The sequence below is a fragment of the Amycolatopsis dongchuanensis genome (assembly GCF_039542405.1).
GTDB classification, from domain to species: domain Bacteria; phylum Actinomycetota; class Actinomycetes; order Mycobacteriales; family Pseudonocardiaceae; genus Amycolatopsis_E; species Amycolatopsis_E sacchari.
On sequence record NZ_BAABIB010000018.1, the window covers coordinates 1 to 55887 of the forward strand.

At 70.1% G+C, this 55887-nt stretch carries 54 protein-coding genes (1 of these 54 only partly in view); 29 read left to right on the forward strand and 25 right to left on the reverse strand.

What is annotated here, in order from left to right; all coding sequences use genetic code 11:
- Positions 1-630: 630 nt before the first annotated feature.
- Positions 631-1575: a hypothetical protein gene (locus ABFX51_RS03510; protein WP_346052045.1), complete on the forward strand. Its 945-nt coding sequence runs from the start codon at positions 631-633 to the stop codon at positions 1573-1575.
- An 82-nt stretch (positions 1576-1657) separates the two neighbouring features.
- Positions 1658-4675 (forward strand): coiled-coil domain-containing protein, encoded by a 3018-nt coding sequence (locus tag ABFX51_RS03515; protein ID WP_346052047.1) that lies wholly within the window; start codon positions 1658-1660, stop codon positions 4673-4675.
- Positions 4676-4699: 24 nt separating this feature from the next.
- Here the strand turns inward: ABFX51_RS03515 and ABFX51_RS03520 are convergent, their stop codons facing one another.
- A complete protein-coding gene (locus ABFX51_RS03520) occupies positions 4700-6100 on the reverse strand; it encodes a Wadjet anti-phage system protein JetD domain-containing protein (RefSeq protein WP_346052049.1) in 1401 nt (466 codons plus the stop codon).
- A 154-nt stretch (positions 6101-6254) separates the two neighbouring features.
- Positions 6255-7235: an NAD-dependent epimerase/dehydratase family protein gene (locus ABFX51_RS03525; RefSeq protein ID WP_346052051.1), complete on the reverse strand. Its 981-nt coding sequence runs from the start codon at positions 7233-7235 to the stop codon at positions 6255-6257.
- Positions 7236-7368: 133 nt separating this feature from the next.
- Between ABFX51_RS03525 and ABFX51_RS03530 the strand changes: the two genes are divergently transcribed.
- The gene (locus tag ABFX51_RS03530) at positions 7369-7806 is read left to right on the forward strand and encodes a MarR family winged helix-turn-helix transcriptional regulator (RefSeq protein ID WP_346052053.1); all 438 of its coding nucleotides are present in this window, start codon (positions 7369-7371) and stop codon (positions 7804-7806) included.
- A 17-nt stretch (positions 7807-7823) separates the two neighbouring features.
- On the opposite strand, the gene ABFX51_RS03535 is transcribed toward ABFX51_RS03530, so the two are convergent.
- Both ABFX51_RS03535 and ABFX51_RS03540 read right to left on the reverse strand, forming a co-directional pair.
- Positions 7824-8507: a TetR/AcrR family transcriptional regulator gene (locus ABFX51_RS03535; protein WP_346052055.1), complete on the reverse strand. Its 684-nt coding sequence runs from the start codon at positions 8505-8507 to the stop codon at positions 7824-7826.
- 136 nt (positions 8508-8643) lie between these two features.
- Positions 8644-9513, reverse strand: a complete 870-nt coding sequence (locus tag ABFX51_RS03540) for an alpha/beta hydrolase (protein ID WP_346052057.1) — start codon at positions 9511-9513, stop codon at positions 8644-8646.
- A gap of 93 nt (positions 9514-9606) precedes the next feature.
- On the opposite strand from ABFX51_RS03540, the gene ABFX51_RS03545 reads away from it, so the two are divergent.
- Genes ABFX51_RS03545 through ABFX51_RS03585 form a run of 9 tightly spaced genes read left to right on the forward strand, consistent with a single transcriptional unit; the run spans position 9607 to position 18303 of the window.
- Complete coding sequence (locus ABFX51_RS03545; RefSeq protein ID WP_346052059.1) at positions 9607-10218, forward strand: VOC family protein; 612 nt, start codon at positions 9607-9609, stop codon at positions 10216-10218.
- On the forward strand, positions 10215-10472 hold the full coding sequence (locus ABFX51_RS03550) for a hypothetical protein (protein ID WP_346052061.1): 258 nt from the start codon (positions 10215-10217) through the stop codon (positions 10470-10472). Before ABFX51_RS03545 ends, ABFX51_RS03550 begins: the two co-directional genes overlap by 4 nt.
- The gene (locus ABFX51_RS03555; protein WP_346052063.1) at positions 10469-11731 is read left to right on the forward strand and encodes an alpha/beta hydrolase; all 1263 of its coding nucleotides are present in this window, start codon (positions 10469-10471) and stop codon (positions 11729-11731) included. The genes ABFX51_RS03550 and ABFX51_RS03555 overlap by 4 nt, the downstream gene beginning before the upstream one ends.
- 5 nt (positions 11732-11736) lie before the next feature.
- Positions 11737-12309 carry a flavodoxin family protein gene (locus ABFX51_RS03560; protein WP_346052065.1) on the forward strand — a complete coding sequence of 191 codons (573 nt, stop codon included), beginning with the start codon at positions 11737-11739 and terminating at the stop codon, positions 12307-12309.
- On the forward strand, positions 12306-13448 hold the full coding sequence (locus tag ABFX51_RS03565; RefSeq protein WP_346052067.1) for an FAD-dependent monooxygenase: 1143 nt from the start codon (positions 12306-12308) through the stop codon (positions 13446-13448). The genes ABFX51_RS03560 and ABFX51_RS03565 overlap by 4 nt, the downstream gene beginning before the upstream one ends.
- A gap of 32 nt (positions 13449-13480) precedes the next feature.
- Complete coding sequence (locus ABFX51_RS03570; RefSeq protein WP_346052069.1) at positions 13481-15142, forward strand: AMP-binding protein; 1662 nt, start codon at positions 13481-13483, stop codon at positions 15140-15142.
- Positions 15139-16125 (forward strand): AraC family transcriptional regulator, encoded by a 987-nt coding sequence (locus ABFX51_RS03575; RefSeq protein WP_346052071.1) that lies wholly within the window; start codon positions 15139-15141, stop codon positions 16123-16125. The genes ABFX51_RS03570 and ABFX51_RS03575 overlap by 4 nt, the downstream gene beginning before the upstream one ends.
- Before the next feature lie 58 nt (positions 16126-16183).
- Positions 16184-17368, forward strand: a complete 1185-nt coding sequence (locus ABFX51_RS03580; protein WP_346052073.1) for a cytochrome P450 — start codon at positions 16184-16186, stop codon at positions 17366-17368.
- Positions 17365-18303, forward strand: a complete 939-nt coding sequence (locus tag ABFX51_RS03585; RefSeq protein WP_346052075.1) for a PDR/VanB family oxidoreductase — start codon at positions 17365-17367, stop codon at positions 18301-18303. Before ABFX51_RS03580 ends, ABFX51_RS03585 begins: the two co-directional genes overlap by 4 nt.
- Positions 18304-18578: 275 nt before the next feature.
- On the opposite strand, the gene ABFX51_RS03590 is transcribed toward ABFX51_RS03585, so the two are convergent.
- Complete coding sequence (locus ABFX51_RS03590) at positions 18579-19163, reverse strand: TetR/AcrR family transcriptional regulator (RefSeq protein ID WP_346052077.1); 585 nt, start codon at positions 19161-19163, stop codon at positions 18579-18581.
- Between the two features lie 51 nt (positions 19164-19214).
- Here ABFX51_RS03590 and ABFX51_RS03595 point away from each other — a divergent pair, with 51 nt between their 5' ends.
- From ABFX51_RS03595 to ABFX51_RS03610, 4 genes are read left to right on the forward strand one after another with little or no spacing between them, the layout of a single operon-like run.
- Positions 19215-20441 (forward strand): metal-dependent hydrolase family protein, encoded by a 1227-nt coding sequence (locus tag ABFX51_RS03595; protein WP_346052079.1) that lies wholly within the window; start codon positions 19215-19217, stop codon positions 20439-20441.
- Entirely contained in the window at positions 20438-21292 is an 855-nt protein-coding gene (locus tag ABFX51_RS03600) for an alpha/beta hydrolase (RefSeq protein WP_346052081.1), read from the forward strand. The genes ABFX51_RS03595 and ABFX51_RS03600 overlap by 4 nt, the downstream gene beginning before the upstream one ends.
- On the forward strand, positions 21282-21389 hold the full coding sequence (locus ABFX51_RS03605; protein ID WP_346052083.1) for an FAD-dependent oxidoreductase: 108 nt from the start codon (positions 21282-21284) through the stop codon (positions 21387-21389). Before ABFX51_RS03600 ends, ABFX51_RS03605 begins: the two co-directional genes overlap by 11 nt.
- On the forward strand, positions 21386-21520 hold the full coding sequence (locus tag ABFX51_RS03610) for a hypothetical protein (RefSeq protein ID WP_346052085.1): 135 nt from the start codon (positions 21386-21388) through the stop codon (positions 21518-21520). Before ABFX51_RS03605 ends, ABFX51_RS03610 begins: the two co-directional genes overlap by 4 nt.
- 25 nt (positions 21521-21545) lie before the next feature.
- Here ABFX51_RS03610 and ABFX51_RS03615 read toward each other — a convergent pair whose 3' ends face one another.
- Entirely contained in the window at positions 21546-22280 is a 735-nt protein-coding gene (locus ABFX51_RS03615; RefSeq protein WP_346052087.1) for an MFS transporter, read from the reverse strand.
- 99 nt (positions 22281-22379) lie between these two features.
- Here ABFX51_RS03615 and ABFX51_RS03620 point away from each other — a divergent pair, with 99 nt between their 5' ends.
- A complete protein-coding gene (locus ABFX51_RS03620; RefSeq protein ID WP_346052089.1) occupies positions 22380-22796 on the forward strand; it encodes an MmcQ/YjbR family DNA-binding protein in 417 nt (138 codons plus the stop codon).
- Between the two features lie 18 nt (positions 22797-22814).
- On the opposite strand, the gene ABFX51_RS03625 is transcribed toward ABFX51_RS03620, so the two are convergent.
- Genes ABFX51_RS03625 through ABFX51_RS03640 form a run of 4 tightly spaced genes read right to left on the reverse strand, consistent with a single transcriptional unit; the run spans position 22815 to position 25974 of the window.
- Positions 22815-23399, reverse strand: a complete 585-nt coding sequence (locus ABFX51_RS03625; RefSeq protein WP_346052091.1) for a DinB family protein — start codon at positions 23397-23399, stop codon at positions 22815-22817.
- A 41-nt stretch (positions 23400-23440) separates the two neighbouring features.
- The gene (locus ABFX51_RS03630) at positions 23441-24538 is read right to left on the reverse strand and encodes an FAD-dependent oxidoreductase (protein WP_346052093.1); all 1098 of its coding nucleotides are present in this window, start codon (positions 24536-24538) and stop codon (positions 23441-23443) included.
- Positions 24532-25137 carry a nitroreductase family protein gene (locus ABFX51_RS03635; protein ID WP_346052095.1) on the reverse strand — a complete coding sequence of 202 codons (606 nt, stop codon included), beginning with the start codon at positions 25135-25137 and terminating at the stop codon, positions 24532-24534. Before ABFX51_RS03635 ends, ABFX51_RS03630 begins: the two co-directional genes overlap by 7 nt.
- Positions 25138-25140: 3 nt before the next feature.
- Positions 25141-25974 (reverse strand): LLM class F420-dependent oxidoreductase, encoded by an 834-nt coding sequence (locus ABFX51_RS03640; protein WP_346052097.1) that lies wholly within the window; start codon positions 25972-25974, stop codon positions 25141-25143.
- Positions 25975-26119: 145 nt separating this feature from the next.
- Here ABFX51_RS03640 and ABFX51_RS03645 point away from each other — a divergent pair, with 145 nt between their 5' ends.
- Positions 26120-27058, forward strand: a complete 939-nt coding sequence (locus ABFX51_RS03645) for an AsnC family transcriptional regulator (RefSeq protein ID WP_346052098.1) — start codon at positions 26120-26122, stop codon at positions 27056-27058.
- A gap of 255 nt (positions 27059-27313) precedes the next feature.
- Here ABFX51_RS03645 and ABFX51_RS03650 read toward each other — a convergent pair whose 3' ends face one another.
- Positions 27314-28045 carry an SDR family oxidoreductase gene (locus ABFX51_RS03650; RefSeq protein WP_346052099.1) on the reverse strand — a complete coding sequence of 244 codons (732 nt, stop codon included), beginning with the start codon at positions 28043-28045 and terminating at the stop codon, positions 27314-27316.
- 106 nt (positions 28046-28151) lie between these two features.
- On the opposite strand from ABFX51_RS03650, the gene ABFX51_RS03655 reads away from it, so the two are divergent.
- Positions 28152-28745, forward strand: a complete 594-nt coding sequence (locus tag ABFX51_RS03655; RefSeq protein WP_346052101.1) for a TetR/AcrR family transcriptional regulator — start codon at positions 28152-28154, stop codon at positions 28743-28745.
- An 85-nt stretch (positions 28746-28830) separates the two neighbouring features.
- Here ABFX51_RS03655 and ABFX51_RS03660 read toward each other — a convergent pair whose 3' ends face one another.
- The 5 genes from ABFX51_RS03660 to ABFX51_RS03680 are packed head-to-tail and all read right to left on the reverse strand — an operon-like array spanning position 28831 to position 35412.
- Positions 28831-30099: a glycoside hydrolase family 125 protein gene (locus tag ABFX51_RS03660; RefSeq protein ID WP_346052103.1), complete on the reverse strand. Its 1269-nt coding sequence runs from the start codon at positions 30097-30099 to the stop codon at positions 28831-28833.
- On the reverse strand, positions 30087-32318 hold the full coding sequence (locus tag ABFX51_RS03665) for a glycoside hydrolase family 3 protein (RefSeq protein ID WP_346052105.1): 2232 nt from the start codon (positions 32316-32318) through the stop codon (positions 30087-30089). The genes ABFX51_RS03660 and ABFX51_RS03665 overlap by 13 nt, the downstream gene beginning before the upstream one ends.
- Complete coding sequence (locus tag ABFX51_RS03670; protein ID WP_346052107.1) at positions 32315-33166, reverse strand: carbohydrate ABC transporter permease; 852 nt, start codon at positions 33164-33166, stop codon at positions 32315-32317. The genes ABFX51_RS03665 and ABFX51_RS03670 overlap by 4 nt, the downstream gene beginning before the upstream one ends.
- 15 nt (positions 33167-33181) lie before the next feature.
- Positions 33182-34114 (reverse strand): carbohydrate ABC transporter permease, encoded by a 933-nt coding sequence (locus ABFX51_RS03675; protein WP_346052109.1) that lies wholly within the window; start codon positions 34112-34114, stop codon positions 33182-33184.
- Positions 34115-34128: 14 nt separating this feature from the next.
- Positions 34129-35412 (reverse strand): ABC transporter substrate-binding protein, encoded by a 1284-nt coding sequence (locus ABFX51_RS03680; protein ID WP_346052111.1) that lies wholly within the window; start codon positions 35410-35412, stop codon positions 34129-34131.
- A gap of 122 nt (positions 35413-35534) precedes the next feature.
- On the opposite strand from ABFX51_RS03680, the gene ABFX51_RS03685 reads away from it, so the two are divergent.
- Both ABFX51_RS03685 and ABFX51_RS03690 read left to right on the forward strand, forming a co-directional pair.
- Positions 35535-36566: a LacI family DNA-binding transcriptional regulator gene (locus tag ABFX51_RS03685; protein WP_346052112.1), complete on the forward strand. Its 1032-nt coding sequence runs from the start codon at positions 35535-35537 to the stop codon at positions 36564-36566.
- Positions 36563-37789, forward strand: coding sequence for a glycoside hydrolase 5 family protein (locus ABFX51_RS03690; RefSeq protein ID WP_346052114.1), 1227 nt, complete (start codon positions 36563-36565; stop codon positions 37787-37789). Before ABFX51_RS03685 ends, ABFX51_RS03690 begins: the two co-directional genes overlap by 4 nt.
- A 10-nt stretch (positions 37790-37799) precedes the next feature.
- On the opposite strand, the gene ABFX51_RS03695 is transcribed toward ABFX51_RS03690, so the two are convergent.
- Entirely contained in the window at positions 37800-38987 is a 1188-nt protein-coding gene (locus ABFX51_RS03695) for a cytochrome P450 (protein WP_346052116.1), read from the reverse strand.
- Between the two features lie 161 nt (positions 38988-39148).
- Here ABFX51_RS03695 and ABFX51_RS03700 point away from each other — a divergent pair, with 161 nt between their 5' ends.
- The gene (locus ABFX51_RS03700) at positions 39149-39826 is read left to right on the forward strand and encodes a GbsR/MarR family transcriptional regulator (protein WP_346052118.1); all 678 of its coding nucleotides are present in this window, start codon (positions 39149-39151) and stop codon (positions 39824-39826) included.
- A gap of 119 nt (positions 39827-39945) precedes the next feature.
- Here the strand turns inward: ABFX51_RS03700 and ABFX51_RS03705 are convergent, their stop codons facing one another.
- Positions 39946-40515: a TetR/AcrR family transcriptional regulator gene (locus ABFX51_RS03705; protein WP_346052119.1), complete on the reverse strand. Its 570-nt coding sequence runs from the start codon at positions 40513-40515 to the stop codon at positions 39946-39948.
- A gap of 73 nt (positions 40516-40588) precedes the next feature.
- Here ABFX51_RS03705 and ABFX51_RS03710 point away from each other — a divergent pair, with 73 nt between their 5' ends.
- Complete coding sequence (locus ABFX51_RS03710; protein WP_346052121.1) at positions 40589-41494, forward strand: SAM-dependent methyltransferase; 906 nt, start codon at positions 40589-40591, stop codon at positions 41492-41494.
- Here the strand turns inward: ABFX51_RS03710 and arsM are convergent, their stop codons facing one another.
- Positions 41495-42277 (reverse strand): arsenite methyltransferase, encoded by a 783-nt coding sequence (gene arsM / locus ABFX51_RS03715; protein ID WP_346052123.1) that lies wholly within the window; start codon positions 42275-42277, stop codon positions 41495-41497. It lies immediately after the preceding gene.
- Between the two features lie 84 nt (positions 42278-42361).
- On the opposite strand from arsM, the gene ABFX51_RS03720 reads away from it, so the two are divergent.
- Positions 42362-42712 (forward strand): metalloregulator ArsR/SmtB family transcription factor, encoded by a 351-nt coding sequence (locus ABFX51_RS03720; protein WP_346052382.1) that lies wholly within the window; start codon positions 42362-42364, stop codon positions 42710-42712.
- Positions 42713-42905: 193 nt separating this feature from the next.
- Here the strand turns inward: ABFX51_RS03720 and ABFX51_RS03725 are convergent, their stop codons facing one another.
- Together ABFX51_RS03725 and ABFX51_RS03730 are read right to left on the reverse strand one after the other, a co-directional pair.
- On the reverse strand, positions 42906-43607 hold the full coding sequence (locus ABFX51_RS03725; protein ID WP_346052125.1) for an alpha/beta fold hydrolase: 702 nt from the start codon (positions 43605-43607) through the stop codon (positions 42906-42908).
- A 90-nt stretch (positions 43608-43697) separates the two neighbouring features.
- Positions 43698-44579, reverse strand: coding sequence for an SDR family oxidoreductase (locus tag ABFX51_RS03730; protein WP_346052127.1), 882 nt, complete (start codon positions 44577-44579; stop codon positions 43698-43700).
- Positions 44580-44665: 86 nt separating this feature from the next.
- Here ABFX51_RS03730 and ABFX51_RS03735 point away from each other — a divergent pair, with 86 nt between their 5' ends.
- Entirely contained in the window at positions 44666-45244 is a 579-nt protein-coding gene (locus ABFX51_RS03735; RefSeq protein ID WP_346052129.1) for a TetR/AcrR family transcriptional regulator, read from the forward strand.
- Between the two features lie 4 nt (positions 45245-45248).
- On the opposite strand, the gene ABFX51_RS03740 is transcribed toward ABFX51_RS03735, so the two are convergent.
- Both ABFX51_RS03740 and ABFX51_RS03745 read right to left on the reverse strand, forming a co-directional pair.
- Positions 45249-46079, reverse strand: coding sequence for an LLM class flavin-dependent oxidoreductase (locus tag ABFX51_RS03740; protein WP_346052131.1), 831 nt, complete (start codon positions 46077-46079; stop codon positions 45249-45251).
- 71 nt (positions 46080-46150) lie between these two features.
- Positions 46151-46579, reverse strand: coding sequence for a cupin domain-containing protein (locus tag ABFX51_RS03745; protein WP_346052133.1), 429 nt, complete (start codon positions 46577-46579; stop codon positions 46151-46153).
- Positions 46580-46679: 100 nt separating this feature from the next.
- Between ABFX51_RS03745 and ABFX51_RS03750 the strand changes: the two genes are divergently transcribed.
- A complete protein-coding gene (locus ABFX51_RS03750; protein WP_346052135.1) occupies positions 46680-47591 on the forward strand; it encodes an oxidoreductase in 912 nt (303 codons plus the stop codon).
- Here ABFX51_RS03750 and ABFX51_RS03755 read toward each other — a convergent pair.
- Both ABFX51_RS03755 and ABFX51_RS03760 read right to left on the reverse strand, forming a co-directional pair.
- On the reverse strand, positions 47567-48154 hold the full coding sequence (locus ABFX51_RS03755) for a hypothetical protein (protein ID WP_346052137.1): 588 nt from the start codon (positions 48152-48154) through the stop codon (positions 47567-47569). The genes ABFX51_RS03750 and ABFX51_RS03755 overlap by 25 nt on opposite strands.
- 289 nt (positions 48155-48443) lie before the next feature.
- Positions 48444-49367, reverse strand: a complete 924-nt coding sequence (locus ABFX51_RS03760) for an alpha/beta fold hydrolase (protein WP_346052139.1) — start codon at positions 49365-49367, stop codon at positions 48444-48446.
- Between the two features lie 1222 nt (positions 49368-50589).
- On the opposite strand from ABFX51_RS03760, the gene ABFX51_RS03765 reads away from it, so the two are divergent.
- The 3 genes in view from ABFX51_RS03765 to ABFX51_RS03775 are tightly spaced (at most 59 nt apart) and all read left to right on the forward strand, a layout consistent with a single transcriptional unit that may run on beyond the window.
- Entirely contained in the window at positions 50590-54666 is a 4077-nt protein-coding gene (locus ABFX51_RS03765; protein WP_346052141.1) for a beta-galactosidase, read from the forward strand.
- A 10-nt stretch (positions 54667-54676) separates the two neighbouring features.
- The gene (locus tag ABFX51_RS03770; protein ID WP_346052143.1) at positions 54677-55564 is read left to right on the forward strand and encodes an AraC family transcriptional regulator; all 888 of its coding nucleotides are present in this window, start codon (positions 54677-54679) and stop codon (positions 55562-55564) included.
- Positions 55565-55623: 59 nt separating this feature from the next.
- Positions 55624-55887: the 5' portion of an epoxide hydrolase family protein gene (locus ABFX51_RS03775; RefSeq protein WP_346052145.1), read on the forward strand. The gene runs 882 nt beyond the window's last position; the window shows 264 of its 1146 coding nt (coding positions 1-264); the start codon lies at positions 55624-55626; its stop codon lies beyond the right edge, outside the window.

The window sequence follows — 55887 nt, forward strand, 5'->3', positions numbered from 1 at the left end:
CCGCCCGGATGTCCACGCGACACGGTTACCACGTCAACGTTCCTTGAAGAGGCACTAGGAAGGTCGCGGAACTGCTCGCCGCACACGCCGATCCCGCGTTGCCGTACGAGGTCGAACTCGGCGAAGCACTGATCGTCGACCCACCCGGTGAGGTAACGCATCTGTCGCCCGTGAGCGTGCGCCGGACTGGGATCGCCCAGATGCACGACGTGAGTGACATGTCCAGTGACGGGCATCCACCGTGGATGTCGGAGTGAAGCCGTGAACGACGCCCCTGGTGCTCCCCGGGAACGACGATTCTCGATCTACGAGATGCGTCCGCCCGAACTGCACGCTGCCCTGAGAGTGCTCCAGGCTGTAGTTGGACCGTCAGAGCATGGCCACGCGCGTCTGTTGAACGACCTGGCCCGACGGACAGGAAGGCGTGTCGTCGACGTCTCGGGAGGCCGAGTCACGCTGGGCTGGCTTCCGGAAGCCGACGGCGTCTGGTTGGGGGACGGTATCGACGGGATTCGTTCGGCCCGTCCTGCACCTCCGCGGCTGTTGCGAACTTTTGCCGCGTGCGTGCGCTGTTGCTGGCGGGATCCGGCGACGCCGCTCTACCCGTCGGCCGTAGCCAAAATACAGGACGTGCTCGCTGTAGTCGTGGCCCTTGGAGCCACGAGCGATGAAGAAGAGCCCCGGCGGGCGACGGAAATGCACGCCAAGGGAGCGCTGACCACGCTCGAAGCCGCCGGTCTCATCGAGATCGACCGTGCGGCCGGTGCACTGACGATGGGGCCGGCCGTAGCGACGTGGACCGATCAGGAGGTCGCCGTGCTCAGGCAGACATGGTCTCGTTTGCCTGAACCACCGGCCTCGGATCCATCTTCGTCTCATGCCAGACGACCACCAGTCTCGGCTGTTTCCCTCACTTATCAGAACACCTCTAGTTCCACGAAGGATCCCGCGACGCGCTCGATGGAGCGCGGGTTGTCTCTGACGGCATTGGACCAGAAGGGTAGGGAACATGTGCTCGTCGCGGTCCGTGCCATCGAGGAAGCAGAACAACCCGTGCCCAAGAACGCGTTCCGGGCGCTTTCCGACGAAGCCCTGCGTGCCAGCGTGGAGCGGATCCTCGCTGAATCCGGCCGGGTCTTGCTCGAGACCCGTGAGGGTTTCCTGTCGGGATACTCCGACGCGGTGGCGCACGCGTTGACGACGACAGGCTTGGGCGTACTGCCCCCTGACGACCGGGCCGTCCTTGCTCTCGTGCTGCTGCACGCCGTGGCAATCCCGCGTGCCCGCGGCATCATCCCCCCGAACTCGGATTGGACGGTGTCCGAATCGGTGCCTCCGCGGATCCTGACCAACTCCAAGCTGCCGGAGGCAACGATCAAGAACAGCCTGCGTCGCCTGCGGGATGCCAAGATCCTCGGCTACGGACGGAACCACGGCGTGGTACCGGGACCCCAGTTCAACCGGCTGACACCGCAGGCCACCGAATCGATCTTCGAAGAACTCGTGTTGCTCAGCGAACCTCACGGTTTGCTGGCGGAATCCATCCGCCTTCGTCGCCAGGCACGCGCTACCTGAAGGGAACCCCGACCTGTCTATGAACCAGCACTCGGTGGGGCAGCACCACCAGACCAGGGGTGTGGTGGGCACTCGCGAACTCGTGGCCGTACAGACCTTCGACGTCGCCCGACTCACCACACACGCGATACCCATCGTCGCCGGGACCTTCATCGCGGTGTCGGGTGTAGGGCCGAAGAGCGACAGCAACGGTTCTGGCAAGACCAGTTTCCTGGCCGCCGTCACCGTCCTGCTCGCCGATCCACAGTGGCGGCTCGATGTCAACGGCGGCCAGCTCGCATCTGGCCTCCTCTTCAAGCCGGACGCGGCCGGAGTGGACGAGGCACGTTTCGCGGCCCCGGGCCACGGTTACATCGTCGGTCTCTTCGCCGAACCTCACGACCCTGCCGGCACCGACATTCCCCTCCTGACAGTGTGGGTGAAACTGGCAAGCCGGTCTCCTTACCTCCAGGTTCGCTGGTGCTACGGCATGCACGTGGCGGACGGTGAAACCGACGAGATCCGCTACAGCCAGGCTGACGAGATCTGGGCTTCCCTCGGGGCGGTCAACCAGTCGTCGGCACGCCAGATGCAGGAGACGCTCTATGGCGATGCGCCACGTTGCATGGCGTACCTCGACACCACGTTGCGACGAGCGAGCGTGTCCTTGCTCTCCCAGCAAATGACCGAGATGACCACCGATGCCATAGGCAGCTCGCTCATCGAGCTCGCCGGACTGCACCACTTCCTCGAGGACGAGCAGGCGCAACGCAACGCGCTCGCCGAACAACAACGCGGCGCCGAACAGGCGCAAGCCGATCACCACCGACGTTGGCAGGAGGAGGAAGCGGAGCTGGCGGGCATTTCGAACCGGAAGAAGTCACGGGAGCGATTGGCCTACGGCAGGGAGATGTGGCGGCTTCACTTCGCCCGGCGGTACGTGGACCTCGTACCGGAGCACGTGGCGGCGAAACAGGCGGTCAAGGCCGCGGAAGAATCTGTACAACAGACTGATGGGGCGCGTCGCGCAGCAGAGGAAACTCATCGTATTCTCGCGCTGCGTCGTGATCTGGCCGACACTGAACGGGTCGCCCGGGAGGAATGGTCTGCCCGAACAGAAGCGAGAGAGACCAACGACACGGAACACGCTGTCCTCTCGAACAATCTCGCGAACGTGAACAACCAGCGAACGGCACTGCTCGTGGTGGCCGACGGGTGGGATGGAACAAGCGTTCAAGATGCCGAACTCATCCTGCGCGAGGCGAGCGGCCGTGAGGCAGGAGCGAAGTCGGACTTGGGGATCGCCCAATCCGCGCACGCGGCGCGGGTGACGGAACTTCGCCAAGCGGAAGAGGGCGTCAGCACGGACACAGTGTCCATTCTCGAGCGCCTTACCGACGAAGGTCTCTCCGGCGCCGCGTTCGCAGACGTCGTCACGATCGAGGACCACGCCCGGGAAAAGTGGGAACCACTGCTGTGGTCACTTCGGTCGGCGGTGGTCATCGAGCACGGCGACGAGGAACGCGCCGCCGCAGCGGTCAGCACACTGCCAGGAAGCGTGTTCGTGTCCGCGGACGACCCAGACTCCCCGAACCCGTTACCGGACGGCGTCACCGCCACACTCCCGGTCGGTGGTTTACTCGCCGTTCTGGCTGACCGCCACGAGCACCACCTGGAGCCGGACCGAGCGGTCGACGCACACGCCGCTATCGCGACCATTGGCGGCTTCGAAGCCTCGTTCCTGGGGCGTGCATCGCGTATCGCAGCCGCTCGTCTCAAGGTCGACGCGGCTGACAGAGTGGTCCGTCAAGAGCGGGAAAAATTCGGCGCCAGCCAACGAGCCGTGCGATCGGCCGACGCTGCTTTGGAGCGCGCCAAGGCGGCCGCACGGTTGAGCGAGCTCGACGCCGAACGAGCCAGGCTTTCGACACTCGTTGAAGAACGCGTCGCCCGTGCCGACGTCCTCGGCGCCGAGGAGGAGGCCGCCTTCACGAACTGGCAAGCAGCTCACGACCTTGCCCAAAACCACAGCACGAGTGTCGCTCTGGCCAAGAGTGTCGCGGACAAGGCGAATCGTGAGTTCGAGATGGCCAAGAGGGAACAGAAATCGGCTCAACAAGCTCTCGAGGATCTGCGTCTGCCCTATTGGGAGACCGGGTGGGGGGCCACGCTCGAAGAAGCGCACGACTTGCTGAGCCGCCAAGACGAGCAAACCCGGCGACTGACGTCCAAGCGGTTGCGCAACAGAGCTCAGGAGGCCCTCAAGGAAGCGCTCGACGCCTACTGTGCCGACGCCCCCGAGGTACCGGCTGACATCAAAAGGGTCATCGAGCGGCGCGAGGACCTCGCCGATGGCGAGGACGCCACCTCTGGGTCCGTGTCGTTCGAAGAGTTGTCCCAGCCGTTGCACAACCGTCTATTGGGTTCTAGTGAACGGGACCTCATCACTGAGAACACGATCCGCCGTGAGAGATCGCGACGGGACGCGACGATCAGGGACCTCGGGCGGGAGGTCGACGAACGCACCGGCGCACTTCAGGCATTGCAGGACATGATCGAAAGCAGTATTGAAGGGCACTTCGCCAGCATGAGTCAGGCCCTCAACCGGCTCGATCTGGTCCGCGGGGGCGCGGGCGCGGAGCTGGAGGTGGTGTCAAGACGACCCGAGACCGCCACGGGCAGATGGCACTGGGAGGTCTCGCCCCGCTGGCGACGCTCCCCTGGCGGGAAGATGATCAGTTACCGCGAGGTTGCCAACGGTGCGCAGGTGAAGGTCTACGCGGTCCAGGTGACGCTTGCCGCGTTGCTAGCGGCCGAGGATCCCGGCGCTCGCGTCCTCGTGATCGACGAACTGGGAAACTCTCTTGGCGAGGTGAACCGGAAAGACGTTCTTCGCGCACTCCGGCAGGTAGCGGAGGAGCAGGGCGTGACCATCTTCGGTACCTGCCAAGACTCGGTACTGCACGATGCAGCCGAGGCCTGCCAGGAGATTCTCTGGTTCACTCACGCCGCCCTGACCGATGCTTACAACCAGCCGGTGCGGATCTGGGCTCACGACGCGGAACAACGGCGAGTCGAGGTGACGGCCGACTGGGTACGATCCGGTCGACCTTGGGTGTGAGTGATAGGTCGTTGCAGTTCCGACTCAGGTCGCCGACAAGCCCTCGAGTATGCCGGGGAGCACTGGAAGTATCTGCTGGTGCAGGGTCTGTTGCTCGACCGACTTTCCCGTCTGCATGATGCCCACCGCGACCTCCCGCAGCGACGCCGGCAATCGCTCGATGAGCTTCGCGGCGAGCGCTTTGTCTTCGCGGATGGCTTTGTCGTTCTCCTCCGGTATGCGGCGCGTTCGCGGACGCCCGGCTTCCCACAACTCGAAATCCATTCCCACCGGAATGACTTCGCAGGAGACGCGCTCGGCCAGCATGGCGAAGATCTCGAGGCCCGCCGCGTCGAGGTCCAGCCAGGTAACGACCCTGGTCACCTGCAGGGCGTTGATGAGTTCCGCCGCGGTCACGATGGCCTTGCCTTTGCCCCAGATGCAGAGCCACTTGCCCGAGATCTGAGGGTCCGCACAGACCTCCTGGAAGCTGGCTGCGTTCTCGACCAGCAAGACCCCTACACCTGAGTACTCCAGCTCACCGGCCAGTCGCATCCCGTCCCTGGGAAGCCCAATCCAGGGATGCGCACGCCTTGCGTCTGCGATGGCGCTGCCTTGACGCCAGATCAGCGGTCCGCGCATTCTGATATCGATGTCGGCTCTTTTGACAGCAGTCGCAAAATCCTGCTCGATCAACTGGCTGAAGACTATCGAGCGAGCCGTCGACCACGTGATGTGAGTGTCACCCCAGGCAAGCCCCGCCAATTCCGTCAGGTCGGGAACATGGTCCAGCGCAACCCACGCGGCAGCAGCCAACAAGGACGCCTCATACGTCACCCAGCTCTTGGCTGCTGTGAAAGTTCCCGCCGGGACCGTCAACGGCGAGCCGGCGGGTACCGCACGGAGGAGTTCCCGCTCGGCCACCAGGGTGGCAGGACCTTCGACCCCATCGAGAAGTCGCATCAATTCCTTTCTGACCTCGTCAGGATCGCGTCGTGGGCGCAACTCGGCGAGCACGTCGGCGGATTGTTCTCGCCACGCGCGGGACAACGACCAGCCTTCGGGCGAACCAAGGCGAAGCTGGTCACGGTCGACGGCACATCGAAGCACGATTCCCCCCTGCCTGACCAGCCCAGCAGCCACCTCGCCACTGCGGTTGCCGAACCTCCGGGCCACCGATCCCCAGCGCCTTGAATTTTTCGACAACACCCAGATGAGATCTGCCTTGGAGAGAGAGTCAGGAGGTTCGAAGAGGGCAGGCTGTGTAGCTGCGACCAGATCAACGCGGACCGGTTTGATACGCCCGCGACGGTCGCGGGGAACACGCGTCTCCCCATCCCTCTTGACAGGCACCGTCACGGCGCGCATGCCGGCAGGCACATCGGTCAGAGGGACGACAGATCGCCCCGCGAGTTCGCCCAGGATCGGAACGTAGTCTTCGCCCAAGCCGTCCGCCGTTCGTTCGACATTTCGCGTCGTCATCATCATAAGCAGCCGCGCTCTGACAGGTGATCTTCACGCCCACGAGCTGGCCGGGAGCGGGCGGACGATCGGGAAGACCGTGATCACCGTCTGAGCCGTCCGTGTTCGCTGGCATGGGTTACCTCATCTCTGCCAGGCCCTTCTCCAGGGTCACGTCAGGCGAGTAGCCCAGTTCGGTCCTCGCGGCGGTGATGTCGTAGGACCGGTCGCGGCCGGTCCAGCTGACGAGCCAGTTCGTCAGCGGGGGTGCCGTCTTCCGGCGGAGCAGGCGTGCGGTGCGGTCCATCATCGCCGCCAGGGGCGCCGCGATCGCCCTGGGCACGCTGCGGCTGCCGGACAAGTCCACGCCACGCGTGGCCAGCAAGGGGGTGAGGAAGTCCCGGATCGGCATCGGGGTGCCGTCGGTGACGTGGTAGACGCCCCCGTGACGACCCCGCGTGAGCGCGAGAACCATTGCGCTGACCAGATTTCCGACGTGCACGAAGTCGACGGTGTGCCTGCCGTCGTCGATCCAGGCGAACCGTCCGGCCTCGGCGGTCTCGGTGAGTTGGCCGAGGGTCGCCATCCCGCGGCCCCAGATGAACGGCGGCCGGAGCACCACCAGATCGGTCTGCCCGCCGCGGGCGTTCAGCAGTGCGCGCTCGGTGGCCAGCTTGACCCGGCTGTAGGCGAGGTTCGGCCGGCCTTCCGGAGTTCGTTCGTCGACGACGGGACGGCGTTGGCTGCCCGTGGAGACGGACGCGGCACTGACGAGCACGAACCGTCGCACCCCGGCGGCGACGCTCGCCGCGTGCAGGGCCACGGTCGGCACGAGGTTGGCCTGTTCGAAGAGGGAGTCGGGTCCCCAGAACTCCATGTGGGCCGCGACGTGCACGACCGCGTCGGCTTCCCGCAGTCTCGCGAGCCACGGCCGTGCAGTGGGATCGGTCCTGCCCAGGTCGGCGAGATCGCCGGGGACCGGGTCGGCCCCGGCCGCCCGCACGCGCTCGATGCTCGCGCCCGACCTGGCGAGCGCCAGGACCTCATGTCCCTCGGTGACGAGGCGATCGACGAGAGCGCTGCCGACGAAACCGCTGCCGCCGGTGACGAAGATCTTCATGCTTCCACTCCTTTTGCGCGCATTTCTCGTGCGCTGCCCGCCCAGCAAGAGCATCGCCGTCGAATAGTTTGGCATCGATGTATCTGTCTCTATGTAACCTGCTGCAGGAAGGTCCGTCAAGCAGGAGGTGGAGATGTCCGGCGCGAGGGAACGCGTGCCCGCGGCGCGGGTGGCCGACGAGTTCAGCCGTGCGGCGAAGGTCCTCGTGCGTCAATTCAACGAGCGCCTGGGTGAGCACGGCGTGTCGACGCCGAGGTCCCGCCTGGTGGTCGAGGTGGCACGGTCACAACCGGTTCGTGTCACCGAGCTCGCGCTCGCGGTCGGCATCACCCAGGGGACCGCTTCGTCCCTCGTCGACGCGCTCGTCCGCGACGGACTGCTCGAACGCCAGGCCAGTGCGGACGACCGCCGGTCCGTGCTCCTCCGGGTGACCCCGCAAGGAGCCGCGCTGGCCCAGGACTGGACGAGCAGCTACGAACTGGCGGCGGAAGAGCTGTTCCGCCCACTGACCGCGGAACAGCTGTCCACATTGGTCGAGATCCTGGGGGTGCTCACCGCCGACGAGGGGTGAGCGGGTTCGCCGGGGAACTACCCTTCGCCGGCTGGGCCCCTTCGTCCTTCTTCCGCCGTGAGGAGCCGGGTGAGGTAGTCGAGGTCCTGCTGGAGCAGTGCGACCGCCCCGAGTGGCGTCGGCGTGTCCGGGGTGCGCCCGGGTTCCCGCGCCACCATCGCCACCGCGTTGTCCGCGATCTGGTCGGCCACGGGTTCCGCGGGATGCGCCGGGGACGGGTGGAACCACCAGGCCACCCAGTTGCCCATGCCGATGATCGACAGGGCCGTGACGCGCACGTCGATGGGGCGGAAGAGGCCTGCGGTGACCCCCTCCTCGAGGACGGCCATGATCTCGCCGAGGACGGCCCGCCTGCTTTCCAGGTGTTTCTTCGCGATCTCCGGCGGGAGCGCCTGGTCGCTGCGGTCGAGTGTGCGGAACTGCTCGGGGCGTTCGGCGCGCTGCAGGACCAGGGTGCGCACGAGCAGGCGCAGCTTCCCGGCCGGGTCGAGGTCCGTGCGCTGCCGGACCTCCCGCAACGAGTTCGCCGCGCTCTGCGCCGTCGCCTCGACCATCGCGACGAGCAGCTCTTCCTTGCTCTTGACGTAGTTGTAGAGGTTGGGGCGGCTCAACCCGACCGCGTCCGCGACGTCCTGCAGGGTCGTCCCGTCGTAGCCGCGTTCCGCGAACAGTCGCATCGCCTGGTCGACGATCTCGCTCATGAGCAGTTTGCGCCGGGGCGCCGCACCTCGACGGGACTCCGGGCGCCCACCTGAACGCCCCCGCGCCCCGGAGCCCTCCGCGGTCACCACATCCACCCCTCGGTCGCGATCCGTCGCGTGCGATTGCCGGGCCATCCTAGTCGCCGGCCGCCGGAACCCGCGTCGCACACTCGCACGCGAAGGCCAGCTGCCGCAGGTGCAGAGCACGGGAGAGCCGGTGGTGGTCGAGGTTGTGCCCGGCGCCGGCCTGCAGCCTCGCGTCCACCCACGGGGCGGAGGTGAAGTACCCGGCGAACGTCTCGACCCGGTTCTCGTCGACGACCCACAGGCCGTCGTACTCGGCGAGCGTGTACTGCACCGGAACGGTGACCGCGGCGGCCAGTCCGGCCACGTCCTCCGGCCATTCCCCGACGATTTCCAGCATTTCCGCGAGCGGGAGTGGTTCCACCGAGGCCTTCGCCGCTTCCACGACGCCGGCGTCGACCGTTCCCGCCGGGCCGTACAACAGGGCGCGCCGTTGTTCCGCCGGGAGTTCCATCGGAGCGCCCGCGGGGATGGCGTGCCAGGCGTCGACGATGTGCGCGGGGGACCGGTCTCCGATGCCGTGCAGCGAAATGCCCAGCAACGGCCAGCGCGGGTGGCGTGCGGCGAGGTGCACCGCGATGGCCGAGCCGATGGAGTGTGCGATCAGGACCACGCCGGGGCGCCCCCGGCCGTGTTCTGTCCACAATGTATCGATCGCCGCGTCGAGCACTTCGGCGCTGCCCGCGAAACTCGCCTCGCCGAGCAACGGGTCGCTCCCGCCGTAGCCGGGGCGGTCGAGCGCGAAAACGGCGAACCCGGCCGCCGCGCCGAGGTCGAGCAGCGAGTGACCGGGCACGTCGAAGTATCCGGAGTGGTATCCACCCCCGTGCAGGGCTACGACCAGTGGCGTTCCCGCTTCGCCGTCCGTGGTGAGCCCGGTGATCCTGCCCCGGCCCACCGGGACGTCGATTCGTGTCGTCATGCGTCGAACGATACTCGATCGTCAGAATATTGACGAGCTAGACAGGATCGGCTTACGCTCGCGTCACCCACCCAGTCCGAAAGGAGTACGGAGATGTCATCCCCGGAACGGGACCGGCCCGCGCACACGGTGCGGGGCGTCGACCACGCGGCGTTCCCGACCTTCGACCCGCGAGCGACCATCACCTTCTACCGGGACGTCCTCGGCTTCCCGGTCGTCCACGCGACCTGCGCCCTCGGCTGGGGGCCCGGCGACCACCCGGACTTCATCCACTTCTTCTTCGACATCGGCAACGGCGACCGGCTCGCGTTCTTCTACTACTTCGGGGTCGAGCCGTACCGCGACACCGGAATTCCCGATCTGCTGCACCGGGCCCGCCACCTCGCGATCCACGTGGACAGCGAGGAGGACCTCCTGGAGTACCGGCGCCGGCTGGACGTGAGCGACTGGCCTTGTGAGCTGCAGGTGCGGCACGAAACCGTCGAGTCGATCTACGTGACCGACCCCAACGGGTACCTGATGGAGATCACCCGGCCGCTGCGCGCGATCACCACCGAGGACGACCTCGACGCCAACCTGAGCGTCGACGCGCTCATGGACGTGGCGGGGGAGCCCGAGCCGTCACTGGAGAAGTTCTACGCGCGCAAGGCGGAGCTGATCGCCGAGCGGTACGAGGGCGAGCCGGAGCCGGTGACGTTCGCATGACCACGTTGTTCGTCCTCGACATCGACGACTTCCGCCCGCTCGCCGAAGTCGCGGCGAAGGACCCGGACGTGACCGTCCGCCGCCGCGGCCCCTATCTCGAAGTCGCCGCCCCCGGCCCGATCCGCGTCGAACGCGGCGCGACCGGCTGCCGCAACGCCGTCTGGTACAGCTCGGTCGCGGCCGTCCGCGACGGCAGGGTGAGCCGCTGGGACAAGGCGGAACTGGTGGTCGTGCCCGCCGGTGGCGGCGAATGAGCACCACGGCGGTGGACCGGCTCGGTGCGGGCCGGGACGTCCACACCGAGGACGCGCCACCCGGCGTCACGGTGAGCGCCCACCAGCTCACCACCTTCGACGGCGCGAAGGTCGAGGGCGTGCTGCACGCTCTCGACGGTGCGACGACGGTGGTGACCCTCATGCACCCGCGTCAGTCGGTGACGCACCACCCGATGATCCCGCTGTTGCTGCGAAGCGGGGTCTCGGTCTGGACGCAGGGTTCACGCTCGCCGAACAACGACATCGCACTGGTGCACGAGCAGGCTCTGCTGGACGCGGCGGCGGGCCACGTTTTCCTCCGGGACAACGGGTTCGAGGCGGTGGTGACCTTCGGCCACTCCGGGGGCGGCACCCTGTCGGCCTTCTACATCGAGCAGGCGTCCCTCGAACCCGAACTACGGCTGGACGTGACACCCGCCGGGCGGCCGATCGCCTTGGCGGGCGCGCGGATGCCGGTGCCGGACGGCGCGATCTTCCTCGCCCCGCACCCGGGCCAGGGGCAGGTCCTGCTGCACTGCGTCGACCCCTCCGTCACCGCCGAAGCGGACCCGATGTCGGTGGATCCCGCGCTGGACATGTACTGCCCGCGCAACGGGTTCGCCGCGCCGCCGGAGCCGAGCCACTACAGCGCGGACTTCCTGCAGGCGTACCGGGCGGCTCAGCGGGACCGGATCGCCAGGATCGACGCCCGTGCCGCCGAACTCGCGGCCGAAGTCGCGCAGGCCCGCGCCCGCTACGCCCGCACCGGTGACGCCGCGGACCGGCGGGCCGGTCTCGCGCCCAGGATCATCACCACCTACCGCACCGACGCCGACCCGTGCTACACCGACCTGTCGATCGATCCGAACGACCGGCATTACGGTTCCCTGTTCGGGCACCGGCCGGACCTGACCAACTACGGGCTGGTCGGCTTCGGCAGGCTCACCACGCCGGACTCGTGGTTGTCGACCTGGTCGGCGAACCACACCAACGCGGACTTCGCGCGGTGCGCCCCCGGCGTCGCGCTGCCGACGCTCTACCTGGAGTTCAGCGGCGACCAGGCCGCGCTCCCCGCCGTCAGCGCCCGCATGTTCGCGGCGCTGGCCGCCGGGGACAAGACCCGCCACGTCGTGCGCGGACAGCACTTCGGTCAGCCCATCGCGGAAGGCGAACCCACGGGGTACGCCGCCGCGTCCGTCCACATCGGACGCTGGCTGGCCGATCGGTTCGCCACCGCGGCGCCACGGAGAACGAGGTGAAGGAAGTGGGCTCCATCGGAGTCGTCTACGACAGCGGTTACGGCCACACCGCCGCGCAAGCGAGGGCGGTCGGCGAAGGCGCGGCGTCGCTCCCGGGCGTCGACGTCGCCCTGTACTTCGCCGAGGAGGTCGCCGCCGACCCCCGGCAGCTCGACCACTGCGACGCGCTGGTCTTCGGCACCCCGACCTACATGGGCAGCGGTTCCGCGGTGTTCAAGGGGTTCATGGAGAGCAGCGCGAAGATCTGGCTCCGGCAGGGCTGGAAGGGCAAGCTCGCGGCGGGCTTCACCAACTCCAGCGGCCACTCCGGGGACAAGCTCAGCACGCTCACGCAGCTCTGGCTGTTCGCCATGCAGCACGGCATGGTCTGGATCGGGCTCGGGCTGCTCGACGGCAACGGCCGCAGCACGGGGTCCGACGCCGAGCTGAACCGGCTCGGCGCGTACGCCGGGGCGATGGCACAGTCCAATTCGGACCAGGGGCTGGAAGGCATGCGGGACAGCGACCTGCGGACCGCGGCGGCACTGGGTGAGCGCGTGGCACGTCAGGTCGCGCTGTGGCAGGGAGGTGGACAGTGAAGTCCGGGAAAGCCATGAAGATCCTCGTGATCGGCGGCGGCCCCGCCGGCCTGTTCTTCTCGATCATCGCCGGACGGGCACTGCCCTCCGCCGTGATCCACGTCAGGGAGCGGAACCCGCGAGGGGTGACCTACGGCTGGGGAGTGGCGTTCAGCGAGAGCGCGGCCGGGGCGCTCCGGCCCGCCGCGCCCGACGTGATCGACGCGCTGACCACCAACACCAGCCACGACGAGATGGTCCTCAGCCTCGACGGCGCCGGGGTGCCGGTCAAAGTCGGGCGCAGCCACCTCAACGCCCGCTGGTCACTGCTGGCGACGCTGGAGCGGTTTGCCGTCGGCGCCGGGGTCACCGTCGAGCACGACTGCGACGCGAACGTGACCGGAAGCGATCTCGACGACTGGGACCTGGTGATCGGCGCCGACGGCGTCAACAGCCAGACCCGCGAGCATTTCGCCGAGCACTTCCAGCCCAGTGTGGAACTCGGTACCAACTGGCTGGCCTGGTACGGCACCCCGAAGCACTACCCGCCGTCGATCATCCTGCGCAACAGCGAGTACGGGGTGCTGATGGCCCACGCCTCGCGGTTCTCGGCCGAGCTGAGCAACTTCACCGTCGAAGTCGGCCAGGAGACGTTCGACCGGCTCGGGTTCGCCGAGCTGACCGAAGACGGGTCCCGCGAGTTGTGCGAGCGGCTGTTCGCCGACTCGCTGGACGGTGCGCCACTGCGCAGCGACCACTCCCCGTGGTTCCAGACGAAGTTCGTCAGCTGTGCCCGGTGGACCCACCGGAACCTCGTGCTGATCGGGGACGCCCTGCACACCGTGCACCCGTCGATCGGATCCGGCACCCGGTTCGCGATGCGGGACGCCGTCTACCTGACCGAAGCGCTCACCCGCGCGGGGTGGGACGTCGAAGTGGGGCTCAAGGAGTTCGAGCGCGTGCGCAAGCCCGTCGCGGACGCCTTCCAGGCCGCCGCGAAACGCAGCATCGCCTGGTACGAGGGACTGCCGTCCCGCACCATCACCCACCCGACGAAGTTCGCGCTCGAGTACCTGATGCGCACGGGACGGGTCTCCTACCGGGACTTCCGGCGGGAGAACCGCGACGTAGTCCTCGGCTACGAACGCGACCTGCGTTGACCACCTCCGGCGCTGCGAAGGAGAGACACGCGATGCCGCTTGCTCCCGACACGAAGCTCGTCCGCTATCCCGCCGGGGACGAGGCGCGGTACGTCCGCGACGGGCTGTGGGAACCGCTCACCATCGCCAAGCACCTGCACGCCATCGCGCGGGAACACGGTGACCGGGACGCGCTGATCTGCGGCGGCACCCGGCTGACGTTCGCCGAACTGGACCGCGTCACCGACCGGCGCGCCGCCGGGCTCCACCGCCTCGGGCTGGCGCCAGGCGGGGCGGTGCTGTTGCAGGTGCACAACACGGCCAACACCGTGATCGCCTGGTACGCCCTGCTCAAGGCCGGGCTCGTGCCGGTGTGCACGCTGCCGCTGCACCGGGGGCACGAGATCAGCGAGATCGCACGGCAGACCCGTCCGGTCGCACACCTCGTCGCGGCCCGCGATCCCCGGTTCGACCTCGTCCGTTTCGCCTTCCAGCAGGCGGAGGCGGCCGGGGTCGGGCGCACGGTCCTGGTCTCGGACGGACCGGCCGACGACCCGCGGGCCGTGGAGCTGGACGGTCTCGGCGACGACATCGACGACGCCGGGGCCCGCCGGATCGTCGAAGACATCCAGGCCGGGCTCGGCATGCAGTCGCTCGCGGTGTTCCAGCTCTCCGGGGGCACCACCGGGGTGCCGAAGGTGATCCCGTGCCTGCAGGCCCCCTACTGGCACTACGGTGCGAGTCTCGCCAAGGCGATGGGCTGGGGGCCGGGCGACCGCATCGCGTTCATGATGCCGATCGTGCACAACGCGGGCATCATCATCGGCCTGCAGGGCCCGCACAGCGTCGGCGCGACCCTCGTGCTCGGCACCCCCGACGCCTCGGCCGCGCTCGACCTGGTCGTCGGCAACGGGGCGACCGACGTCCTGCTCGGCCCCTTCGCCTTCGACCTGGCGCTCCACCCGGACCTGGCCACCGCGACCACCCTGCGACGGGTTCTGTTCAGCGGCAAGAAGGTACCACGCCGGACCATGGACGCGCTGGCGGAACTCGGGATCTGGGGCGGCCAGATCTTCGGGATGAGCGAAGGGCTCTGCCTCACCACCCCGCTCGACTTCCCGTTGGAGGCCCGCGCGGCGAGCGTCGGCGTCCCGATCTCCCCGGCCGACGAGATCCGGCTGTACGAACCGGGAACCGAGCGGGAGGTGGCGCCCGGCGAGGTGGGAGAGCTGTGTGCCCGTGGCCCCTACACCTTGCACGGCTACTACGACGCGGCCGAGCACAACCGGCGCGCGTTCACGGCGGACGGCTTCTACCGCACCGGCGACCTGATGGCGGAACGGACGATCGGCGGCGTCCGCTGCTACACCGTCGAGGGCCGGATCAAGAACATGATCAGCCGCGGTGGCGAGAAGATCAACACCGAAGAGGTCGAGCTCCTCCTCGGTTCCCACGACGCGGTCGCCGAGGCGGCGCTCGTGCCGATGCCGGATGCGCGGCTGGGCGAGCGGGCCTGCGCGTTCGTCGTGACGCGGCAGGGTGCGCGGATCGACCTGGCCGAGGTCCGCGCCCACTTCGAACGGCTGGAGGTCGCGAAGTACAAGTGGCCGGAGCGGGTGGTCGTGCTGCCCGAGATGCCGCGCGTCAGCCAGGTCGGCAAGATCGACCGCCGCCGCCTGCGGAAGCTCGCCGAAACGCTGGGGGACGAGCCGTGACGGCGCCCCCGGTACCCCTGTGCCGGCACGCGCGGCTGCGCACCACCGACCGCGACGAGGCCGAGGTCACCGCCGGGCGCGTGATGTCCTCGCACCGGCTCCGGGTGCGACGGCCCCGGGAGTTCGGCGCCCGGCTCAACGCGGTCACGATCGGCTCGTCGACACTGCTGTACGCCGTGTACGACGGCGAGGCCGAAGTGACAGCGCTGGCGCCCATGGAGTACTACACCCTGCAGCTCATCCTCGACGGAGTCCTCGACGCGACCACCGGCCTCGGCCGCCGCCGCGCCGGCCGCGGACAGGCGTGCGTCATTTCGCCCGGCGAGCGGTTGCACCTGCGGTTCGCGCCCGGGACCGTGCAACTCGCCGCCAAGGTGCCGGGGGACGTGGTCGAGCGGGCGTACTCCGGACTCGGGGCCGAGCCCGCGGGCCACCTGGTGTTCGGGCAGGAGGTGCCCGCCGGCTCACCGTGGCCGGATCTGCTGCGACTCGCCGTGTCCACGGTGGACCGGTTCGACACCGGTGTCCTGCCGGCGGCCGCCGGTGTCGAACTGGAACGCATGCTGGTGACGGCGCTGCTGCTCGCGCAACCCCACGACCACGCCCGCGCGATGTTCCGCGGCGGCGGCACCCGCGGGTACCGCGCCGCGGGTGTCGCGGCCGAGGTCCTCCTGGCGCAACCCTCGACGCCGCCCGCGGAACTGGCACGCGCGGCCGGGGTGAGCCTCCGCACCCTGCAGGAGGGTTTCCGTTCGCGGTTCGGCACCACCGTGACCCATTACCAGCGCGAGCTGCGGCTGGAGCGCGCCCACCGGATGCTGTCCGCCGCCGGGCCCACCTCCTCGGTCGCCGAGATCGCGCTGGCTTGCGGCTTCCTTCACTTCGGCCGGTTCTCACGCGATTACCGGCTGCGCTACGGAATCACGCCGTCCACGACGCTGCGCGCCTCGCGCACGGCGGACAGTCCCGCGCGGACCGGATAGACCACTCCGGCCCGCGCCCGCAGACTGGGCACACCGTCAGTGCAGACGAAGGAGTCCCATGGCCAACGAAACCCCCGCCTTCGACCACCTCGACGGGTCACTGTCCACAACGGACGTCCGTCGGGCGCACGCGGAGCTGCGCGAGGCCTGCCCGGTGGTGCACAGCGACCGCCACGGCGGGTTCGACTTCCTGACCCGCTACGAAGACATCCGTGCCGCGTTGACCGACACGGCGTCGTTTTCCTCGGCGGACGGGGTGCACATCCCGCCGAGCGGGCTGCTGCCGCCGGTCCCCGCACTGGAGTTCGACGAGCCCGAACATGCCGAGTGGCGCCGGGTTCTCGACGGCCCGCTGACCCCGCGCGCCGTGCGCGAGTTCGAACCGGTCATCACCGAGGTCGTCGACCTCCTGATCGACGAGTTCGCCGCGGCCGGCACGGCCGACCTGGTCGGCGGGCTCACCGAGCCGCTGCCCGCGATCGTGATCGGCCGGATGATCGGCCTCGGCCAGGCCGAGGCGGTGCGCGCCCGCGGTATCGCCGCGGCGTTGTTCGCGGCCATGGGCTCGGAGGAGTTCCCGGCGCGGTTCGCGGAGTTCTCCGAGCACACCCAGCGCTGGCTCGCCGACCGCCGGGAAAACCCCCGCGACGACCTGCTCACCGAGATGGCGAGCGGAGTCGTGCGGGGCAAGGAAATCGACGGGGCCGGCGCGACCGGCCTGCTGCTGGCCTACATCGTCGGTGGCCACCACTCGACCGGCTCGGCACTCGCGGGCCTGATCCGGCACGTGCTGACCGTGCCCGGCCTGCGGGACGACCTCCTCGCCGACCGGCGCGGGCTGGCGCGGGTGATCGAGGAGAGCCTGCGGCTGACCACCCCGCTCCAGCTGTTCGCGCGCACGCTCCGCTGCCCGGTCCGGATCGGTGACCACGAGCTCGCCGAGGGCGGCCGCGTCCTGCTCGACCTCGCGGCCGCCAACCGGGATCCACGCGAGTTCCCCGAGCCGGAGGAGTTCGACCCGCGCCGGACCCGGAACCGCCACGTCAGCTTCGGGGCGGGACCGCACGTCTGCCAGGGGCAGCACCTCGCCCGCGCCGAGCTGCGGATCGCGATGGGCCGCCTGCTCGACCGGCTGCCGGACCTCCGCCTGGACGGCGAACCGGTCGAAAGCGGTCTGGTCGGCGGGTCGCTGATGACCCATTTCGCGCTGCCCGTGGCCTTCACCCCGGAGAAGGTGGCATGACCGGATTCGACGTCGTGGTCGGCGGGCGGACGACGGTCGCGCTCGACGTGGTCGAGTTCGAGCTGCGGCCGGCCGGTGGCGGTGAGCTGCCGGCGTGGGAGCCGGGTGCGCACATCGACGTCGTGGCAGGGGCGGGGATCGTCCGCCAGTACTCGCTGTGCGGTGACCCCGCCGACCGCACGAGCTACCGGATCGCCGTGCTGCGGCAGCCCGGCGGCCGAGGCGGCTCGACGTGGTTGCACGAGCGGCTCCACGAAGGTGACCGCGTCGTGATCAGCGGTCCCCGCAACCGCTTTCCGCTGGAAACGGGTGCGCGCTCTGTGTTCATCGCGGGCGGGATCGGGATCACGCCGCTGCTGACCATGATCCGGCGGGTGGCCGCGGACGGTGCCGACTGGTCGCTGCACTACGGGGGCCGGACCAGGGCGTCCATGGCCTACGCCGAGGCGCTGCGGTCGGTCGACGCGAGCAGGGTGCACCTGCTGCCGTTCGACGAATGCGGGCTGATCGACCTCGCGGCCGCGCTCGACGAGGCGGGCCCGGAGGCGCGCGTGTATTGCTGCGGCCCCGAGCCGCTGATCACCGCGGCCGAAGCGGAGTGCGCACGCCGCGGACTGCGCCTGCACACGGAACGGTTCACGCCCAGGCAATCCGGATCCCTTGTGGACAGTTCGTTCACGGTCCGGATCGCCTCCACTGGAGCGCAACTGGTGGTGCCGCCCGGCCGGACGATCGTCGACGTCCTGATCGAGGCGGGTGTCGATGTGCTGACCTCGTGCGAAGAAGGCACGTGCGGCACCTGTGAGACGGCGGTACTCGGCGGCGTGCCGGACCACCGCGACTCGGTGCTGTCCGAGGAGGAGCAGGCAGCAGGCGACCGGATCCTGCCCTGCGTGTCCCGCTCCCACACGGCCGAACTCGTGCTCGACCTGTGACGTCTTCGCCGGTGTTGGTGTTCGATTGGCTCAGGAAGTTGTTCGGGCGCCTGTGATGCGGCCAGGCGACCTCGAACGGAGAGCCGGATGCGGTTCCAGCCGGCAGCGACCTCCAGGTCTGTGGGGTCTGCGCTGTGGTAGGTGTCTGCGTTCCGCAGAGCACCGCGACCCAGTTGTCCTCACCGACGAACAGGCCGTCCTGGCTGCCCGGCCACATGTTGTCGACGCCTGGTAGTGAGCGGCGTGCCGGGCACCGCGGCAAAGCGACTGCCTGCTCACGGCCCTGAAGTCGATCGGCTCTCGCTCATGCGCAGGATCAAGGCGACCGCGTCCTCCGAAGGGACTGCTGGTGTCAGAACGGCCTGCAGGAGCAGGCCACGAATCGCGGCGACGGTGACGGTGGCCAAAGTCAGCGCCTCCTCGGCGTCGCGCCCTTCGCGTTCCGCCAGTGTGGCCAGCATTTTCGTCAGGTCGTCGAGCGAGTCGATGAACTCACCGAAGTCCGGTGGGCTGTGCGCGGCCAGTCCTACCACGTGGAAGAAGCCTCGGACACGCGACAGTTGCTCCGGCCGGGTGTAGGTCCGCCAGATCGACACGACGAGGTCGGCGAAGGTGGCCTGCTGGGCAGCCTTCAAAAGTGCCTCGTTGTCACGGGATCGCTGTGCCTTGAGCATGGCTGCCAGAACGCCGGGGAGCGACCCGAAGTGGTACCGCAGGAGGGCGTGGCTGGTCCCGGCCCGGGCGGCGATCTCACGGAGCGACACCTCCGGCGCGGGAAGGGCCTCGCCGAAGGCATCGAGAAGCCGGGTCAGAAGACGCTCGCGTGCGTCGCCGTTGCGTTCCGTACTTGACAAGCCCACTCCCGCAGTTTATCCATTGGAAAAGACAAGCGCCAGTGGAGGGAACGGCTCGTGGAACGGTGTCAGGTGGTCGGCGCGACGGTCGTCGACGGATCGGGTCGCGATCCGGTCCGGGCCGATGTCACCGTCGAAGACGGCCTCATCACCCGGGTCGGTGCCTCCGGCGCGCCCGGCGAGCGCCTCGATGCCGGAGGCCTGACGATGACGCCCGGCCTGATCGACGCCCACGTCCACTTGGGATTGTCGAGCCCGATCCACCCGCGGTTCTCGTTCCGGATCAGCGCCGCCGAGCTCGCGGCGGACATCTTCGCCGCGGCCGGCGCGACACTCGACGCCGGCTTCACCACCGTCCGGGACACCGGCGGGGTCGATGGCGGCCTCGTCACCACGATCGCGAAGGGCAAGGTCAGGGGCCCGCGCGTTCTGTCGTGCGGACCGGTGCAGTGCCAGATCGGCGGGCACGGCTACTACGGAGCCGAGTGGGAACCCACCGAGCTGTGGCACAGGCATCACGTTCCCGGTCTGAGTGCGCTGTCGATGATGTCGGGCAACGCGGACGAGCTGCGGCGCAACGTGCGCGAGGCCTTCCGTCGCGGAGCCTCGTTCCTGAAGCTCTGTGTGACCGGCGGGGTGGTCGGCGGTCATGACCGGCTGACCGACACCCAGTTCACCGTCGAGGAGATCGCCGTCGCCGTTCAGGAAGCCGCGGCGCGGGGCACCTACGTGACGGTCCACGCCCACAACGACGAAGGCATCCGGAACGCGGTCGAGGCCGGGGCGCGCTGTGTCGAACACGGCACCGGCCTCGACGAAGCCACGGCCACCCTGATGGCCGCTCGCGGGGTGGCCCTCGTGCCCACGTTCGCCGTCGTCGAGCAGCTGCTGCACGACACCGCCGGAGCCGGTCTCGACGAGTCGACCCGCGATCGTGTGCTGGGTGTTCGTGAGCGGATGGCCGAGGCGCTCGCCGTCGCCAAGGAGGCCGGAGTGCGGACCGGGCTGGGTTCCGATCTCATCGGCCCGGCTCAGGACCGCCGAGGCGAAGAGCTCAGGCTGCGCGCGAACCTCGAAACCCCGATGAAAGCCCTCGTGGCGGCCACCAAGACCAACGCCGAGATCCTGGGCGTCGCCGGTGAGGTGGGGGTCATCGCTCCCGGCATGCGGGCGGATCTCGTGCTCTGGAACGGCAATCCGCTCGAAGATCCCCGACTCTTCGCCGACCCCGCCAACGCCGTCCTCGTTCTCCAGGCCGGCCGAATCGTGAAGGACCTTCGATGAGCACCATGTGGCACGGCTGCCTCGCCGACACCGACTACTTCGAGCTGCGCTCCAGCAGTGGGCACGACTACGGCGTCTGGGTCACCACGCCACCGGGATACGATCCCGCCACGACACGAGTGCCTGCCGTGTATGTGCTCGACGGCAACTGGGCGGTGGGCATGACGGCTCCGCTCATCGTCACCCAGGCGGACCCCATGCAGCGGATCCGGCCCTACCTGCAGGTCAGCGTCGGCTACGCGGGCGAGGACGCGCAGCACTGGGATCGGTTGCGCAACAGGGACTTCGTGCCACCCGGTGAGCCCGTCGCCAAGGAGCTCGTCGACGCGGTGGAGATGGGAGTCCGGGCGGGTGCGAGGACACGCGAGGAATCCGACGCCTACCTCGCCGAACTGCGCGACACCCACGCCGATGCGTTCCTGAGCTTCCTCACCGCGGAACTGCACCCGCGGATCGAACGCGACTACGACACCGCCGCGAGCGGTCACGGCCTTTTCGGCTACTCCTACGGCGGGCTTTTCAGCCTCTACACCTGGCTCACCGGCAGCACGCTCTTCGAGAGCATCGGAGCGGGCAGCCCCGGTGTCGTCGGTGACGACAGCCAGATCTTCGCCCGGCTCGACGAAATGGGCGACAGCCTGCCCGCCGCCAGGCTCCACCTGACCGTCAACGACCGGGAGCTTGTCGGGGACCTGCCCGTCTACCAGAACCTCGCGAAGAACGCGGCTACCGTCCTGCACCGCCTGACCGCCCGCGGCGGGTCCGTCACCAGCGCGGTCCTGCGCGAAACGCACGTGACCGGCCTGCAGGCCTCGTTCCTCAGCTACCTCAGGACCTGCCGTGCCCGGTGAGCGCCCGAGTGCCGATGTGGTCGTGATCGGGGCCGGGGTGATCGGTTCGTCGATCGCCCTCGAACTCGCGCGGGCGGGGCACCGGGTGCGGACATGACGACCGTGCTGGCCCACCACGGCTCCGTGGCCACCGCGCTCGGGGTCCACTGCCTGACCGCGACGCTGATGGTGGGCACCGGCCTGCTGTTCCTGCGGGAGACCCGCGGGATCGTCGCCGCCACGCCTTGAGAGCACTTCGGTCCGATGTGGACGGTCAACTCCGCTTCGGGAGCAGGAACGCGAGCGCGGTGCCGAGGACGACCGGCAGGGCGATCCACCGGAACGCCGGGCCGATGCCGCCCGCCACGTCGCCGCCGACGAGGGTGCCGAAGACCGCTACGCCGAAGGCCGCCCCGATCGACCGGGCGAACGTGACGACCGCGCTCGCGGCCCCGAGGTCCGCCGCGGGCACGGCGTTCTGCGCCGCGGTCAGCGCGACCATCGGGACCATCCTGATGCCGACGCCGGAAACGAGGAAGTAGAGCACCAGTGCGAGCGGGGAGGTCCCGGGCGCGAGCGTGCTCAGCAGCAGGAGCCCCGCGACGTTGAGCGCCATGCCGGCCACGAGCACCACGCGCAGTCGCGCGGGGTCGGTGATCCACCGCCCCGCCAGCGACTGGCTCGCCACCAGCCCGATCACCAGCGGCAGCAGGTGCACCCCGGACAGCGTCGCCGAGACCCCGTCGACCACCTGCAGGTACGTCGGCAGGTAGACGAGGACGCTGAACATGGCGACGTTGGCGACGAACCCGATGACCGACGCGAGCACGACCGTGCGGGAGGTGAACAGGGACAGCGGCAGCACCGGCGCCGCGGCCCGGCGTTCCACCGGGACCACTAGCGCGATCAGGGCGACCGCGGCCACCGCGAGCCCGAGGATGCCCGGTGAGGTCCACCCCCACCGCGACCCGAACGAGGTGACCAGGACCAGCGCGGTCGCCGGCGCCACCTGGCGCAGTGGGCGTTCCGCAACGCCGTCATCCTCCTCGTGATCGGCGGGGCACGGCGATCTGGTCCTGATCGGCGGGGTGGGGTCTAGACTCGGACGATGGGGAGCGGCAGGCGGGCCCGGGTGCGGGACGTGCACGACCTGGCGATGGGCATGCCGCACGTGGAGCGCGTGCCCGGCTCGCAGGACAGGCCCGTCTACCAGGTCGGGCGCAGGTCCTTCGTGTTCTTCCGCAATCCGCGGCCGGACGCGGTGGATCCGGAGACCGGCGAGCGCTACGCCGACGTGATCGTGTTCTGGGTCGCGTCGGAGGCGGACAAGGAGGCCCTGGTCGCCGACGAGCGGACGCCGTTCTTCACCACACCCCATTTCGACGGGCACCCTTCGGTCCTGCTGCGGGAATCGCGCATCGGTGAGCTGAGCTACGACGAGCTGGCCGAGATCGTGCAGGACGCGTGGCTGGCTCGCGCGTCGCCCCGGCGGGCCAAGGCGTGGCTCGAAGCACACGGGTTGTAGTCCACAAAGGACTGTTGTTCACGCCCGTTCGACAGCGGCTTTCGCGGCTCGCTCGATCTCTGCGTGCCGGGCTGCCCAGAAGGCGGCGTCACGCTGCATGTTCGTGTATTCGGCTGCCGCGCCCGTCGCGCCGTCGAGTTGTTCGCGCAGGATATCGGCGTGCCCGGCGTGCCGGTTGGTCTCGGTGAGCATGTGGACCAGGATGTTGAACAGCATGACGTTCGGCCGTGGCCACCAGGGCACGTGGCCCGGCGCGTCGACGGCGAGGTCGGTGATCGTCTTGTCGGAGTGGTGCCAGACGCGCCGGTAGAGGCCGAAGATGTCCTCGCGCGTCTCGTGCTCGCTCGCCCACAGGTCCGTGCCGCGGGCCCCGGTGTCGTCCCAGCGGGGCAGGGGTTCGGGGAACGGCCGGCCGAAGACCTCGCCGAAGTATCTGGACTCCGACACCGCGAGGTGCTTGACCAGGCCGAGGAGGTTGGTGCCCGTCGCCGTCAGTGGGCGGCGGATGTCGTACTCGTCCAGCCCGTCGAGCTTCCACAGCATCGTCTCGCGGATCTCCCGCAGGTCGCTGTGCAGGTACTCTTTCGCGAAGTCGTCGATCATGGTTCCCGAGCCTGGCACATGTCGGCGGTTCAGTCACCCGGTCAACCGGTGCCGTCGTGCAGCCAGCCCAGGTATGCCGTGAATCGCTCCACATAGGACACGGGTGTCGGCGCCGCGGCCATCGCGTCCGCGTGCCGGCGCACTTGCCGGTACCGGGCGAGCCGGTTGTCCTGGTAGGCGGCCAGAGCCGGTGCGATACCCGCGCGGCCGAGGCACTCGCCGAGCACGCGGGCGTCCTCGATACCCAGCGAGGCGCCGGATCCGATGTGCGGGGACATGGCGTGTGCCGCGTCTCCGGCGAGCACGACCCGGTCACCGGCCCAGCGGGAAATGGTGGGCACGACGGCGACCCGGCTGTGCAGGACCGAGTCCTCCGGGGTGGCCAGTACGGCGTCCCGGAGCGCGAACGGCCAGGTCCCGTCGTGCAGGTTCGCCACCCTCGCCAGGGCTTCTTCCTTACCGCTCCTGGTGGTACTGGCGGTGGTGCCGAACTGCGCGATCACCCAGCAACACGAACCGTCGGCGAGGCGGACGAGGGTTCCCCGCGTGCGGTCCCGGCCGAGGACGGGGGAGCCGTCGCCGATCTCGCCGCTGAAGGGCAGCACCGCCCGCCACACGTGGTGCCCTCCCTGGTAGCGGCTTCCGCTACCGGGGAGGAGGACCGCACGCACCCGCGAATTCAGGCCGTCGGCACCCACGAGCAGGTCCGCGCGCTCGTGGTCACCATCGGCGTAGCGCACGGTGACGCCATCAGGGTCTTCGACGTATTCGACGAGTTCCTTGCCGGTTCTCAAGGCGTCCTCGCCGAGGGCGGAGACGAGCAACGCGCTGAGCCTGCGCCGGTGCACGGTCCGGGCCGGTGGCATGCCGGCGGTGGCGAGTTCGGCACCCGAGAAATCACGGAAGCGCACCGAGCCCGGTTCCGCCTTGATCTCGGCCAGCCGCTCGCCGAGCCCGAGCCGTTCGAGCTCCCGGATCGTGTGCGGCCACACCCCGATCACGGCGCCGGTCTCCCTGATCCGCAGCGCCCGCTCCCGGACGGCGACGTCGAAACCCGCGCGGCGCAAGGAAAGCGCGGTGCTCAGCCCGACGATCCCGGCGCCGGCGACGAGCACCCGCCCCATCGCGCCCTTCACCACGTGTCGAAGTGCACGACGTCCGCGACCGGCTTCCGCTTGACCGGGCGGAACGGGCGCGTCGGCCACCCCACCGCCATGGTCACGCCGATGGCCTTGTGGTCCGGCACGCCCAGCACCTGCCGGACGCCCCTGCTGTTGAGGTTGTGGATCCCGGTCGCCGCGACCCCCAGCCCCAGCGCCCGCCCGGCCACGAGCATGTTCTGCGAGGCCCCGTAGATCGCCGCGTACTGGTAGCGGTCCTCCCTCGGATCGCCGGGAACGAACGACGAGCCGCAGATGAAGATGAGTACCGGGGCCTCCCGCAGGTTGGCCAGCAGGTGGGAGGCACCCTCGCCCATCCGCCGCTTCACCGGGTCGGTGGTACCAGCCATCCGGGCGCGGACGGCGCCGAGTGACGAGAGGTCGGGCACGATGGTCTCGTGCAGGCGCGCCCGCTGTTCCGGTGACTTGACCACGATGAAGTCCCAGAGCTGCGAGTTCTCCGGACTCGACGCCCTCGTGCCTGCCCAGATCAGTTTCTCGATCAGCTCGTCGGGCACCGGCTCCGCGGACAACCACCGCATGGTCATGGCCGAACCCATCGCTTCGAAGACGTCCATGCGTTATCCGATCTCCGAGAGGGCGGACGCGAGGGGCTCCAGCACCGCCGGGTCGAGTGGTGGCCGCAGGGGGATGATGGCGAGTTCCACCCCTTCCGCGCCCAGCGCGGCCGCCGAGGCGGCGGTCGCTTTCGCGTCCCCGTCGTACAACACGGGGCTCGACAGGAGGATCTCGCCCGGATCCCTGCCCAGGTCCTCGCAGTGTCCGAAGAGGACGTCGCGCTTGCGCGCGAACTCCGGTGGGGTCCCGCCGAGGAAACTCCAGTGCTGGGCGAAGCGGGCGGCCGTGCGGAGGGTGCGCTTCTCCCCGTTGCCCCCGACGCAGAGGGGCGGGTGGGGGCGCTGGACGCCCTTGGGTTCGTTGCGGGCGCCGGTGAGCTGGTAGTACTTGCCGTGGAAGGTGGTCGTCTCCTGGCCGAGGAGGCTGATGAGCACCTCGCAGGCTTCTTCGAACCGGTCACTGCGCTCCGCGGGCGTGCCGAGCGGAATGCCGTAGGCGGTGGCTTCCTCTTCGTTCCAGCCGGCGCCGATCCCGAGCTCCAGCCGGCCGCCGGAGATGATGTCGAGCGCGGCGGCCATGTTGGCGAGGACCGCGGGATGCCGGTAGGGGATGCCCGTCACGAGGGTGCCGAACCTGAGCCGCTTCGTCGCCTGGGCCAGCGCGGTCGTGACCGTCCAGCCCTCCAGGCAGGGCCCCCGGCTGTCGGAGAAGATGGGGTAGAAGTGGTCGAAGGTCCAGCCTGATTCGAACACCTCGATGTCGTCGGCCGCCCGCCACACGGCGAGCAGCTCGGGCCAGGTGGTGTTCTGCGGGGCGGTCCTGAAGGCGAATCGCATGCCCTGCCGCGTCCTCTCGACTCTTGCGATGATGAGTCCGAATTTCGACCCTAATAACGTCGATCTTCGGACTTTCGACGCTACTCAAGGGGAGAAGGAGAGTCAACGAGGGCCGATATTCGGAGCGGACTGGTAGCCTTGACGTGTGCGCGAGCTCGACGAGTTGGACAAGAAGATCTTCGGACTGCTGGCCGGGAACGGGCGTGCGTCCAACCTCGAGATCGCCGGCAAGGTCGGGGTGTCGGAAAAGACCGTCCGCCAGCGGATCCGCCGGTTGATCGAGCGTGACGGCATGCGGGTCGTGGCCACCATGGAGACCCCGGCGGCGGCGTCGCGGCTCATCGTCCTGGTGCGGGTCGAGCCGGGGCAGCGGTTCGTCGTCGCCGGCCGGCTGGCGTCCATGCCGCAGGTTGAGGAGGTCCACCTGACCACGGGAGCCTACGAACTGATCGTCGTGGCGTCGTTCGGGTCCGACAGCGACGCGCTGGACTTCTACGTCCGCCACATCGAGCAGGGGCCTGGGATCAAGGAGTCACTGTCGACGCACGTCGTCGAGACGATCACGCAGAGCACCGCGACCCGGCCGGACCACTTCGCACAGTTCGACGAACAGGCGGCGAAGACCGGCAGCACGGCCGAACTGCTCGACCTCGCCTGCGATGTGGCCACCGCGTCGCTGGGCGCCGACCGCGTCCACGTCGCCACCGGGAACGTCCAGCCCGACGACCCGGCGCCGTCCGAGTGGCCGTCCCTGATGCGCTGGCGGGGGCTGTCCTCCCGCTACGTAGAGGAAATCCTCACGAAGGGCCGGGCCGAGGGGATCGTCCTCCCCAACATCGTCAAGCACAACCAGCACGTCTTCGTGGCCGACGCGCGAACCGATCCGCTCTTCCGCTCCGTGGCCGACCTCGTGCTCTCCGAAGGGTTCCACAGCTGGATGGGGATGCCGGTGCGCGACGGCGGCGCCCGGCGCGGCACCCTCTGCCTGTACTGGGACACCGTGATCACCTGCGGGGATGACCTGGTCCGCCGCACCCAGGAGCTGGCCGATCTCCTCGGCAAGCACCTGTCGCGTCGCGCTTGACGATCACTTCGGCGGAAGCGTTGACGGGATGGGACATACCTCAACGATCGGTGGTGTGCGGCCGGATGTGCCATCGGTGTCCCGCAAGGGATTACGGCTAACGCGCAACGGGGGCGAACAGTCGAATGCGAAGGTCCCAGGTTCGACTCGCGGCGGCACCGCGCGCGGTTCGGCAACCGGCGGGGCCTCATAAGCCAGCCAACGTGGCCAGGCGCCACGGCGCGCCTGGCCAACCTGCGAGCCGTTCCCGTGGAATCAGGCCGTGAACCCGCCGTCGATGTTGAGGCTGGCGCCGGTGATGTAGGCGGCGCCGGGCCCGGCGAGATACGCGACGAAGGCGCCGACCTCGGCCGCCGTGCCGTAGCGGTCCGTTGCCATGACCCCGAGCATCGACGGGGCGAGGGGGCCGTCCGCCGGGTTGGCGTCCGTGTCGATCGGGCCCGGCTGGACGTTGTTGATCGTGATCCCGCGCGGTGCCAGTTCCCGCGCGAGCCCGCGGGTGAGGCTCTGCACCGCGCCCTTGGTCAGCGCGTACACCGACTGGCCGGGGAACGGCGTGCGGTCCGCGTTGATGCTGCCGATGTTGATGATCCGCCCGCCGTCGCCGAGGTGCGCGAGCGCCGCGCGGATCGCGATGACCGCGGACCGGACGTTGATCGCCAGCATCTCGTCGATCTCGTCGATCTTCAGGTCCGTGATCGGGCCGAAGCTGGCGACCCCGGCATTGTTGACGAGGATGTCCAGACCATCGAAGCGGTCGGCGGTCCGCGCGACGGCGGCCTCGATGTCCTGCTCGTGCCTGCTGTCGGCCTGGATCGGGTGCGCACCTGCCGCGGCAGCCACCGCCTCCGCCTGCTCGCGGGCCTGGGTGTAGGTGAATGCCACCTTCGCGCCGTCTGCTGCCAGCCGGGCGACGATGCCCGCGCCGACTCCCCTCGATCCGCCTGTCACCAGTGCGGTCTTGCCCTCGAGCGGTCGCGTTGCCATGTGCGGGTCTCCCTCGTGAGTTATGGATTGGTCGCTCAAATACACACTGACGCGTGCTCGTTTGTCAAATTTGAGGGAACACTCCATAACTGGTAGCCTCGGGCCCGTGGCGAGGCCGAGGAAGTTCGACGAGCGGGCCGTGCTCAAGGCAGCGCGAGACAGGTTCTGGCGTCGCGGCTACGCGAGCACGTCGATCCAGGACCTCACGGATGCGACGGGTCTGGGGACGCAGAGCCTCTACGGCGCCTTCGGCAGCAAACGCGACCTGTTCCTCCGGATCCTCGACGAGTACTGCGCCCGCCAGGCCACCGGCCTCGAAGCCGCCATCACCGAGGACCCGAGCCCGTGGCACGGGGTCACCTCGGCCGTGGTGTTCGAGGACGGCGGCCGCATGGACCTGCCGCCGCAGGGCTGCCTGATGGCCAACAGCGCCGCGGCGCTGAGCACGCAGGACGACGAGGTCCGCGCCCGCGCGTGCCGGTCCTACGCCGGGTCCGTCGAGCTGTTCGCCGGGCGGATCAGGCAGGCGCGGGAGAGCGGCGAGATCGGTGACGACGTCGATCCGGAGTCGACCGCGCGGGCTCTGGTCGCCGTCATGCAGGGGATCGAGTTCCTGCACAAGGCGGGTATCGGCGAGGAGGAGTTCCAGCGCGCCAAGACCGCTGTGCTGGAGATGATCGAGCGCTCGGTCGGGCGCTGACGACGTCGTGGAGGACGACGCGGGCGTGGCCAGTTCGCCGACGACGCCCAGCGGGAGCGAGTCCTCGGCATGGCACTCGACGGCATCAGGGCGCGGGGTTGAGCCCCTCCGCGTCGTCGGCGACGGTGAGGGCCAGTTCGCAGAACATCGCGTCCGCCCAGGAGAACCACGGCCGCGAGAACGACGACGGGTCCGAGGCGTCGAAGCTTTCGTGCAGGCGGCCCGTGCCCGCGTCCGTGTCGGCGAGCAGGTGCAGCAAGCGGTGCCGGTCGGCCGGGGTGCCCGTCAGGCCTTCGACCGCGAGGGCGATCGGCCACACGCGACCCGGTTTCGTGTGCGGGCTGCCGATCCCGCTCGCCACGCGGCCGCGGAAGTAGTACGGGTTCCGGTCGCTCAGGACGAAGGCACGCGTCGCCCGCCACACGTCGGCGTCGAGAACGTCGGGGGCGAGCAGGGGGAGTGACAGCAGCGACGGCGTGTTGGCGTCGTCCATGCGGAGCACGCCTCCCAGCCCGTCGACCTCGTACGCGTAGGTGCCGTCGACGATCCCGTGTGCCTTCACCCCGTCGACCAGTTCACCGGACAGAGCACGCGCATCCCTTGCCAGCACGGGATCCCGGTACACCTCGTCGGCGATTTCGGCGATCGCCAGCAGCGCCTGTGCGGCGAACAGGTTCGCCGGAATGTTGTACCCGTACGTGCAAGCGTCGTCCGAGGGCCGGAAGCCGCTCCACGTCATGCCCGTGACGGCGACGGGGGTGCCACGGCCCCCGCGCGCGAGGGTTTCGGTCGGGATCGCCCCCGGCCGCTCGAAGCGGTACGGGGACTCGTCGTGCCGCTGCTCCAACCGAAGCTGCGCGACGATCGTGCGCAACACCCGGTGCGCGCGGGTGTCGAACGCTTCGGCCGAGCCGGTCGCCCGCCACAGCCGGTGCGCGAGGGTGACCGGGTAGGCGAGGCTGTCGACCTCGTACTTCTGTTCCCACACGTGCGGGTCGTCGCACAGGTCGCCCGGCTCGTAGTGCGCGCCGGTCGGCCCGTCGTTGAACGCGTTGGCGTACGGGTCGTGGGCGAGGCAGGCGAACTGCCGTCGCACGACGGCGGTGACGAGCCCGGCCAGCGGCGGGCACTCGCCGAGGAACCGCAGGTAGGGCGTCAGCTGCGTGGTGGAGTCGCGCAGCCACATGGCCGGGATGTCGCCGGTGATCACGAACGCGGTGCCGTCTTCGCCGATCGTGACGGTGTCGCGCAGCGTGCGCAGCAACGCCGCCTCGACCATCTGTCCAATCCGGACACCGGCGACGGCGCGCACCCGGGCGGCGGCCGCGCCGATCGCCTCGTTCACCGCTGCCACGACGTCGTCCCGGTGACGCGGATCCGCACGGCGTGCCCGGGTTCGTCGGTCTCGTCCGAACTCCAGACACCGACCTCCACGGGAACGGCGACCGGCCGCCCGCTCGCCCACGAGCCCAGCTCGTCGAGGCCCAGAGCGAAGGCGACCGTTGTTTCGCCGGGTTCGCACGACACGCGCCGCACGGCCAGGAGGCTCCGGCGGCGCGGCCGGACCCCGAGTTCGTGCCGGTGGCCGTAGAGCGGTATGGCCACCGACGCGTGGGACCCGGCGTTGACAATGTCCACTGTGATCAGTACGACGGCCCCGTTTTCGAGATCAGTAACCGAAATGTCGTGCGAAGCCTCGCGCATCCGGGCCACGATTGCAGGAGATCCGCCGCTGCCGAAGGGAAATCCCACCGGCCGCCGGTGTTCGAGGTAGCCACGAGCGGTTTCCCGGCGCTCGTCGTGGGCGACCGGGAAGACGCCGTCGGCCACGGGGAACGACGCGGGCAGGCGACCCGAAGCCGTGCCGTCCAGCAACGCGCTCACGATCGCGGCCCCACCGCCCGGACCGGGAAACGGCACGACGAGCAGTGCGTCCACGAGCCCGGCCGGCTCGGTGAGCGCGCGGGGCCGCCCGTCGACGACCACGGCCACGACAGGCTTGCCGCTCGCACTGGCCGTCCGCGCGAGGTCGAGCTGCGCCTCGGGCAACGTGATCGAGGCGAGGTCCACGCCCTCGCCGTTGGTCGTGTCGGCCGCGGGACCTTCGACGGCACCGTTGTCGGCGAACTCGTCGTCGTAGCCGCGCCGGCTGGTGCCGCCGAGCACGAGCACGCAGACGTCGGCGCGCGCGACCGCGGTTTCCACCGCCGCCAGCGCTTCCGGGCCGAGCGCGCTGCGCACGCGGGATCCGGGCGCGTGCAGCACGTGTTCCGCGCCGAGCCGGGCGGCGAGCGCGGAACGCACGGTCGACGCGGCCGGGTCGTCGGCGGGCCGGGGCGGGGTGTAGTCGCCGAGCTGCGCGTCCAGGTCGTCGGCGTTCGGGCCGATGAGCGCGACTGTTCCGGCGGGGTCGAGCGGCAGCACGCCGCGGTCGTGCACGAGCACGACGGCCTGCCGGGCGGCCCGGTCGGCGAGCGTGGTGACGTCCCGGGCCGGAGGCGGGGCCGGACGCTCACCGAACAAGCCGACGCGGCGTTTGAGCGCGAGCACCCGGTCCACGGCGCGGTCGAGCTCGCGTTCCTCGACCAGCCCACGGTCGAGCGCCTGTCCGAGGTGCGTGAACGCCTCGTCCCACAGGCTGAGGTCGACGCCGGCGCGCAGGGCCAGTGCGGCCGCGGCGGCGGGATCGGGTGAGCTGTCGCGCAGGCGGTCGATCGCGGTGCCGTCGGCCATCACGACGCCGTCCCAGCCCCAGTCCTCGCGGAGTTTTCCCGTCAACAGCGCCCGGTTCGCCGTGCACGGCACGCCATCGATGTCGTTGTAGGCGGCCATGAACCCGGCGACCCCGGCGCGGGCCGCGGCGTAAGCGGGCCGCAGGTGGATCTCGCCGAGTTCGCGGGACCCGATCGGCGCGCCCGAGCCGTTGCGGCCGCCGATCCCCGCGCCCTGGGCCGCGAGGTGCTTGGCGACGACGGCGACGTGCCCCGCACCGATCGGCCCGGACCCCGTCGAGCCACCCTGCATACCGCGAACCGTTGCGGCGACGAGCATCGCGGCGAGCGCCGGGTCTTCGCCGAAGCACTCCTCCGCACGGCCCCAGCGCGGATCACGCAGCACGTCGAGACCCGAGACGAGGACGACGTGCGTGCCCCGGGCGTACGCCTCGGCGGCGACCGCGGCCGCCAGTTCCTCGGTCAGCCCGGCGTCCATACCCGCGCCGAGTGCGAGGTTGACCGGCAGCGTCGTGCCGCCGAGCGCCTGGAGGCCGTGCGGGGCCTCCTCGACGAACAGCACCGGCACGCCGTCGCCGTTACGCGTCACGTAGTCCTGCACGGCCGCATACGCGTCGGCGCTGCGCTCCGGCGGGATGCCGTTGTGCCAGTGGACGCCCGACCACGGATCGGCCCGCAGCACGCCGTAGATCGCGCCGATGCCGCCGAAACGGTCCACCTCGCGCCGGAGGACGTCGGTCACGCGGGGCACGCCGTCCACCCAGCGCAGCGCCTCCCAGCCCTTGAGCCGCTGGTTGACCTGGCCGATCCGGCTCCGCAGCGAAAGCGAGGACGCGATCATCCCTTGAGCGCCCCGGAAACGAGCGCGCGCTGCATCTGGCGCTGCAGGACCGTGTACACGAGGTACACCGGCAACAGCGTGAACAACGTGCCCGCCATGAGGACGCCGTAGTCGGTGCCCGCGTCGACCTTCAGCGTCGGCAGCGCGACCTGGATCGTCCGCTGCGCGGTGTCCGGCCCGGTGAGGATGAGCGGGTAGAGGTAGGCGTTCCAGAACGACAGGAAGTTCAGCAGCAGCACGGTCGCGATGCCGGGCACGCAGATGGGCAGGTAGACCTGGCGCAGCACCTGCAAAGTCGACGCGCCGTCCATCGACGCCGCCTCTTCGAGCTCACGCGGGATGGTGCGCATGAACGACGTCAGTATCACAACGGACAGCGGCAAAGCCGTGGCGGGCAACAGGAACACGACGAACGTGCGGGTGTGGAAGAGCCCGAGCGCCGCCGCGAGCAGGAAAGTGGGGAACAGCGCGGCGAAGGACGGGATGAGGAACCCGAGCGCGAACACGTTCTCGACGATCCTGCCGAGCCTGCCTGCCGAGCGTGCGAGCGCGAACGACGCGGGCAGGGCGAGCAGCAGCGTCAGCACGAGCGCGCCGACGGTCGTCAGCACCGAGTTCGCGACCGCGAGCACGAGGTCCGCCTGGCCGATCGCGGTGGCGAAGTTGCCGAAGTCCCACCTCCCCGGAAACGCCAGGGGTGATTCGAAGATCTCGTCGTTGGACTTGAACGCCGACACGACGAAGTAGTAGAAGGGCACGATCAGCAGCGCGGCGTAGATCCAGGCGAGCGTGCCGCTGGTGATCGAGCCGACGCGGTCGCGCAGCGGGCGGAGTGCGGTCCTGGCCATGGTGGGCTCCTCGGGTCAGTGGGTCGCGCGGAGCACCCGGCGGATCGCGCCCATGCCCAGCAGGCCGAGCACGAACAGGACGATGCCGACCGCCTGGCTGTAGCCGAGGTCGGTCTCGACGAAGGCCTTGCGGTAGACGAGGTAGGACAGCGTGGTCGTCGACGTGCCGGGGCCGCCCTGCGTCAGCAGGAGCACGGTCTGCGCCGAGTTGAACAGCATCGACAGGAACTGGAGCATCGTCACGACCCCGATGAAGTCGCGGGCGATGGGCCAGTACATGCCCCACGCGATGCGCCAGTCACCCGCGCCGTCGATGCGGGCCGCCTGCACGATTTCGGCGTCCACGCTGTCGAGCCGCGACGCGATGAGCACGGCCGAATAGCCGATCCCGCTCCACAGCTCGACGGCGATGATCGCGCCGAGCGCGGTCGAGGAGTCGGCGAGCCAGGCGGTGCCGTCGAGACCGAGTGAGCGCAGCACGCCGTTGAGGAGGCCGTCGGGGTTCAGCATCGCGTAGAACACCATCGCGGTCGCCGGTGCCGAGATGAGCGCGGGGATGAACAGCAGGTAGCGCAACACCCTGTGGCCACGCGGTTTCTGCACGACGTAGAACGCGAGCAGGAACGCCAGCACGATCATGACGGGCAGGCCGACGACGATCTGGATGGCGGAATTGCCGACGGCGGACCAGAAGTTCTCGTCGGCGAACACGCGGGAGAAGTTCGTCAGCCCCGCGAAACCGGGCGTGACGAGCATGCCGGGCCAGGACAGGAAACCGATGACGATCATGGCCACCACCGGCCCGATCATGAACACCGCGTACCAGACGAGCGCGGGCAGGGCGAGCCCGGGAAAGCGCTCTCGCAGCTTCGGGCGGGCGCCGCGGCGTGGCCCGGGAGGTCCTGGGGCGGTCGTGGCGCCGACGGCCACATCGGTCAGAGCGGTCACGGGAGGGTCCTTCCTCAGGCCGTGGCGTAGGCCTTTTCGAAGACGTCGACGATGTGTTCGGCGGAGATCGGGCCGTAGGCCGCGGCGGTGGCCTGGATCAGCGGCTCGAACGCGGACTGGGGGATGCTCAGGTCGGGCAGCATGACGGGGGAGACCTGCCGCGTGGTGAGCCGGGCCGCCTGCGCGACCAGCGGGAAGTCCGTGCTGACCGTGCCGGTGACCCGGCTCATGTCCCGCCCGGTGCGGAGGATCATCGCGTCCGTGACTTCGTCGCTGTAGAGGTACTGGACGAACGGCTTGATGAGGTCGAGCTTCCGCGCACCGTTCTCGCTGATCCAGATGCCGTGCCCGTTGAAGCTGCGGATGACGCTGGGGTGGTCCAGCACGCCGCCCTGGGACGGCTTCGGCCAGCCGCCGACGGTGACTTCCCTGGCGCGCTCGGCGGGCACCTTGGCCAGTGCCGAGGACATCGCGGGCACGATCGCGGCCTTGCCGGTGTTGAACTGCGTCAGCTCGGAGTCCGAGGTGTAGCCCTGGACGTTGTCGACGAAGACGCCGGCGTCCCGCAGTTCGACGAAGTGCCGCACCCCGGCCATCCCGCCGGGGCTTTCGGAAAGCTTGCCGCTCGCGAAGATCTGCTTCGCCTCTTCGGCGGTGACGAAGCCCTGGATGATCTGCAGGAACAGCTTCTGCCCGCTCCAGTCCGAACCGCCGACGGCGACCGGGCCGATTCCCTTGGCGCGCAACGCGTCTGCGGCGGCGATGAGTTCGTCCGAGGTCGTGGGGATCCCGACGCCGGCCTGCTCCAGCAGCCTGGTGTTGAACGAAACCGGCCAGTTGGTGCGGGTGAAGGGGAACGCGCGCAGGTTGCCGTGCGCGTCCGTCCACTCCGCGACGGCGTCAGGGATGATCTTGTCCCGCAGGCCCCAGTCGTCGAGCAGCCGCGTCACCGGGATCGTGGCCCCGAGGCCGGTCCACGAGAGCGTCCTGCCCTGCAGGTTGACGATGGCGACATCGGCTTCCTTGCCGGCGAGCGAGCTGGTCTCGAACACGATGGGCAGGTCGGAGCCGTTCTTCAGCAGCGCCACCGTCCGCCCGGTGCGCCGCTCGTAGGTGGCGACGGCCTCGGCGAACACCTGGGCACCGGCGACCGCGCCGCTCAGCTGGGTGTGCACCGAGAGGGCGCCGGGCCGGTCCGAGGCGGGCGTCAACGGGCCGCAGGCCGCGAGCAGCGGTGAGACGATGCCGCCCCCGATCGCGGCGCGCACCGCGGTGCGCCTGCTGATGGCGTGGGACACGGGTCCTCCTCGGCGGGCTCCGGTGCGTCCGGGGAACCGGCTTGTAAAGCGGTACACCTCAAGTGGCGAGCAAGGTATACCGCTTTACATCGCACGGTCAATTCCCTAACCTCGGCGGGGTCATGAGTAACCCTGCCACCAAGCGCGTGACCATCGCCGCCGTCGCCCGGCGCGCCGGGGTCTCGCCGTCCGCGGTGTCCCACGTCTTCAACGGGCGGCCGAACGTCTCCGAGGCCACGGCGGCCCGGATCCGCGCGGCCGCCGACGAGCTGAACTGGCGGCCGAACTTCGCCAGCCGCAAGGTTTCCGGGCAGGGCGGCCGCAGTCTGGGGCTCGTCATCGCCCGCTCGCGCGGGACGTTCGGCCGCGACCCGTTCTTCATGCGCCTGCTCGCCGGGCTGACCGAGCCGCTCGCCGAGATCGGCTGGTCGCTGTCGCTGACCCTCGTGCGGGCCGAAGAGGAGGAACAGGTCTACCGGCAGTGGTGGGGCGAGCAGCGCGTCGACGCCTTCCTGCTCGTCGACGTGCGTGACGACGACCCGCGGCTTGCTTTGGTCGAGCAGCTCGGCGCGCCCGCGGCCCTGCTCGGCGCCCCCGTGCCCGGTCCCGTCGCCGCGGTGACGGTGCGCGACGGCACCGCGTTCGCCGAGGCGGTCGAGCACCTGACGAGCCTCGGCCACCGCGGCATCACGAGGGTCACCGACGCGCCCGGGCTCGCCCACACCCGCGCCCGCGACAAGCGTTTCCGCAGCGCCGCAAGGGAACGCGGGGTCAAGGCCGGGGTGGCGGCGTGGCGCCCGGACGCCGAGGACCCGGTGGCCGATCTGCTCGGCAGGCTGGACGGGGCGACCGCGATCATCGTCGACAGCGAGACGATCGCCGCGGAGATCGTCGCTCACGCCCCCGAGATCGGCGTGCGCGTGCCCGAGCAGCTGTCGGTGATCGCGTGGGAGGACTCGTGGGTGTCCTCGATCGTGCGCCCGCGCCTGACCGCGTTCGACGCGCCGGTCGAGGAAAGCGCCCGCACCGCCGTCACGCTGCTCGAACAGCTCGTCCGCGGCGAGAACGCCGCGTCCCGTACCGTCACCGGCCGCCGCCTCATCGTGCGTGAATCCACGGCTGCCGCTCCGCACAACCGTGAAGGAAGCTCTTGAGCACGAGGTTCGGCGTCAACTACACCCCGTCCCGCGACTGGATGTTCCAGTGGATGGCGATCGATCCCGACGCCGTGCGCGCGGACTTCGCCGCGATCGCCGGCCTCGGCGCCGACCACGTCCGCGTCTTCCCGCTGTGGCCGGTGCTGCAACCGAACCGCACGCTCATCCGGCGGCGGGCGCTCGACGACATCGCGCTGGTGGCCGACCTCGCCGCCGAGTTCGAGCTGGACATCGCGATCGACGTCATCCAGGGGCACCTGTCCGGGTTCGACTTCGTGCCCGCCTGGCTGGTGAACTGGCACGACGGCAACATGTTCACCGACCCCTCCGCCGTCGAGGCGCAGGCCGCGCTCGTCGCCGCCGTCTACGACGCGGTGCGGGACCGGCCCAACTTCCTCGGCCTGACACTGGGCAACGAGCTCAACCAGTTCCAGCACCCCAACCCGGCGGCGATGCCCGCGTCCACCGAGCAGGTGGGCCACTGGCTGCGGACCCTGCTCGGCGCGCCCCGCGACCGCGACCCCCGTCACGTCGTGACCCACAGCGAGAACGACCACCTGTGGTACCGCGACGAGCACCCGTTCGTGCCGGTGCACGCCAGCCGCCTCGGTGACCTGACGACCGTGCACTCGTGGATCTTCAACGGCACGGCGGCCCGTTACGGCGCGCTTTCGCCGCAGTCCGTCCGGCACGCGGAGTGGATGATCGAGCTGTCGAAGGCGTTCGCGGCCGATCCCGCGAGGCAGGTGTGGCTGCAGGAGGTCGGCGCGCCGTCGTTGAACCTCACCGAGGCGGAGATGCCCGAGTTCTGCACGCGCACGATCGAAGCGGCGCTGACGACGCCCGATCTCTTCGCGATCACGTGGTGGTGCTCGCACGACGTCTCACGGTCGCTGGCCGACTACAAGGACCTCGAATACTCGCTCGGTCTCCTCGACACCGAAAACCGGGTGAAGCCGCTCGGCCGCCGGTTCGCGGAACTCGTCGCCGAGGCCAGGCGCGGCACCCGTCCGGAAGCCCGCACGGTCGGTGTCGTGGTCGAGGTCGACGAACAGGACCTGCCGCTGTCCCGTGCCGCGCTGGGCCCGGGGGGCGCGATTTTCGAGCGCTGGCACGAGCTTCGCGAGCAGGGCGTGGCCACCGGGGTCGTCACGAGCGCCGCGTCCCCCGAGGCACTCGAAGCGCGTGGCATCCGGGAGCTCGACCGCGTCGTGGTCTGAACCACCCGCTTCAGCGGTCCCAGGCGACGGGCAGGTGGTGCACGCCGTAGATGAGCATGTCGGTGCGCAGTGGCACGTCCTCGGACGGCACCGCGAGCCGCAGCGAGGGAAAACGGTTCACCAGAGCGGGAAGCACGACCTGCAGCTCGACGCGGGCCAGCTGCTGGCCGAGGCACTGGTGGATCCCGTGACCGAACGCCACGTGTCCGGCGGTGGGACGGCCGAGGTCGAGCGCGTCGGGGTGGGGAAACTTGCCGGGGTCGCGGTCGGCCGCGGCGAGCGAGACCGTGACCGTTTCCCCGGCCTTGATCAGCGCGCCGCCGAGTTCGACGTCTTCGAGCGCCACCCGCACCGTGAACGGCACGATGCTCAGGTACCGCAGCAGTTCCTCGATCGCCTGGTCCACTGTGGACTCACCGGCGCGGAGCGCGGCCAGCTGGTCCGGGTGTGCCAGCAGGGCGAAGGTGCCCAGGGCGAGCATGTTGGCGGTGGTGTCGAGCCCGGCCCCGAGGAGGGTGAACCCGATGTTGACCAGTTCCTCGTCGGTCAGGTCGCTCGCGGTCAATCCGCTGAGGAGGTCGTCGCCGGGCGCCGACCGTTTGGCCGTCACCAGCCCTCGCACGAACTCGTGCACCGCCGTGTAGGCGGCCCCGAGCTCTTCGGGGCCGGAGTCCAGCCGGAACAAGGCGTAAGCGTGGTCCTGGAACTGGTCCCGCTCGGCGAAGGGAACCCCGAGCAGCTCGCAGATCACCTGCGCCGGGACCGGTTTCGCCAGCACCTCCACCAGGTCGGCCGGCGAGCCGTGCCGCTCCATGGCGTCCAGGTACTCGTCGGTGATCGCCTTGATGTGGTCGGCGAGCTGGCGCATGCGGCGCACCGTGAACTGCCCGGTGAGCAGGCGCCGGTACCGGGTGTGCTCCGGCGGGTCCGCCGCGCTGAACGTCCCCGGTGGGGCCGGTCGCGGCTGCTGCGCGGGAGCGCCGACGGGCAGGTGCCGCAACTCCGCCCGCACGCTGAAACGCCGGTCTGCCAGCACTTCCCGGACCAGGGCATGGCTCGTGGCGAGCCAGCCCAGGTGCCCGTCCGGGTACTCAAGCCGGCTCAGCGGACGCTTCTCGCGGAGCTTCGACAGCTCCGCCGGCGGGTCGAAGGGCCGCGCCGACGACCGGCCGGTGGGCATCGTGGTGGTGTCGGCCATCGTCACGTCCCTCCGGTTCGTTCACGATGCGCGAAACCTATCGTTGCGTTTCTTCATTCGTCAACTTGGTTTGCCAGTATTTGGCCGTATGAAAGGTTTCGTTGCAATGAGCTGCTATCCTGCTACTCCAGGGTTGTTGCAACGATCCGGCAGGAGGACTGATGCCCGGCGGCCGACTGACCCGCGAGGACCGGGAGCGCATCGCGCGATGGCTGGGCGAAGGGCTCGGGTACGCCGAGATCGCCCGGCGGCTGGGGCGGCCGACGTCCACGATCAGCCGCGAGGTCGCGCGCAACGGCGGCCCCGGGAACTACCAGGCGGAGGGGGCGCACCAGGCCACCACACGGCGGGCGCAACGGCGGCCCTCCGCGTCCCCGCCGAGCGGTGCGCACGCCGGGGCGGTCCGCGACTTCGAGGACGAGTTCACCGAGATGATGGTCGCGACCGGCCTGCCCCCGATGGCGGCCAGGGTGCTGGCCTGCCTGTACACGGCGGACACGGGCAGTTTCACCGCGGCCGAACTCGTGCGGCGGCTGCGCGTCAGCCCGGCCTCGGTTTCCAAGGCCGTCGGCTACCTGGAAAAACGCGAGCTGGTCCGGCGCGAGCGGGACGGGCAGCACCGGCGCGAACGCTACGTCATCGATGACGACGTGTGGTACCGCGCGTGGGCGGCCAGCACCCGTTCCATCGGGTTGTGGGCGGACGCGTCGCAACGCGGCGCCGAGATCCTCGGCGAGGATTCCCCGGCCGGTGCCCGATTACGCCGCACCAGCCGGTTTTTCCGGCTCCTCGGCGAGGACATGGCACGGGCGGCGGAACGCCGGATGCGATCGTCCTGACCGTCACCGGACCCGCTCGCTCAGCTGATCCTTCTCGGCCGCCACGGCGGCGGCGGACAGGAGCGTCGCGGCGGCGAGGCCGCCCCAAAGGGTGGCGGGGCCGCGTGACGCGAGAGCGGTCAAGTCGAGAACCCGGGGATCACGAGTGCGGCGAAGCGCCGAGCGGCCGCCACTCGTCCGGCGACCGTGCTCGCGTGCAAGCCGTTGACGGCCGTGAGCACAAGGACCACGTCGTCCACCACGACGTCGGGGCGCAGGCGGCCGGTGTCCTTGGCCCGGCGGATCAACCCGGCCGCTGAGGTCAGCGAGCGGGCCCGCATCGCGGCGAAGTCCACCGCCCGCGGGTACGTGGACTTGAACGCTGTGGTGAATTCGCGGTCGAGTGCCTGCCGTGCGCAGAGCCTCTCGATCGTGCGGCAGAAGCCCCGCCAGGGATCGGGATCCGCGAGCCCCGCGTCCACAATGGAGCGCCACACGCGCGTCTGCTCGGTGAACACCTTGGCGGCCAACACCTCCTTCGTGGGGAAGTGGCGGTAGACGGTGGCGGGCGCGACCTGGGCGCGCCGGGCGACTTCCCTGATCGGCACGTCCAGCCCCACGGCGAGGAACGTCGCCCTGGCCGCGTCGACGATGAGGCCGCGGTTGTCCCGCGCGTCGGAACGCGGGCCGTGAGGCAATCGATCGGTCACCGCTCTCACTTTAGCCAGCCACACGGGGGTGTTCGTTACGGTGCGCTGATCGCGATTCCGGAGGGAGTACACGATGTCGACCCGGTGTGACGGGGATTCCTGGGACCTGGCTTCCAGTGTCGGCGCGACCGCGACCATGGCCGCGATGACCCGGGCCATCGCCAGTCGCGCGGACGACGCGCTCATCGACGACCCGTTCGCCGAACCGCTCGTCGAGGCGGTCGGCGTCGAGCTCCTCACCCGCCTGGCGACCGGCGCACAGCCCCCTGGCGATCTGGTCGGGCAGGCCGCGATCGACGGCGCGAAGGTGCGGACCAGGTTCTACGACGAGTTCTTCCTCGACGCGACGCGGGCGGGCATCAGGCAGGTGGTGATCCTGGCATCAGGGTTGGATTCGCGCGCGTACCGGCTGCCGTGGCCGGCGGGCACCGTGGTGTACGAAGTCGACCAACCGCGGGTCGTCGAGTTCAAGACGCGCACCTTGGCCGGGTTGGGCGCCGAACCCACCGCGGATCGCGAAGCCGTGGCCGCGGATCTGCGCGACGACTGGCCCGCCGCGCTGCGCGCCGCCGGGTTCGACCCCGCCGTGCCGACCGCGTGGAGCGCCGAAGGCCTCCTGGGTTACCTGCCGCCCGAGGCGCAGGACCGCCTGCTGGACACCGTCACGGAACTGAGCGTCCCGGGAAGCCGGGTGGCCACCGAAAGCAGGCCGGGCGACGAGAACGCGGTGAAGGAAGGGCTGGACCGCGTGTCCGAACGCTGGCGTACGCACGGGTTCGACTTCGACCACGCGAGCCAGCGGTACCTCGGCCGGCGCGGCGAAGCAGCCCCCTGCCTGGCCGCCCGCGGCTGGGTGCTGACCGGGGCCGGCGTCCGGGAGCTGTTCGCCGCCCACGGTTTGCCCCTCGACGAGGACGACCTCGGCATGGGCGGGGTGCGCTACGTCAGTGGCACCAGGGCGGCGGATCAGCGCCGGTGATCAGCCGCAGCACCCGGAGTTCGCCACCACCGGGAGTTCCCGCCGCACGGCCGCGTCCCGCGGTTTGACCGCCTTGACGATGGCCGAGTGCATGTTCTCCGCGGCTTCGTGGGTCGGCGTGATTTCGATGCCGGTGAACCCCGCGTCGGTCAGGCCCGCGCGGTACTCGGCGAACGACAGCGCGCCCGCGATGCAGCCGACGTGGTTCCCGCGTTCCGCCCGTTCGGCCGCCGTCAGGTGGTCCTCGGCGACGACGTCGCTGATGCCGATCCGGCCGCCGGGCTTGAGCACGCGGAACATCTCCGCGAACACCGCCGGTTTGTCGACCGACAGGTTGAGCACGCAGTTGGAGATGATCACGTCGACCCGGTTCGCCGGGAGCGGGATCGCCTCGATGTCGCCCTTGAGGAAATCGACGTTCGTCGCTCCGGCCCTCTCGGCGTTGGCCAGTGCGAGGGCGAGCATCTCCTCGGTCATGTCCAGCCCGTACACCTTGCCCGCCGGGCCGACCCGCCTCGCGGACAGCAGCACATCGATACCGCCGCCGGACCCGAGGTCGAGCACGGTTTCGCCTTCGCGTAGCCCGGCCACGGCCAGCGGGTTGCCGCAGCCGAGGCTCGCCGACACCGCCTCCGGCGGCAGGGACGACCGCTCCGCCTCGTCGTACAGGCCGCCGGTCAGGTCCTGGGAGCCGGGGGAGCAGCCGCACGCTCCCGAGCTCGCCCGCACCGCGGCCTCCGCGTAACGCTCGCGCACCTGTTCCCGCAGCTCCTGGTCACTCATGCCGCTCCTCCCGTCGATGGATGACCAGCACTCTGCTCCTCTGTATCGATGGACGTCAAGATAGAAGCACGTTTAAATAGAGCTGTGTCTAAACAGTTGCCGATCGTCGACGCCGGGTGCTGCTCGCCGCTGATGCGGGAACCGCTGTCCGAGGCGCAGGCCGCGGACCTGGCGAAGGCCTTCAAGGCGGTCGCTGACCCGGTGCGGTTGCGGCTGCTGTCGCTGATCGCCTCGCACGACGGCGGCGAGGTGTGCGTCTGCGACCTGACCGACGCCTTCGACCTGACCGGGCCGACGATCTCGCACCACCTCAAGGTGCTGCGCGAGTCCGGGTTGATCGCCGGCGAACGGCGCGGCACGTGGGTCTACCACCGCGTGCGGCCCGCAACCCTGGCCCGGCTCTCCGCCGTCCTCACCCCCGCGGTGGCCGCGTGACGATCGTCAGCAGACTGTCTATTTTGGATCGCTTCCGGCCGGTGTGGATCGGCGCGGCGATGTGGGCCGGGTTGCCGGCCGGACGTTTCCTGGCTTGCGGACCGGGCCCGACGCGGTCGCGGTCCGCCCCAGCCGAGATGCGCGCCCTGCTGGACGAACTCCTTGGCGCACAAAGACAACCCGCCCCCTGTCGCTAAACGACCTCCAGCAACACCTCCGCCAGCTCACGCGGTGCGGTGATCATGCTGTCGTGCCCGCTTTCGAGTTCCCGCACCCGCACCGGGAGGCCGTTCGGCCGGACCGTGGACGCCGGGGGCCGCGCGGGGCGATCGGCGACGCAGCGGAGATACGTCGCCGGGATCGCTCCCAGCGCGGGGTTGCCGAGCTTGACCGGCTCCTGGAACGCGCGCGCCGACTCGTCCGTCAGCATCGTTTCGAGCCAGGCCACGTCTTCCGGCCGGGTGACGCCGAGGAACGCCGGTGACATCGGCGGGAGGCGCCACGGCGTGCCCGAGGCCGCGGCGGCGTCCAGCATGCCCTGCGCCGGCGGCGCGACATCGACGGCGGTCTGCCCGTCGACCGGGTCCATCGCGTCGAGGTACACCAGGTGGCCGATCCGCCCGGGCACCTCGTTCGCGACCGCTGAGATGATCATCCCCGCGAAGCTGTGGCCGACCAGCACGACGTCGGTGAGGTCGTGGCCCAGCAACAACCGGACGACGTCGTCGACGTACGTGCCGAGCCCCACGTCAGGGCCCAGCAGATCAACGGTGTCGCCGTGCCCCGTCAGCGTCGGCGCGTGGACCTCGTGGCCCGCTTCGGCGAGCAGGGGAACCACCCGGTCCCAGCACTGCCCGCTGTGCCATGCGCCGTGGACGAGAACGTAGGTGCTCAACGGTTTTCCTCTCTCACGCCGTGCAGGTGCGTAAGGAAGGCATACCAGCCCCGCCGGGGCATGCCGCGAGGGCGGCGCTCGTCAGGTGGCTCACGGCTGGATGTTCCCCAGGTCGTCGAGGAGGCTGGGATGCTGGGGCTCCCACCCGAGCGCCTCGCGCGTGTGGGCACTGGACGCCGGCTGGTCCATGGCGAAGATCGGGCCGAACGGGCCGAAGTTCTCCTGCGGCACCGGCTCCACCGGCAGGCCGAGCCGGCGGCCGATGACGGTCGCGATGTCGCGGACCGCGTCACCCTCGTCGGCCACGGCGTGCCACGCCGTGCCCGCCGGTGCCGATTCCAGTGCCAGGCGGAACAGGACCGCCGCGTCGAGCGCGTGCACGGCGGGCCAGCGCTGCGTGCCGTCGCCGGGATAACCCGCCACGCCCGTGCGCCGGGCCTGCTCGGTCAGCAGTCCGGCGAACCCGCCCTTGCCCTCGTTGTGCACCGTGCGCGGCATGCGGACCGCCGTCGCGCGCACGCCGCGGGAAGCCAGGTCCAGCAACGCGTTGACCGAACGGGCACGGCCGGCCACCGGCCCTTCGAGCGGCAGGGGATCGGCCTCGGTGGAGGCGCGGCCCGGCACCCACGGCGTGCCCGAGACGGTGACGATCGGGCGATCGCTGCCCACGAGCGCCTCGCCGAGCGTGGCCATCGCGGCGCTCTCCTCGGCGATAGAGCGTGCGAGGGCCTCGTCGGTGCCGTAGTCACTGCCGAACGCCAGGCTGATCACGCCGTCCGCCTGCGCGGCGCCCGCCCGCAGAACGTCGAGGTCCGCGAGCTGACCGCGCAGCACCTGGGCGCCGGCGTCGGTGAGGGCCTGCGCGGACTTGTCCGAGCGGGCCAGCGCGAGCACGGTGTGGCCCGCGGCGAGCAGCTCGGCGACGACGGCGGAGCCGATGGTGCCGGTGCCCCCGGTGACGAAAACATGCATGAGAACTCTCCGAAAAAAGTGATGCGACCTTTGTCCCGTCACTGTACACGGTGACGGGACTCTTGTCCCATCGCTAGGATGGGTTCATGGCCCGCTGGCAACCCGACACGCCTTACCGGCTCGTCGTGGCGGCCGTCGACCTGTTCACGGAACAGGGCTACGACGCCACCACGGTCGCGCAGATCGCCGAACGTGCGGGCGTCACGAAGAGCACCTTCTTCCGGCACTTCTCCGACAAACGCGAGCTGCTGGTCGCCGGCCAGGAAACGCTGAGCCGCCTGTTCGCCGAGGGGATCGCGGAGGCGCCCGGAGACGCGAGCCCGATCGAGGCGGTCGCGGCGGGCCTCGAACGCGCGTCCGGCGCCATGGGGCAGGCGAACCGCGAACTCGGGCCGCGCCTCAAGGCGGCGGTGGCGGCCAGTACCGAGCTCCAGGAGCGGGACGCCCTCAAGACCGTCGGCCTCGCGGCCGCCATGACCGACGCCCTCGTCGCGCGCGGTGTGCCCGAACTGACCGCGCACCTCGCGGCGGAGCTGGGCGTGCTCGCGTTCAAGCGGGGTTTCACGCAGTGGTCCGAAACCGATCGCGAGGACGGGGAAGGGCTCGCGCCCTACGCGCTGGCCGCCCTGCGGGACCTGCGTGCGGCGACCGCGTCACTGGACTGAGCGGCTACTTCCCGGCCAGCCGGGCGACGACCGGAGCCAGCTTTTCCGCGAAATCGGCGCCGAAGACGAAGTACGTGAAGCCGATTTCCTCGCGCCGCCGCTGGATCTCCTCGGCGGCCGCGGCGGGGTCGTCCGGCAGGATCGCCAGCGAGTCCATCGCCCGGAGTTCGGCGGGATCGGTGTCGGGAGGCGCCATGAACGGCGCGACTCGGTCGCCGATCACGGCCACGTGCTGCGAGAGTTCGACGTCCCGCACGGGGTGGAAGTCGCGGACCAGCCGGGTCGTCTCTGCCCGATCGTCCCCCGGAGTCAGCGCGAAGGTGACGGTGTCCGCGACCTCTGCCGCCAGCGCCTGGGCTCTCGGCCCGCGCACCGCCATCGTCACCGGGGTGTGCACCTCGGGTCCGTCGAGATCCCGAAGCGCCGCAACGGTTTCCCGCACCTGGGCCAGCCGCTCGGCCGGTCGCGGAACGGGCAGGCCCAGCTCGCGGAGTTCGTCCTCGATGCCGGGCCTGCCGGTGCCGATGCCCAGCTCGAAACGCCCCTCGGTGAGCACCGACAGCGAGTGCGCCTCCCACGCGGTGTGCCAGGGCGGGCGCAGCGGGGAGGCGTAGACCCAGGTACCGACACGCAGGTCGGCGAGTCCGGCAGCGGCGGCCAGCGTGGGGCCGGGTGCGGGCTGCCACCGCGGGACGTCGGGCATCAGCAGCGTGGAGTAGCCGCGGTCGGCGATCCGGCGCACCCGCTCCCGCCATGTCGGCAGGTCCGTCGTGATCGGGGCGACGACCCCGAACCGGAACCGCTGGGTACCGCTGCTTGCCCGCGCATCGTTCATCGTGCCCGTCCTCGTCGGTAGTGGGAACCGCTACCCGGGTAGACCGGCGCCGCCGCCGGAACTCATCGACGTCAGTCGAAGGAACAGCCGGGGTTGGGCGCGTCGACGGCCAGCGGCTGCCCCGCCGGGTTCCGGTAGAACACGTCGAGCACGACGGGCGTGGTGCCCAGGTTCCGTCCGATGTGGATATAGCCGGACCCGCTGTCCTCGGAGATCAGCTGGCCGGGGTGGTAGGTGCCGTCGCTCGCGCAGCTCGCGTCGTTGTGGCTCAGTACGCCCTGCTTGACGAAACCGGTCACCTCCCCGGGGTGGTAGTGCCAGCCGGTGCTGCCGCCCGGCGCGAGCGTGATCTCCCTGAGCACGTACTCGGTGCCGCCCACGACGTGGTCGAAGATCGTGACCGCCGAGACGCCGCGGCCGGGCGTCGCGTTCGCGGTGGCGGGGAGGGTGGCGAGGCACAGGCCGGCGGCGACCGCCGCCACTGCTGATTTTCTGTTCACCGGGCGGAGGTTATCCCCTGGGGGGCTGCTCGCCAACCGCCCCGCTCCGCCGAGAAAGTGCTACAGTGATGAGGCGGTTGAAAGCGTAGAGGAGACAACGATGAGCAGGACCTGGTTGATCACCGGAGCCTCGCGGGGCTTCGGGCGCAGCCTGACCGAGGCCGTCCTGGAGGCGGGTGATTCCGTCGTCGCCACGGCGCGGCGGCCCGAGCAGCTGGCCGATCTCGTGGCCAGGTACGGCGAGCGGATCCGGGCGGTCGCGCTCGACGTGACCGACGCCGGTGCGGCACGGGGGGCCGTCAAGGAGGCGGTCAGCGCTTTCGGCGGGCTGGACGTGGTGGTCAACAACGCGGGGTACGCGAACAGCGCGGCGATCGAGGAAATGGCGGAGGACGACTTCCGCACCCAGATCGAGACGAACCTGTTCGGGGTCGTGCACGTCACGCGTGCCGCGCTGCCGGTGTTCCGCGAGCAGCGGTCCGGCACGTTCGTGCAGTTCTCGTCGATCGGCGGGCGCGTGGGCGGCACGCCGGGGATGGGCGCCTACCAGACGGCGAAGTTCGCGGTCGAGGGGTTCTCGGAGGTGCTCGCGAGCGAGGTGGCGCCGTTCGGGGTGCGGGTGATCATCGTCGAGCCGGGTGCGTTCCGCACCGACTGGCAGGGATCGTCGATGACGAGGCACCCGGTCGGCCCGGACTACGAGGAGACGGTCGGCGCGATCCACCGGTACCGCGAGGAGCAGGACGGCAAGCAGCCGGGCGACCCGGTCCGCGGCGCGAAGGCCGTGCTCCAAGCGGTCGGTGCGCAGAACCCGCCGCGCCGGCTGATCCTGGGCGGCGCGGCCGTCGAGTCGGCGTTGGAGTCGGCACGGGAACGCTCGGCCGAAGCCGAGCAGTGGGCCGAGCTGAGCCGGTCCGCCGACTTTCCCGCCGACGAACGCCAGCGCCTTTCAAAAAGGGACCCGGCCGGTGGTACCGCGCCGGGAATTCACGCGATGACCACGTCGAAATAGGCTTTGTACGTCGAGGTCTGCCCCTGGTGCAGGGTGAAGAAATCGTGCACGATACCGCGTTCTTCGGCGCCAGGGGTGAAGACCTTGAGCGCCACGTCGGTCTCGGTGAAACCGAGCGCGACCGAACCCAGGTTGTCGTCACCGGTGCCGAGCAGCTCGTTGACGAGATCGGCGGCGAGCGGAACGGCCCACGCGAAGGCGGCGGTCACGGGTGCCGCGGCGATGATCGCCCCCGCTATCCCGGCCACCGCGATGTTCACCTTGTCCCGCACCGCGTTGGGATCTCCTTCGTCGTGTTCGAAGAGGGTCGCGGTGAACGAGAGGTCCTGCGCCTTTCCCACCCAGCAGGGTGCGATGGGCCCGCCGTACGAGGCGCCCTGGTTCACGTTGTCGTAGTACGGAGCCCCGTTCGGATGGCTTTCCGTGCGGACGACGGGGGCGCCGTTCGCAATGGTGGCCACGCTCGTCACGAGGTAGATCTCGTCCGATCCCGACCATTCGTCGGTCTCGCCGAAACAGATCAGTCCTTTGTAGCGGATCATGATGTCGATCGTGCCTGCCATGACTCCTCCGGTTCGCCGTTGCCGTTGGTTCGCTGCCGCCGATCCGGTTGTTAACGTCCATCCGGGTGATTCAACGGATCTCTTGGCGACGTGCCAGGGGAATTCGATCGCGGGTAACGGACCTGCTTCCCCCGCTCATGGCGACCGGTGTCCACGGCAACAGCGCGGGCGGCGACCGCGCGCTACCTGGCGCCGGACCGAGTTCGGACGTGCTCGGTGAAACGTGACTTGCCGCTTCGGGTGACCACGCTGGGGGAGGACCTCCGCGAAGTCCTCCCCCCAGCACGGTTCAGCCCGCGGCCTGCGACGTGACGCGGTCGATGGCCTGCACCGCGATGTCCGGCTGTTCGGCGTAGATGTAGTGGCCGCTCTTGTCCGCCACGGTCAGGTTGCCGCGGCTGGACAACGCGAGCCATTGGCGCTGCCCCTCGGTCCACGCCTGCTCCAGCGGCGTGCCGTACCCGGGCACCCCCTGCTCGAAGTAGGGCTGTCCGTGCCGGATCACCTCCACCGGCACGTTCCCGGCGGGGCGGACCTCGGCGTCCGGGGTCGCGAGCTGTTCCGGCGTTTCGCCGCGCACCGCGGCCAGGAACTGCCCCCGGATGTCGCTCGCGGGGCTGGGCGCGGACTCCGGGATGATCCTGGCGACGTCGGCGCTCCAGGTCGGCGGGGTGGCGTCCATGAGGACCACGCCCTTGACCCTGTCCTGGTGGCCGGGCGCGTACCGGGCCGCGACGAGCCCGCCGAGCGAGTGCCCCGCCAGCACGACCGGGCTCTTCCCGGCCACCTGGTCCAGCACCCCGCTCAGGATCTTGCCGCTGTCCTCGAAGGTCTGGGGACCGGCGGGCTGGTCGCTGGTGCCCTCGCCGAGGCGGTCGTAGGAGCAGACGCGGTGGCCGCCGCTCAGCCGCCGCTGGAAGTCGCCGAACTTGTCGAGCCCGTCGCCGAGCCCGGCCAGCAGGACGACCACCGGCTTGCCCTGCGCGGAAACGCCGGAGCACGAGACGTTCACCGACTTGCCCTCGACGGTGATCTTCGTGGTGCCGTTGATGCCAGCGGGCGCGCTGTCGCCCGCGGCCGCCGCCGCCGTGGTGGTCGGGACGGCGGGTGCCGGCTGGTCCTCGCTGCCCTCCTCGTCGCAGGCCGTGAGCGAAAGGCCGGCAACGGTAACCCCCAGTGCGATCAGGGAAGTGATCTTCGTGGTGCGGAACATCGTGTTTCTCCCATGGTTTCAAGCTGGTACTCGTCGTGCTCGCGACGGGAGTCCCCTCTTCACGGCCGGGTTGTCCCCACCCCCGCCGTGTCGTGGTGGCCACAACATAGGTGCCCCGGCACCGGGCCGGAGTCGTGGCTCGGGAATGACGGGGACTCACGCGCAGAATTGTTTGCACAGTGGGGAAAACGACGTCGAACGTGCCTCTTTCTGTTGCACCGCAGGCGGTTTTTTGCCTGTTCGTGGGTAGTGGATTACCCGAACGGGCCGGCAGGTAGGTCGACCACCGCGACGAACACAGGATCAGCGGGCCGAGCGCCTCCGGTACCAGCAGGGGCACGATGATCCGCAGCGAGCTCGCGCCGATCGCGCGGGCGACTTCGGGCGCGCCGGGGTCGATCGTGACCAGGTGCTGCTCCAGGATCCGGGATCGCGGCCACCACGAGCGCGAAGGTGGCTGACCCGCTCGCCCAGGCTCGCGCTGACGTTCGGCCTGCCGCAGCGACCGGGAGCGGAGACGCCGGACTACGGGGAGCAGGTCGCCGACATCCTCGCCCTGCTCGACGGCACGTACCGCTCGCCGGAGGGGCGGCTTTTCCCGGTACTGCCGGGGCATTCCGGCCACCGCCGGTGCGCCGCCCAACCCCGCTACCCCCGCATCGCGCCCAACCCCGCGGTGTGTCGTGCGCAGGCAACCCCGCAGCGCCCGCCCGCACCCTCCCGGAGACCGGAACCCCGCAGCGGCCCTGACGGGCCACCCGAGCTCCCGCGGTGCCCCCACCGAACCAGCTCGCCATCTGCCGCCCGCCGGACCACCCGAAACGCCCACCGAACCAGCCAGCTGACCGCCGCCCCGAATCGGCCCGCCGTCTGCCACCGAACCGAACCGCCGCCTGCCGCCCGCCGAACCACCCGAAACCCCCGCCGAACCAGCCAGCTAACCGCCGCCCCGAACCGGCCTGCCGTCTGCTACCGAACCGGCCCGCCGTCTGCCGCCCGCCGAACCACCCGAAACCCCCGCCGAACCAGCCAACCAACCCCCGCCCCCGAACCAGCCCGCCATCCGCCCCACCCCCCGCCTCCCCAAACCCGCCGCCTCCCACCCCCGCCCTGTCCTGTTCCGGACAGGTTTCCCGCCTTCCCACTGTCGTATCTTGACTGCTTCTGTGGAGTCGCCGAAGGATTGTGTTGGTTCTGGTTCGGTGTCGCCCAGGAGGTCGCCATGCGCTCCGCCCGCCGTGCTCTCGGCGCACTCGCCGCCGCGCTCCTCGGAATCGCCGGGCTGGCCGTCCCCGCCGGACCCGCCGCGGCGGCGCCGAAACCTACCCACAGCGTCACCTACGACGGCTACTCCTTCCTCGTCGACGGGCAGCGCACGTACCTGTGGTCGGGCGAGTTCCACGCCTACCGGCTGCCCAGCCCGGACCTGTGGCTCGACATCTTCCAGAAGATGAAGGCGGCCGGGTTCAACGCGACCTCCCTGTACTTCGACTGGGGCTACCACTCGCCACGCCAGGGCGTCTACGACTTCACCGGCGTCCGCGACCTCGACCGGCTCCTCGACATGGCGCAGCAGGCCGGGCTCTACGTCATCGCGCGCCCGGGCCCGTACATCAACGCCGAGGTCGACGGCGGCGGCTTCCCGACGTGGCTGTCCACCACACCCGGTCACACCCGCAGCGCCGATCCGGTGTACCTGCGTTACTCCGACGAGTGGCAGACGCAGATCGACCGGATCATCGCGCGTCACCAGCTGACCAACGGCACCGGCACCGTGCTGGCCTACCAGGTCGAGAACGAGTACTACAACGGTGGCGCCGACGGCCGTGCCTACATGAAGCACCTGGAGGACAAGGCCCGCGCCGACGGCATCACGGTTCCGTTGGTGGGCAACAACAACGGTACCTTCAACGCCGGTGAGGGCGCGCTCGACGTGGACGCCCCCGACTCCTACCCGCAGGGCTTCGACTGCTCGAACCCCACGCACTGGGCCGGCGTGCCGGACATCAGCTACGCCCACGCTCCCGGCAAACCGCTGATCACCGCGGAGTTCCAGGGCGGCGCCTTCGACCCGTGGGGCGGCCCTGGCTACGAAAAGTGCGCCCAGCTCATCAACGACCAGTTCGCGAACGTGTTCTACAAGCAGAACATCGCGGTCGGCGCGACCGGCCAGAGCTTCTACATGCTCTACGGCGGCACGTCCTGGGGCTGGAGCGCGATCCCGCAGAACTACACCTCCTACGACTATGGCGCGGCGATCACGGAGGGCCGCCAGTTCGACCCGAAGTACAACGAGGACAAGCTGATCGGCTACTTCACGCAGTCGGTCGCCCCGCTGACGAAGACCGACGGACTCGCCTCCGCGCCGCTGACCGACCCCGCACTGACCGACACCGCGCGGATCAACCCCGACACGCGCACGCAGTTTCACACGCTGCGGCACACCGACTCGACGTCCACCGCCACGAACACCACCAGCATCGCGCTCGACCTCACCGCGCACTCGGGCTACACGTACGACGACGGGGCCGCCGAGTTGGCCTACACCGGCACGTGGAGCCACGTCGGCCCCGAGGTCAACTACACCGGCGGCGACTACCAGCACACGGAATCGTTCTCCGACACCACCGGCGACAGTGTGAGCATCCCCTTCACCGGCACCGGAATCCGCTGGGTGACGTCGAAGGAGACCAACCACGGCATTGCCGACGTCTACCTCGACGGCGCGAAGGTCGGCTCCGTCGACCTCTACGCGGCGAGCAAGCAGAACCAGGTGACCGGCTACGAGGTCCGTGACCTGGCGGCGGGACAGCACACCCTGAAGATCGTCGTCAGCGGGCGGAAAAACCCCGCCGCGAACGGGCAGTTCGTCGTGGTGGACGCCGTCGACCTGCTGTCCGGCAGCGCGGACTACTACCCGGTCGTGCCGCAGCAGCCCGGCACCGGCATCACGCTCAACGGCCGCCAGTCGAAGATCCTCGTCGCGGGCTACGACCTCGGGCAGACCCGGATGCAGTACTCGACGTCGGAAATCATGACCTCGGCGACCATCGGCGGCCGGGACGTCGCGGTCCTCTACGGGGACCAGGGCGGCCCGGGGGAGACCGTCCTGCGGTTCGCGCAGCAGCCGTCCGTGCGGGTGCTCGACGGGAACGCGGTGTCCACTTGGGACTCCACGCGCGGAGACCTGCGGCTCAACTACACGCACAACGGCCTGACGCGCGTGCTCGTCACCGCACCCGGCGCGCGGCCGCTGCTCCTGCTGCTCGCGAACAAGGCGACGGCGGCGACCTTCTGGCGCCAGGACACCGCGGCTGGCCCGGTGCTCGTGCGCGGCACCCACCTCGTGCGGACTGCGGCCGACCAGCACGGCGTCCTCGCGCTCACCGGTGACACCGGCACCGACGGCGCCTTCGAGGTCTTCAGCCCGGCGAAAACCGTGCTGTGGAACGGGCTTCCGGTCCTGGCGCGGCCGACGTCCAGCGGCAGCCTGACCGGCGCGGTGCCGACCGCGAAGCCGGTGACGCTGCCCGCGCTGACGAACTGGAAACACCAGCAGGAGTCACCGGAGAGCCAGCCGGGGTTCGACGACTCGGCGTGGCAGGTGGCCGACAAGGAGACCAGCAACAGCTCGACCACGGTCGCCACTAAACCGGTCCTCTTCGCCGACGACTACGGCTTCCACACCGGAAACACGTGGTACCGCGGCCGGTTCACCGGCGACGGACGGCAGACCGGGATCACGCTGGCGAGCCAGAGCGGTGGTCCGGCCGGTGCGTTTTCGGTGTGGCTCAACGGGGTTTTCCTCGGCAGCTCGAAGGACCTCCAGCACACCTTCGACTTCCCGCCGGGCACCCTGAAGGAGGGGGAGAACGAGATCTCCGTGCTGACCGTGAACATGGGCCACGAGGAGGACTACAACGCCAGCAACGGCAACAAGGCCGCCCGTGGGCTCACCTCCGCCCGGCTCACCGGGGCGCCGCTGACGTCGGTGACCTGGCGGCTGCAGGGCGTCCGCGGCGGCGAGACCGGCCTCGACCCGGTCCGCGGCCCGCTCAACACCGGTGGGCTGTACGGCGAGCGCGCGGGCTGGTCGCTGCCCGGGTTCCCGGACGGCCGCTGGAACCGGGTGACCCTCCCGGCGAAGGACACGACCCCCGGGGTGAGCTGGTACCGGACGACCGCGGACCTGGACCTGCCGCGTGGCCAGGACACCTCGCTGGGCCTGACGATCACCGACGACCCCGCGCGGCAGTACCGGGCGCTGATCTTCGTCAACGGCTGGCAGCTCGGCCAGTACGTCAACTACCTCGGCCCGCAGCACAGTTTCCCGGTCCCCACCGGGATCCTGAACCCCAACGGCCACAACACGATCGCCATCGCGGTGTGGAACCTCGACGGCACCACCGGCGGCCTCGGCAAGGTCGAGTGGACGAACTACGGCAGCTACCGCTCGCCACTGACGGTCCGCCAGAACGTCTCGCCCGGCTACGACCCCGCGCGGTACGCGATGCCGCCGGCTCCGGCGGCCGGGGTGTCGCTCGCCGTGCCGGACACGGCGTCCGCCGGGCAGGCGTTCACCGCTTCGGCGACGGTGCGGGTACTGGCGGGCGCGCCTCCGGCGTTCGACGTCACGCCCGTGCTGACGGCCCCGGCGGGCTGGACGGTCGGCCCGGCCTCGCCGCGCTCGGTGAAGCGGATCGAGGGCGGTGGCTCGGCGACGTTCTCGTGGACCGTGACGCCACCGTCCACAGTGGATACCGCGCCGCTGGAGGTGGCGGTGGGCTACCGGCAGGCCGGACGGCCGGGCACGGCTACCGACGAGCGGATCGTCGGCGCGGTCCCGCCGGTGCCGCCTGCCGGGCAGGTCGCGGTCAGCTCGCTGCCGTTCCTCAGCGCGACGAACGGCTGGGGCCCGGTCGAACGCGACACGAGCAACGGTGAAGCGGCCGCAGGCGACGGAAAACCGATGACCATCGGAGGCGTCTCGTACGCGAAGGGCCTCGGCGTCCACGCGCCCGGTGACGTCCAGCTCTACCTCGGCGGCGCCTGCACCCGCTTGACAGCCTCGGTCGGGGTCGACGGCGAAACGGGTACCGCGGGCAGCGTCGCCTTCAGCGTCGCGGTGGACGGCCGGACGCTGGTGACGACGCCGGTGGTCCGCGGCGGGCAGGCGGCGGTGCCGGTCGACGTCGACGTCACCGGGGCGCAGGTGCTGGACCTGCTGGTGTCCGACGGCGGTGACGGCAACGGCAACGACCACGCGGACTGGGCGCTGCCGACGCTGACCTGCGGGTAGCCTCGGGACCGTGGTGTTCGATTCCGCTCGTTTCGACCTGCGGCCGTATGCCGGTTTCGACTTCGGCCGCTACGTCCGGCGGACGTTCTGCAGCTGGGAGCAGGCGGGCTGGCGGTCCCTGCTCGTGCAGCGGTTCGAGCACGTCCCGGTCGCCGACGACCTGGCCATGCCCGCCGCCGCGGACCTGCACCTCGTGCTCCCGCTCGCCGGGCGCGCGGAGATGGAGTCGAGCGACGGCGGCAGGCCGGAGCGCATCCCGTGGGTCCCGGGGCGGCTCCAGGTGGGCGTTCCGCACCGGCCGTCGCTCCGCCGTTACCGCGGGGACGAGTCGATGCGCAGCGTCCAGGTGCACCTCCCGCGTGACACCGTGGACACGGTCGCGGCGCAGCTCGGTGGCACCTCGGACTTCGAGGCGATGGCGGAGTCCGTCGCGAAGGGAGACCCGCTGCTCGAAGAGGCCGTCCGGGCAGTCGGGTTTCCCGGTGGGGCAAGCGAGTTGTACGCCGATTCCGCCGCCACCTTCCTGACCACGCACCTGCTCACCCGGCACGGAGGACTACGTGCCGATCGCGCTCCCGAGCGGGAGGACACGCGGGTGCGGGCGGTCGTCGCACTCATGCGCGAGCGGCTCGCCGAGCCGGTCACGCTGGCCGATCTGGCCGCCGAGGCGCACCTGTCCGTCTACCACCTCGTCCGCGTCTTCCGGAACGCCACGGGCCAGACCCCGCACCGGTTCCTCACCGGGCTGCGGATCGAGGAGGCCAAGCGGCTGCTGCGGGACACGGACCTGGCCCTCGACGGCATCGCGCGGCGGTGCGGGTTCGCGAGCCCCGGCGCGCTGTCCACCGCGTTCCTGCGCCACACCGGTGTGCGCCCCTCGGTCTACCGCAATTCCTGACCGGTACACCGCAATTCCGGGGATGGGGCCGGGCACGAGCGCGGCCCTACGGTTCCCGCATGACGCCCGAGCCCTTCGAGATCCACGTCGCCGAGCGCGATCTGGACGACCTGCGTGCGCGCCTGGACCGCGTGCGGCTCCCCGAACCCGAGACGGTCCCGGACGCGACTCAGGGCCTCGAACTGCGGCGGCTCACCACGTTGCTCGACGAGTGGCGGCGGCACGACTGGCGCGCGACCGAGGCCAGGTGGAACGCGTTCCCGCACTACCGGGCGGAGCTCGACGGGCTCGGGATCGCCTTCTGGCACGTGCGTTCACCGGAA

Coding starts and splice junctions, on each gene's coding strand:
- ABFX51_RS03525 (WP_346052051.1), bottom strand. CDS start 7,235: ATGAAGATCTTCGTCACCGGCGGCAGCGGTTTCGTCGGCAGCGCTCTC.
- ABFX51_RS03530 (WP_346052053.1), top strand. CDS start 7,369: ATGTCCGGCGCGAGGGAACGCGTGCCCGCGGCGCGGGTGGCCGACGAG.
- ABFX51_RS03535 (WP_346052055.1), bottom strand. CDS start 8,507: ATGAGCGAGATCGTCGACCAGGCGATGCGACTGTTCGCGGAACGCGGC.
- ABFX51_RS03540 (WP_346052057.1), bottom strand. CDS start 9,513: ATGACGACACGAATCGACGTCCCGGTGGGCCGGGGCAGGATCACCGGG.
- ABFX51_RS03545 (WP_346052059.1), top strand. CDS start 9,607: ATGTCATCCCCGGAACGGGACCGGCCCGCGCACACGGTGCGGGGCGTC.
- ABFX51_RS03550 (WP_346052061.1), top strand. CDS start 10,215: ATGACCACGTTGTTCGTCCTCGACATCGACGACTTCCGCCCGCTCGCC.
- ABFX51_RS03555 (WP_346052063.1), top strand. CDS start 10,469: ATGAGCACCACGGCGGTGGACCGGCTCGGTGCGGGCCGGGACGTCCAC.
- ABFX51_RS03570 (WP_346052069.1), top strand. CDS start 13,481: ATGCCGCTTGCTCCCGACACGAAGCTCGTCCGCTATCCCGCCGGGGAC.
- ABFX51_RS03580 (WP_346052073.1), top strand. CDS start 16,184: ATGGCCAACGAAACCCCCGCCTTCGACCACCTCGACGGGTCACTGTCC.
- ABFX51_RS03585 (WP_346052075.1), top strand. CDS start 17,365: ATGACCGGATTCGACGTCGTGGTCGGCGGGCGGACGACGGTCGCGCTC.
- ABFX51_RS03600 (WP_346052081.1), top strand. CDS start 20,438: ATGAGCACCATGTGGCACGGCTGCCTCGCCGACACCGACTACTTCGAG.
- ABFX51_RS03610 (WP_346052085.1), top strand. CDS start 21,386: ATGACGACCGTGCTGGCCCACCACGGCTCCGTGGCCACCGCGCTCGGG.
- ABFX51_RS03620 (WP_346052089.1), top strand. CDS start 22,380: ATGGGGAGCGGCAGGCGGGCCCGGGTGCGGGACGTGCACGACCTGGCG.
- ABFX51_RS03625 (WP_346052091.1), bottom strand. CDS start 23,399: ATGATCGACGACTTCGCGAAAGAGTACCTGCACAGCGACCTGCGGGAG.
- ABFX51_RS03635 (WP_346052095.1), bottom strand. CDS start 25,137: ATGGACGTCTTCGAAGCGATGGGTTCGGCCATGACCATGCGGTGGTTG.
- ABFX51_RS03640 (WP_346052097.1), bottom strand. CDS start 25,974: ATGCGATTCGCCTTCAGGACCGCCCCGCAGAACACCACCTGGCCCGAG.
- ABFX51_RS03650 (WP_346052099.1), bottom strand. CDS start 28,045: ATGGCAACGCGACCGCTCGAGGGCAAGACCGCACTGGTGACAGGCGGA.
- ABFX51_RS03665 (WP_346052105.1), bottom strand. CDS start 32,318: ATGATCGCGTCCTCGCTTTCGCTGCGGAGCCGGATCGGCCAGGTCAAC.
- ABFX51_RS03670 (WP_346052107.1), bottom strand. CDS start 33,166: ATGGCCAGGACCGCACTCCGCCCGCTGCGCGACCGCGTCGGCTCGATC.
- ABFX51_RS03685 (WP_346052112.1), top strand. CDS start 35,535: ATGAGTAACCCTGCCACCAAGCGCGTGACCATCGCCGCCGTCGCCCGG.
- ABFX51_RS03695 (WP_346052116.1), bottom strand. CDS start 38,987: ATGGCCGACACCACCACGATGCCCACCGGCCGGTCGTCGGCGCGGCCC.
- ABFX51_RS03700 (WP_346052118.1), top strand. CDS start 39,149: ATGCCCGGCGGCCGACTGACCCGCGAGGACCGGGAGCGCATCGCGCGA.
- ABFX51_RS03710 (WP_346052121.1), top strand. CDS start 40,589: ATGTCGACCCGGTGTGACGGGGATTCCTGGGACCTGGCTTCCAGTGTC.
- arsM (WP_346052123.1), bottom strand. CDS start 42,277: ATGAGTGACCAGGAGCTGCGGGAACAGGTGCGCGAGCGTTACGCGGAG.
- ABFX51_RS03730 (WP_346052127.1), bottom strand. CDS start 44,579: ATGCATGTTTTCGTCACCGGGGGCACCGGCACCATCGGCTCCGCCGTC.
- ABFX51_RS03735 (WP_346052129.1), top strand. CDS start 44,666: ATGGCCCGCTGGCAACCCGACACGCCTTACCGGCTCGTCGTGGCGGCC.
- ABFX51_RS03740 (WP_346052131.1), bottom strand. CDS start 46,079: ATGAACGATGCGCGGGCAAGCAGCGGTACCCAGCGGTTCCGGTTCGGG.
- ABFX51_RS03750 (WP_346052135.1), top strand. CDS start 46,680: ATGAGCAGGACCTGGTTGATCACCGGAGCCTCGCGGGGCTTCGGGCGC.
- ABFX51_RS03755 (WP_346052137.1), bottom strand. CDS start 48,154: ATGGCAGGCACGATCGACATCATGATCCGCTACAAAGGACTGATCTGT.
- ABFX51_RS03760 (WP_346052139.1), bottom strand. CDS start 49,367: ATGTTCCGCACCACGAAGATCACTTCCCTGATCGCACTGGGGGTTACC.
- ABFX51_RS03765 (WP_346052141.1), top strand. CDS start 50,590: ATGCGCTCCGCCCGCCGTGCTCTCGGCGCACTCGCCGCCGCGCTCCTC.